At 73.3% G+C, this 57,538-nt stretch carries 45 protein-coding genes (1 of these 45 running past the window's edge); 26 read left to right on the forward strand and 19 right to left on the reverse strand.

The features are described from left to right. Positions 1-115 precede the first annotated feature (115 nt). Complete coding sequence (locus tag D3272_RS09985; protein WP_129219018.1) at positions 116-1,381, reverse strand: ABC transporter substrate-binding protein; 1,266 nt, start codon at positions 1,379-1,381, stop codon at positions 116-118. A gap of 62 nt (positions 1,382-1,443) precedes the next feature. Beyond that, positions 1,444-2,331, reverse strand: a complete 888-nt coding sequence (locus tag D3272_RS09990) for an N-acetylmuramic acid 6-phosphate etherase (RefSeq protein ID WP_129219019.1) — start codon at positions 2,329-2,331, stop codon at positions 1,444-1,446. A 393-nt stretch (positions 2,332-2,724) separates the two neighbouring features. Between D3272_RS09990 and D3272_RS09995 the strand changes: the two genes are divergently transcribed. The 3 genes from D3272_RS09995 to nagA are packed head-to-tail and all read left to right on the forward strand — an operon-like array spanning position 2,725 to position 5,646. Continuing rightward, positions 2,725-3,477 (forward strand): GntR family transcriptional regulator, encoded by a 753-nt coding sequence (locus D3272_RS09995; RefSeq protein ID WP_129219020.1) that lies wholly within the window; start codon positions 2,725-2,727, stop codon positions 3,475-3,477. 4 nt (positions 3,478-3,481) lie between these two features. Continuing rightward, a complete protein-coding gene (locus D3272_RS10000; protein ID WP_129219021.1) occupies positions 3,482-4,501 on the forward strand; it encodes an SIS domain-containing protein in 1,020 nt (339 codons plus the stop codon). Next, positions 4,501-5,646 (forward strand): N-acetylglucosamine-6-phosphate deacetylase, encoded by a 1,146-nt coding sequence (nagA, locus tag D3272_RS10005; protein WP_129219022.1) that lies wholly within the window; start codon positions 4,501-4,503, stop codon positions 5,644-5,646. Before D3272_RS10000 ends, nagA begins: the two co-directional genes overlap by 1 nt. A gap of 13 nt (positions 5,647-5,659) precedes the next feature. Here nagA and dgcA read toward each other — a convergent pair whose 3' ends face one another. Together dgcA and D3272_RS10015 are read right to left on the reverse strand one after the other, a co-directional pair. Continuing rightward, on the reverse strand, positions 5,660-6,664 hold the full coding sequence (gene dgcA, locus D3272_RS10010; protein WP_129219023.1) for an N-acetyl-D-Glu racemase DgcA: 1,005 nt from the start codon (positions 6,662-6,664) through the stop codon (positions 5,660-5,662). After that, positions 6,661-15,171 carry an apolipoprotein A-IV repeat region-like domain-containing protein gene (locus D3272_RS10015; protein WP_129219024.1) on the reverse strand — a complete coding sequence of 2,837 codons (8,511 nt, stop codon included), beginning with the start codon at positions 15,169-15,171 and terminating at the stop codon, positions 6,661-6,663. Before D3272_RS10015 ends, dgcA begins: the two co-directional genes overlap by 4 nt. 288 nt (positions 15,172-15,459) lie before the next feature. Here D3272_RS10015 and D3272_RS10020 point away from each other — a divergent pair, with 288 nt between their 5' ends. From D3272_RS10020 to D3272_RS10030, 3 genes are all read left to right on the forward strand, one after another. Further along, positions 15,460-15,873 carry an Hpt domain-containing protein gene (locus tag D3272_RS10020; protein WP_129219025.1) on the forward strand — a complete coding sequence of 138 codons (414 nt, stop codon included), beginning with the start codon at positions 15,460-15,462 and terminating at the stop codon, positions 15,871-15,873. Between the two features lie 191 nt (positions 15,874-16,064). Beyond that, a complete protein-coding gene (locus D3272_RS10025) occupies positions 16,065-16,385 on the forward strand; it encodes a 2Fe-2S iron-sulfur cluster-binding protein (RefSeq protein WP_129219026.1) in 321 nt (106 codons plus the stop codon). Between the two features lie 194 nt (positions 16,386-16,579). Then, on the forward strand, positions 16,580-17,617 hold the full coding sequence (locus tag D3272_RS10030) for an NAD(P)/FAD-dependent oxidoreductase (protein WP_129219027.1): 1,038 nt from the start codon (positions 16,580-16,582) through the stop codon (positions 17,615-17,617). A gap of 48 nt (positions 17,618-17,665) precedes the next feature. Here D3272_RS10030 and D3272_RS10035 read toward each other — a convergent pair whose 3' ends face one another. From D3272_RS10035 to D3272_RS10050, 4 genes are all read right to left on the reverse strand, one after another. Beyond that, positions 17,666-17,896: a BolA family protein gene (locus D3272_RS10035; protein ID WP_129219028.1), complete on the reverse strand. Its 231-nt coding sequence runs from the start codon at positions 17,894-17,896 to the stop codon at positions 17,666-17,668. Positions 17,897-17,966: 70 nt separating this feature from the next. Next, positions 17,967-20,219 (reverse strand): phosphoribosylformylglycinamidine synthase subunit PurL, encoded by a 2,253-nt coding sequence (gene purL / locus D3272_RS10040; RefSeq protein WP_245496473.1) that lies wholly within the window; start codon positions 20,217-20,219, stop codon positions 17,967-17,969. A 235-nt stretch (positions 20,220-20,454) separates the two neighbouring features. Further along, entirely contained in the window at positions 20,455-20,703 is a 249-nt protein-coding gene (locus tag D3272_RS10045) for an endonuclease domain-containing protein (RefSeq protein WP_245496474.1), read from the reverse strand. Between the two features lie 217 nt (positions 20,704-20,920). Further along, positions 20,921-22,087 carry an SPL family radical SAM protein gene (locus D3272_RS10050; protein ID WP_245496475.1) on the reverse strand — a complete coding sequence of 389 codons (1,167 nt, stop codon included), beginning with the start codon at positions 22,085-22,087 and terminating at the stop codon, positions 20,921-20,923. A 129-nt stretch (positions 22,088-22,216) separates the two neighbouring features. Here D3272_RS10050 and D3272_RS10055 point away from each other — a divergent pair, with 129 nt between their 5' ends. Next, positions 22,217-23,101, forward strand: coding sequence for a methyltransferase domain-containing protein (locus D3272_RS10055; RefSeq protein WP_129219124.1), 885 nt, complete (start codon positions 22,217-22,219; stop codon positions 23,099-23,101). A 120-nt stretch (positions 23,102-23,221) separates the two neighbouring features. On the opposite strand, the gene D3272_RS10060 is transcribed toward D3272_RS10055, so the two are convergent. Beyond that, a complete protein-coding gene (locus D3272_RS10060) occupies positions 23,222-23,686 on the reverse strand; it encodes a PTS sugar transporter subunit IIA (protein ID WP_129219030.1) in 465 nt (154 codons plus the stop codon). A 116-nt stretch (positions 23,687-23,802) separates the two neighbouring features. Continuing rightward, positions 23,803-24,429: a ribosome hibernation-promoting factor, HPF/YfiA family gene (gene hpf, locus D3272_RS10065; RefSeq protein WP_129219031.1), complete on the reverse strand. Its 627-nt coding sequence runs from the start codon at positions 24,427-24,429 to the stop codon at positions 23,803-23,805. A gap of 218 nt (positions 24,430-24,647) precedes the next feature. Here hpf and ribD point away from each other — a divergent pair, with 218 nt between their 5' ends. The 3 genes from ribD to D3272_RS10080 all read left to right on the forward strand — a co-directional run bounded on the left by ribD (position 24,648) and on the right by D3272_RS10080 (position 29,395). Beyond that, entirely contained in the window at positions 24,648-25,670 is a 1,023-nt protein-coding gene (ribD, locus tag D3272_RS10070) for a bifunctional diaminohydroxyphosphoribosylaminopyrimidine deaminase/5-amino-6-(5-phosphoribosylamino)uracil reductase RibD (RefSeq protein WP_245496476.1), read from the forward strand. An 11-nt stretch (positions 25,671-25,681) separates the two neighbouring features. Then, positions 25,682-26,749 carry a GTP cyclohydrolase II gene (gene ribA / locus D3272_RS10075; protein WP_129219033.1) on the forward strand — a complete coding sequence of 356 codons (1,068 nt, stop codon included), beginning with the start codon at positions 25,682-25,684 and terminating at the stop codon, positions 26,747-26,749. Positions 26,750-26,887: 138 nt separating this feature from the next. Then, positions 26,888-29,395 carry a response regulator gene (locus D3272_RS10080; protein WP_165361296.1) on the forward strand — a complete coding sequence of 836 codons (2,508 nt, stop codon included), beginning with the start codon at positions 26,888-26,890 and terminating at the stop codon, positions 29,393-29,395. A 29-nt stretch (positions 29,396-29,424) separates the two neighbouring features. Here D3272_RS10080 and D3272_RS10085 read toward each other — a convergent pair whose 3' ends face one another. The 4 genes from D3272_RS10085 to D3272_RS10100 form a co-directional block, all read right to left on the reverse strand. Further along, positions 29,425-29,637 (reverse strand): hypothetical protein, encoded by a 213-nt coding sequence (locus D3272_RS10085; protein ID WP_129219035.1) that lies wholly within the window; start codon positions 29,635-29,637, stop codon positions 29,425-29,427. A 118-nt stretch (positions 29,638-29,755) separates the two neighbouring features. Further along, positions 29,756-30,067 (reverse strand): polyhydroxyalkanoic acid system family protein, encoded by a 312-nt coding sequence (locus D3272_RS10090; RefSeq protein WP_129219036.1) that lies wholly within the window; start codon positions 30,065-30,067, stop codon positions 29,756-29,758. A 94-nt stretch (positions 30,068-30,161) separates the two neighbouring features. After that, positions 30,162-30,344 carry a hypothetical protein gene (locus D3272_RS10095; protein WP_129219037.1) on the reverse strand — a complete coding sequence of 61 codons (183 nt, stop codon included), beginning with the start codon at positions 30,342-30,344 and terminating at the stop codon, positions 30,162-30,164. Between the two features lie 191 nt (positions 30,345-30,535). Continuing rightward, complete coding sequence (locus D3272_RS10100) at positions 30,536-33,904, reverse strand: ATP-binding protein (protein ID WP_245496477.1); 3,369 nt, start codon at positions 33,902-33,904, stop codon at positions 30,536-30,538. Between the two features lie 288 nt (positions 33,905-34,192). On the opposite strand from D3272_RS10100, the gene D3272_RS10105 reads away from it, so the two are divergent. The 7 genes from D3272_RS10105 to D3272_RS10140 all read left to right on the forward strand — a co-directional run bounded on the left by D3272_RS10105 (position 34,193) and on the right by D3272_RS10140 (position 39,534). Beyond that, positions 34,193-34,756, forward strand: a complete 564-nt coding sequence (locus tag D3272_RS10105) for a fasciclin domain-containing protein (protein ID WP_129219038.1) — start codon at positions 34,193-34,195, stop codon at positions 34,754-34,756. 354 nt (positions 34,757-35,110) lie between these two features. Then, positions 35,111-35,389 carry a hypothetical protein gene (locus D3272_RS10110; protein ID WP_129219039.1) on the forward strand — a complete coding sequence of 93 codons (279 nt, stop codon included), beginning with the start codon at positions 35,111-35,113 and terminating at the stop codon, positions 35,387-35,389. A gap of 332 nt (positions 35,390-35,721) precedes the next feature. Continuing rightward, positions 35,722-36,216, forward strand: a complete 495-nt coding sequence (locus D3272_RS10115; protein WP_129219040.1) for a cache domain-containing protein — start codon at positions 35,722-35,724, stop codon at positions 36,214-36,216. A gap of 212 nt (positions 36,217-36,428) precedes the next feature. Then, positions 36,429-36,866: a PRC-barrel domain-containing protein gene (locus D3272_RS10120; RefSeq protein ID WP_129219041.1), complete on the forward strand. Its 438-nt coding sequence runs from the start codon at positions 36,429-36,431 to the stop codon at positions 36,864-36,866. Positions 36,867-37,130: 264 nt separating this feature from the next. Further along, positions 37,131-37,376, forward strand: coding sequence for a hypothetical protein (locus D3272_RS10125; RefSeq protein ID WP_129219042.1), 246 nt, complete (start codon positions 37,131-37,133; stop codon positions 37,374-37,376). A gap of 164 nt (positions 37,377-37,540) precedes the next feature. Next, positions 37,541-38,614: an endonuclease/exonuclease/phosphatase family protein gene (locus tag D3272_RS10135; RefSeq protein ID WP_129219043.1), complete on the forward strand. Its 1,074-nt coding sequence runs from the start codon at positions 37,541-37,543 to the stop codon at positions 38,612-38,614. After that, positions 38,611-39,534: a YihY/virulence factor BrkB family protein gene (locus tag D3272_RS10140; RefSeq protein ID WP_165361297.1), complete on the forward strand. Its 924-nt coding sequence runs from the start codon at positions 38,611-38,613 to the stop codon at positions 39,532-39,534. The genes D3272_RS10135 and D3272_RS10140 overlap by 4 nt, the downstream gene beginning before the upstream one ends. A 24-nt stretch (positions 39,535-39,558) precedes the next feature. Here the strand turns inward: D3272_RS10140 and D3272_RS10145 are convergent, their stop codons facing one another. From D3272_RS10145 to D3272_RS10155, 3 genes are all read right to left on the reverse strand, one after another. Continuing rightward, a complete protein-coding gene (locus D3272_RS10145; protein WP_129219045.1) occupies positions 39,559-40,239 on the reverse strand; it encodes a response regulator transcription factor in 681 nt (226 codons plus the stop codon). Further along, a complete protein-coding gene (locus D3272_RS10150; protein ID WP_245496478.1) occupies positions 40,236-42,263 on the reverse strand; it encodes an ATP-binding protein in 2,028 nt (675 codons plus the stop codon). The genes D3272_RS10145 and D3272_RS10150 overlap by 4 nt, the downstream gene beginning before the upstream one ends. Before the next feature lie 261 nt (positions 42,264-42,524). Continuing rightward, positions 42,525-42,710, reverse strand: a complete 186-nt coding sequence (locus D3272_RS10155; RefSeq protein ID WP_129219047.1) for a hypothetical protein — start codon at positions 42,708-42,710, stop codon at positions 42,525-42,527. A 249-nt stretch (positions 42,711-42,959) separates the two neighbouring features. Here D3272_RS10155 and D3272_RS10160 point away from each other — a divergent pair, with 249 nt between their 5' ends. Both D3272_RS10160 and D3272_RS10165 read left to right on the forward strand, forming a co-directional pair. After that, positions 42,960-44,213, forward strand: coding sequence for an NAD(P)-binding domain-containing protein (locus tag D3272_RS10160; protein WP_129219048.1), 1,254 nt, complete (start codon positions 42,960-42,962; stop codon positions 44,211-44,213). 41 nt (positions 44,214-44,254) lie between these two features. Continuing rightward, positions 44,255-45,556 (forward strand): ATP-binding protein, encoded by a 1,302-nt coding sequence (locus tag D3272_RS10165; RefSeq protein WP_129219049.1) that lies wholly within the window; start codon positions 44,255-44,257, stop codon positions 45,554-45,556. Between the two features lie 72 nt (positions 45,557-45,628). Here the strand turns inward: D3272_RS10165 and D3272_RS10170 are convergent, their stop codons facing one another. Further along, the gene (locus D3272_RS10170; RefSeq protein WP_245496479.1) at positions 45,629-47,785 is read right to left on the reverse strand and encodes a PAS domain-containing protein; all 2,157 of its coding nucleotides are present in this window, start codon (positions 47,783-47,785) and stop codon (positions 45,629-45,631) included. A 358-nt stretch (positions 47,786-48,143) separates the two neighbouring features. Here D3272_RS10170 and D3272_RS10175 point away from each other — a divergent pair, with 358 nt between their 5' ends. The 5 genes from D3272_RS10175 (at position 48,144) to D3272_RS10195 (ending at position 54,109) form a co-directional block, all read left to right on the forward strand. Further along, positions 48,144-49,361, forward strand: a complete 1,218-nt coding sequence (locus tag D3272_RS10175; RefSeq protein ID WP_129219050.1) for an outer membrane beta-barrel protein — start codon at positions 48,144-48,146, stop codon at positions 49,359-49,361. 72 nt (positions 49,362-49,433) lie between these two features. Beyond that, positions 49,434-51,371, forward strand: a complete 1,938-nt coding sequence (locus D3272_RS10180; protein ID WP_342634173.1) for a potassium transporter Kup — start codon at positions 49,434-49,436, stop codon at positions 51,369-51,371. Between the two features lie 149 nt (positions 51,372-51,520). Next, on the forward strand, positions 51,521-52,396 hold the full coding sequence (locus D3272_RS10185; protein WP_129219051.1) for a metal ABC transporter solute-binding protein, Zn/Mn family: 876 nt from the start codon (positions 51,521-51,523) through the stop codon (positions 52,394-52,396). Further along, positions 52,393-53,208, forward strand: coding sequence for a metal ABC transporter ATP-binding protein (locus tag D3272_RS10190; RefSeq protein ID WP_129219052.1), 816 nt, complete (start codon positions 52,393-52,395; stop codon positions 53,206-53,208). The genes D3272_RS10185 and D3272_RS10190 overlap by 4 nt, the downstream gene beginning before the upstream one ends. Continuing rightward, positions 53,195-54,109 (forward strand): metal ABC transporter permease, encoded by a 915-nt coding sequence (locus D3272_RS10195; RefSeq protein ID WP_129219053.1) that lies wholly within the window; start codon positions 53,195-53,197, stop codon positions 54,107-54,109. The genes D3272_RS10190 and D3272_RS10195 overlap by 14 nt, the downstream gene beginning before the upstream one ends. A gap of 30 nt (positions 54,110-54,139) precedes the next feature. Here D3272_RS10195 and D3272_RS10200 read toward each other — a convergent pair whose 3' ends face one another. After that, a complete protein-coding gene (locus tag D3272_RS10200) occupies positions 54,140-54,877 on the reverse strand; it encodes a COG4705 family protein (RefSeq protein ID WP_165361298.1) in 738 nt (245 codons plus the stop codon). A 235-nt stretch (positions 54,878-55,112) separates the two neighbouring features. Here D3272_RS10200 and D3272_RS10205 point away from each other — a divergent pair, with 235 nt between their 5' ends. Together D3272_RS10205 and D3272_RS10210 are read left to right on the forward strand one after the other, a co-directional pair. Further along, positions 55,113-57,143 (forward strand): phospholipase C, encoded by a 2,031-nt coding sequence (locus D3272_RS10205; RefSeq protein WP_165361299.1) that lies wholly within the window; start codon positions 55,113-55,115, stop codon positions 57,141-57,143. A gap of 74 nt (positions 57,144-57,217) precedes the next feature. Continuing rightward, positions 57,218-57,538 carry the 5' end (the start) of a type 2 periplasmic-binding domain-containing protein gene (locus D3272_RS10210; protein WP_129219056.1) on the forward strand. Its footprint extends 705 nt past the window's final position, so only the first 321 of its 1,026 coding nucleotides appear in the window; it begins with the start codon at positions 57,218-57,220; the stop codon falls past the right edge of the window.

Raw genomic sequence — 57,538 nt, forward strand, 5'->3', positions numbered from 1 at the left:
CCGGGGAGAAGGTGGCGCGCAGCGCCGGATGAGGGGTTCTGGGCGAAGCTGCCGTCCCCTCATCCGCCCTGCCGGGCCCCTTCTCCCCAACGGGGAGAAGGGAGCGCCCGGCGCTTCACTTGGCCGGGTGGTACCAGCTGTCGAGGCCCTTCTGCAGCTTGGCGGCGGCCTGTTCGGGCGTGTCGGTGCCGTTGATCACGTTGGCGGATTCGACCCAGGTCTCGTTCTCGAGGTTGGGCGTGCCGCGCGACAGGATCTGGTAGGTGGACCGGATGGTCGACTTGCAGTCCTTGCGGAAGCTCACGAACTCCTTGGCCAGCGGGTTCTCGACGTCGATCGGCTGGGTCTGCAGCGAGAAGAAGCCCGGCAGCGCGTTCGAATAGAGCTTGGCGAAGTCGGGCGACGCCACCCAGGTCAGGAAGGCCTTGGCGGCCTCGGGGCTCTTGGTCTTGGGGTTCATGCCGAAGGCGATGTCGACGTGGTCGGACAGGTAGCAGGGGTCGCCGGCCTTGGGGACGGGGGCCGGGAAGGCGCCCATGGGGAACTGCGCCTGGCTTTCGAACTGGGCGATCTCCCAGGAGCCCGCCGGGTAGATGGCGGCGCGGCCGAGCGTGAACATGTTCTGCGAATCGGGGTAGGACTGCGCCTTGAAGCCGTCGCCCATGTAGGGCGCCCACCGGGCGAGCTGCCGGAAGGGCTCGACCCATTCGGGGTCGGTCAGCTTCTCCTTGCCGGCGATCAGCGCCTTGCGGCCGTCCTCGCCGTGCCAATAGTTGGGGCCGATCACCTGGTAGCCCATGGTGGCGGCTTCCCACTGGTCGGGCGTGCCCATGGCGAGCGGCACGTAGGTGCCGTCCTTCTTGATCTTGTCGAGGTCGGCGAAGAACTCGTCGGCCGTGGCCGGCGGGGTCGCGATGCCGACCTTCTTGAAGGCGTCCTTGTTGTAGATGAAGCCGTGCAGCACGGCCGCCACCGGCACGCAGAAGGTGGTGGCGCCGTCGTCGGTCGACCAGCCGGCCTTGGCCACCGGGCCGAAGTTGTTCATGCCCGGGATGTCGTTGACGCTCGTCAGCTCCTTCTTCTTGAAGAGGTCGAGCGAGGCGTCGAAGGGCCGGCAGGCGATGATGTCGCCGGCCGTGCCGGCGTCGAGCTTCGAGTTGAGGGCGGCGTTGTATTCCTTCGGCGCCGTCGGCTGGAAGTTCAGCTTGATGCCCGGGTGGCTCTTCTCGAAGGCCGGGACGATCTTCTCCTGCCAGATGGGCAGGTCGTCGTTGCGCCAGCTCTCGATGGTGAGGGTGGCGTCGGCGGCGCGCGCCGGAAGGGCGACCGCCGCCAGCGCCACGCCGGCCAACGCCCAGGATGTCACGGCTTTCATGCTCATCGTGTGTCCTCCGTTCCGGCACCCACGTGCCGCTCGTTTCGTCGCCGGCCGCGCCGGACAGGTCATGTCCGCAGCGCCGCCCGGATGTCGCCGCCCGTGCGGGCGAGCCGCGCCCGGGCTTCCGCGGCGTCGATGCCGGCACCCGCCAGCGTCACCGCCACCTTGATCGACCCGTCGGCCGCCGCCAGTGCCGCCTCGGCCCGGTCCGGCGCGATGCCGGCGGCCCGCGCCACGATGGCGACGGCGCGGCCCCTCAGCTTGGCATTGTCCGGCACCATGTTGACCATGAGGCCGCGATAGCCGTGGCCGAGCCGCAGCGCGACGCCGGTCGACAGGATGTTGAGCGCGCATTTCTGCGCCGTGCCGGCGGCGAGCCGCGTCGAGCCGGCCAGCACCTCGGGCGGCGTGCCGAGCACGATGGCGTGGTGGCTCGCCGCCAGAAGGGGCGAGCCCGCCACGCAGGCGATGCCGACCGTGACGGCGCCGCGCGCCGCGGCCGCCCGCAGCGCCGCCACCGTGAAGGGCGTGCCGCCGCTGGCCGACAGGGCCACCAGCGCGTCGCCCGCCCCGAGGCCCTGCTCGGCGACGGCCGCCGCGCCGGCCGCGACGTCGTCCTCGCTGGCGCCCGACAGCGCCCCGAGGGCATCCGGCCCGCCGGCCAGGATCAGCGGCAGGCGGTCGAGCGGGATCCCGAAGGTGCCGGGCAGTTCCAGCCTGTCGAGCTGGGCGATGAGGCCGGACGAGCCGGCACCCGCATAGGCCAGGCGCCCGCCGCCCCGGAGCGCCGCGGCCGTGGCCGCGATGGCGCCCGACAGGGCCTCGCCCGCCGCCGCGACCGACGCCAGCGCGTCCCGTTGCGAGGCCGCCATGGCGTCGACCACCCGGACGTCCGACCACAGGTCGAGGTCGTCGTAGGCCGTGTCGGTGCGCTCGGTGGTCGCCGTTGCCATGGGGGCCCGTGCCGTTGGTTGCGGGACCGAATTGATACCAGTCCCATACCTCTCGTCAATCCATGCGGCCGCGCAAAGCTTGCACAGCGGCGGCCCGGATCGCAGGCAGTATGGCGAAACTTCATGCTGCCGTGCAGCATGGCGGTGCTGCGCCGCCGCGACGGCGCCGCGGCGGGGCTGGCCAAAATGGTCTGGTATGGTATTAGGGATCGAACGTGACGGCCGGGGTGCGCGGATGGACCAGGACGAGGAGGCCGGGCGGCGGGTCCCCCCGGGCGCGGGTGGTTCGGTCCCGCTCCCGCGTCCCGCCGCCAAGGACGAGGCCGCCGCCAAGCGCGAGGCCGCCGCGGCGCCGCCGACGGCGGGGGGGCGGTGCCGCCGGGGTGCCGCCCGGTGAACGCCGAAGCCTTCCCCTTCGCCCGCGGCGGGCTCGGGGGCGGCGCGACGCCGCTCTACCTGCGCCTGCAGGAGGCGATCAAGGGCGCCATCGCCAGCGGCAGCCTCAAGCCCCTCGACGCGCTGCCGGGCGAGCGCGAGATCGCCCAAACGCTGTCGATCTCGCGCGTCACGGTGCGCAAGGCCCTGTCGGGCCTCGTCGGGGCGGGGCTGCTCGAACAGCGCCAGGGCTCCGGCACCTATGTGGCGCGGCAGGTGCCGTCGCTGGAACAGCCGCTGTCGCGCCTGACCTCCTTCAGCGAGGACATGCACCGGCGCGGCCTGTCCACCACGTCCCGCTGGCTCGACCGCACCGTGTCGGTGGCGTCGACCCGCGAAGCCATCCACCTCGCCCTGTCGCCGCAGGACAGCGTGTCCCGCCTGAGCCGCCTGCGCTTCGCCGACGGCATGCCCCTGGCGATCGAGCGCGCCGCCATCCCGCGGCGCTTCCTCGACGACCCGCTGGACGTCGAGGCCTCGCTCTACGCGGCGCTCGACGCCCGCGGCTTCAAGCCCGTGCGGGCGCTCCAGCGCCTGTCGGCGGCCAACCTCGGCCGCGAGGAAGCGCAGCTCCTGGCCGTCCCGGTCGGCAGCGCCGCCCTGGCGATCGAGCGCGTGGCTTACCTCGCGGGCGGCCAGCCCGTGGAATTCACCCGCAGCTTCTACCGCGGCGACATCTACGACTTCGTCGCCGAACTGACCCTGGGATAGACCCATGCCGGAAACTTTCATGGCGGCCGAGATCCGCGACACGCCCGCCGCCGTGGCGCGGCTCCTCGCCGGCCAGGGCCCCGCCCTGCGGGCCCTGGGGCAACGGCTGAGGGGGCGCGATCCCGCCGTGGTGGTGACGTCGGCGCGCGGCTCGTCGGACAACGCCGCGGCCTTCTTCAAATACCTGTGCGAGATCCTGCTCGGCGTGCCGGTGGCCTCCGTCGGCCCCTCGGTGGCGTCGCTCTACCGCGCGCCGCTGCGGCTCGCCGGCGCCGTCGTGGTGTCGGTGTCGCAATCGGGCCAGAGCCCCGACATCGTCGCCCTGCAGGCGTCGGCGCGGGCGGCCGGCGCCCTCGCCATCGCGGTGGTCAACCAGGACGACTCGCCCCTGGCGGCGGGCGCCGATGCCGTGGTGCCGCTCGGCGCCGGCGTCGAGCGCAGCGTGGCCGCCACCAAGACCTGCATGGCGTCGGCCGCAGCCCTGGCCGGCCTCGTCGCCGAATGGGCCGACGACGACGACCTCCGCGCCGCAGTGGCGCGGCTGCCGGACGCGCTGGCGGCGGCGCTCCGCCACGATTGGAGCGGGGCCCTGCCGATCTTCGCCGCGGCGCCCTCGGCCTATGTGGTGGGGCGCGGCCCGGCCCTGCCGGTGGCGGCCGAAGCGGCGCTGAAGCTGAAGGAGACGGCGGTGCTGCACGCGGAAGCCTTCTCGGGCGCCGAAGTCATGCACGGGCCGCTGCAGCTGCTCGAACCGGGCTTTCCCGTGCTGGCCTTCGCCCAGGGCGACGCGTCGCGGGGTGCCATGCGGGACAGCGTCGCCCGCCTCGCCGCCGCCGGGGGACGCGTCTTCACGGCCGCGGCGGAGCCGGGCGCCGAGCTTCCCGCCGCCCCGACCGGGCACGCGCTGCTCGACCCGCTGCCGATGCTGCTGTCCTTCTACGGCTTCGCCGAGGCGCTGAGCCGCGCCCGGGGCTACGACCCGGACCGGCCGAGCCACCTGCGCAAGGTCACGGAGACGCTGTGATGGCGGCGAGCATCGCCCTCGCGGGCGCCCGGGTCTTCACCGGGGCGGAGATCCTCGACGACCAGGCCGTTCTGGTGGCGGACGGCCGCATCGCCGAACTGCGGCCCCGCGCCGCCCTGCCGGACGGCATGCCCGTCGAGGATCTCGGCGGCGGCATCCTGGCTCCGGGCTTCCTCGACGCGCAGGTCAACGGCGGCGGCGGCGTGCTCTTCAACGAGACCCCGACGGCCGACGGCGCGGCGGGCGTCGCCGCCGCGCACCGCCGCTTCGGCACGACGGGCTGCCTGCCGACCTTCATCACCGACCGGCCGGAGCGGCAGGCCCTCGCCGTGGCGGCCGTGCGGGACGCGATCGCGCAGGGGCGGCCCGGCGTGCTCGGCATCCACATCGAGGGCCCGCACCTGTCGGTGGCCCGCAAGGGCGCCCACGACCCCGGGCTGATCCGCCCCATGGCGGAGGCCGACCTCGTCGCCCTGCTGTCGACCGGGCTCGACACCGTGCTGGTGACGGTGGCGGCCGAGACCGTGACGCCCGAGCAGATCCGGCGGCTGACGGCGGGCGGCGTCGTCGTCAGCATCGGCCACAGCGATGCCCCCTACGCGGCCGTGATGGCGGCGGCCGAGGCGGGGGCGCGCTGCGTGACGCATCTCTTCAACGCCATGTCGCAGCTCGGCCATCGCGCGCCCGGCGTCGTCGGGGCGGCGCTGGACCACGGCGGCCTCTGGGCCGGCATCATCGCCGACGGCGTGCACGTCGATGCCGTCGCGCTTCGGGTGGCGCTGCGGGCCAAGCGGGGCCCCGGCCGGCTGCTGCTGGTGTCGGACGCCATGCCGCCCGCCGGCGCGCCGGGCGACACCTTCACGCTCAGCGGGCGGCGGGTGACGCGCCGCGGCGGCGCCCTGACCTTCGACGACGGCACGCTGGCGGGCGCCGACCTCACCATGGACGCCGCCCTGCGCTTCGCCGTCGGGATGCTCGACCAGCCGCTCGAGGAGGCCCTGCGCATGGCGAGCCTCTACCCGGCCGAGATGCTGCGCCTCGCGGGCCGGGGTCGCATCGCGGCCGGGCAGGCGGCGGACCTCGTGCTGCTCGGCGACGACCTCGCCTGCCGCCGCACCTGGATCGGCGGCGCGGAAGCGCCCTGACGCGGCGGCCCGCTCAGCCCCACAGCTCCGGCCCGGCGGGATGCACCACCGCGCCGTCGAAGGCGAGGCCGGGGTCGCGATCCCGGGCGAGGAGGAGGGGACCGTCGAGTTCGACGAAGCGGGCGCGCGGCGCCAGCAGCAGCGCCGGTGCGGCGCCCAGCGACGAGCCCACCCTGGACCCGACGACGATGCCGAAGCCGAGGCGTTCGGCTTCCGCCGCCATCTCCAGCGCGGCCGTCAGGCCGCCGGCCTTGTCGAGCTCGATCGTCACGGCGTCGTAGCGGTCCCGCAGCCCGGCGAGGTCGGCGGCCGTGCGGGCGCTCTCGTCGGCGCAGACCGGGATGGGGCGAGGCAGGCCCGCCAGCGCCGCGTCGTGCCCGGCCGGCAGGGGCTGCTCGATCAGCACGACCCCGGCGCGCCGGCAGGCGGCGAAGCGCGACGCCAGCACGTCGGGCGTCCAGCCCCCGTCGGCGTCGACGATCAGCGTGGCGTCGGGCGCGGCGTCGCGCACCGCCGCGAGCGCCGCCTCGTCGTCGTGGCCGCCGAGCCTGATCTTGAGGAGCGGAAACTCCGCCGCCGCCGCGGCGGCCCGCGCCATGGCGTCGGGCGGCCCGAGCGAGACCGTGTGGGCGGTGACGGCCGGCCCGAGGCGGTGCAGGCCGGCGATCTCCCAGGCCCGCAGGCCGAGGCGCTCGGCGTCGAGGTCCCACAACGCGCAATCGACCGCGTTGCGGGCGGCGCCGGGCGCCATGAGGGCCTGGAGGTCGCCCCGCGTGGCCCCCGCCGCGATCGACGGCTTCACCGCCGCGATGGCGGCCAGCACGCCCTCGGGCGTCTCGCCGCAGCGACCGTCCGGCACCGCCTCGCCGCGGCCGCGGTGGGCGCCGGAGGTGATCGACGCCACCACCACCACGGCCTCGGTGCGGCTGCCCCGGGCGATGACGAAGCGGCGGGCGAGCGGCAGGCGCTCGACCGCGGCCTCGAGGCGCCGCGGGGCAGGGGCGGCGGCGTGGCTCAGCCGAGCCGCCCCGCCGCGTGGGCCAGCAGCACGTAGACCTTGCCGGTCGCGGCCGCGATGACGCCCCGCACGCGGGCGCCGTCGGCGTCGTCGCGGCCCGCGCCGGCCAGGAGACGCTCGAACTCCCGGACGTAGCGGTCCACCGTGTCCCGGAAGTTCGGGTCGGCGTCGTAGCGGGCGCGGATCTCGGCGAAGCTCTGCTGCCCGGCGGGCGTGTAGAGCCGCATCGTGAAGGCGTCCCGCTCGCCGCCGGCATGGCGGTTCCAGGCGTCGATCAGCGCGCTGTCGTAGACGAGGCGCGAGATGTTGGCGGCGACGCCGTCGAGCGCGGCGAGCGCCCCCGCGGTTCCGCCGCCCCCGCCGACCAGAACGGGCTCGGGCGCCGCGGCCTTGACGGGCTCGGCCTTGACGGGCTCGGCCTCTTCGGCCGCGTCGTCGCGGTCGACCTTGGCCAGCAGGTCGGACAGCCAGCCGCCGCGCCGCGCCGCGGGTGCCGCGGACGAGGCCGGGGTCGCCGCCGCCGGGGTGGTCGCCGCCGGGGTGGCCGTCGGTGCCGGCAGCGCCGGGGCGGGCCGGTCGTGCGGGGCGTCGGCGGCATCGTCGCCCACGTGGGCGATGAGGGCCGTCAGGGCTTCCAAAGCCTCGACCTGCTGGCCGATGACGCGCCGCACCTCCACGGCCTGCTCGGCCGTCTCGCGCGGCAGCTCCAGCGTCACCCGCTGCAGGTCGTCGCGCGCCGCCTCGAAGCGGCGGGCGATGTCGGCCGCCATCTCCTGGACTTCGCCGGCCGAGCCGCGGAACCGCTCCACCGCCTCGCCGAAGAGCCGTTCCATGTCGCGCACCGCCTGGCCATAGGCCTGTTCCAGCGCCGCGGCCGTCTTCTCGCCCTCGGCGCCCGTGGCGGAGCGCACCTCCTCGAAGTGGTCCCCCACGGCCGCCGCCGCCGCCTGGGCGGTATCGGCGAGGTAGGTGCCGAGGTCACGGGCCCGGGCTTCGGCGGACTGCAGGGCATCGTCGATCAGCGCCGTGAAATGGCCCATGGCGGTGTCGAGTTCGCCGGCCTTGGCGCCGATGCTGGTCGCGAGGGCGTCGAGCGAGAGCCGACGGCGCTCGATCTCGGATTCCACGTCGTCGTGGGTGGCCCGGAGGTCCTGCGCCGAGACGGCGAGGGCCTGGTGGTGCCGCTCGAGGGCGCTCGCCACGGATTCGGCGTCCGTGAGGGCGGTGCCGGACGAGATGCGCATGCCCTCGACCTGACGGCCGGCCGCGTCGAGCAGCTGCCCGAAGGCCGCGAGCCGTCCCCCGAGCGCCCCTTCGACGGCGCCGAGGTCCGTCCCCGCCCGCGCCACGAGGCCGGACAGGGCCGCATTGGCCTCCTCGAGCCGACCGACGAGGTCGCCGAGGCCGTGGCGCAGGTCGTCGCCCGTGCCGCTCAGCGCCGACACGGCACGTTCGGCCGCCCGGTCCATCGCATCCCGCAGGCCCTCTCCGGCCCGTTCGAGCGCGGCCGCGATCTCGACCTGCCGGTCGTCGAAGCCCGCCACGCGGCCGTCGAGGTCGGCGAGCCGGCCGTCGAGGTCCGACAGGATATGGGCGGCGCGGTCGTCGAGCGTCTGGGCCACGGTGTCGCCCGCGCCGGTCATCGCCTGGGCGACGTCGCCGGCCCGGGCCGACAGCATCTCCACGATCTGGTGGCCTTCGCGCTCGAAGAGCTGGCGCAGGTCGCCGGAGCGCTGGGCGAGGGTTTCGGCGAGCCGGCGTCCGCGGCCGTCGAGCGTCGACGACATCTCCTCGAGCCGGCTGCCCAGCGACGACATGATGTCGTCGATGCGCTCCCGCAGCGCCGCCTCGACGGCGGAGCCGCGCGATCCGACGATGCCCTGCAGGTCCGCCACGGCCCCATCCAGCGTCGACCGCAGGGCTTCGAGCGTGCCGCCGAGCGTGGTCTCGATGTCGTGCCGGCGGCGCTCGAGCGTGTCGCCGATCTCGTCGGCCTGGGCGCCCAGAACGCCGTGCAGGCGTTCGAGCGACGTTTCCACGCTGTGGCCGAAGGCGTCGGCATGGCCCTGCACGGCGCTTTCGATGGCGGCGGCCCGCTGGCCCAGGGCTTCGTCGAGCGCACCGGTCCGGCTGTCCAGGCTGCCGTCGAGCCGCAGCGTCGCGCCTTCCAGCAGCAGCTGCAGCGCGGTCGCATGGGTCTTCAGCGTGTCGTTCAGCGCGTCCGAACCCGCCGCCAGGGCCTGCTTGATGTCGCCGGCGCGCCCGCCGAGCGCCGCGTCGAGGTCGCGCCCGGCGGTGTCGAGGAGGCGTTGCAGCACGGCGACCTGGGCGGCGAGGCCGGATTCCATGTCCTCGCGCCGGTCCGCCAGCACGCCCTGGATCTCGCCCGAGCGCGCCGACAGTGCCGCGTCCACGGCCTCGACCGCGCCGTCGAGGATGTCGCGCAGGGCCGCGATCTGGCCCTGGACGGCGGCGTCGACGTCCCGGCCCGTGCCGGCCAGGGCGGTGTTGACCGTCCCGGCATGGCCGTCGAGCGCGGCGTCGAGCCCGCCCAGGGCGTCCTCCAGCGTCCGGGCGAGCGCCGCGACATGGACGGCGAAATGCGCCGACAACTCGCGGGCACCGCCCGACACGGCGTCGCCGATCTCGCCGGCCCGACCGCCGAGCGTGCCGTCGATGTCGCGCAGGGCGCCGTCCAGCGCCTGGCGCAGGTCGGCGACGTGGCCGGCCAGCGCGGCATCAATCTCGCGGCCGCGGCCGTCGATCGTGTCGCGGATGTCGGCCGCATGGTGGCCGAGGCTGTCGCCGATCTCGCCCGAACGGGCGTCGAGCGTGGCGTTGAGCTCCTCGACGCGGCGGGCGATCTCGGCCGCGTGGGCGTCGAGCGCGCCGCCGAGCGTCGACACCGACAGGTCCAGCGTCGTGCGCAGGGCGCCGATGTGGCCCGTGAGGGTGGTGCCCACCGTGCCGAGCTGGGTGTCGAGCCCCGTATGCGCGGCGCGGAACTGCGCGGCGAGGTCCGACACCTGCGTGCCGACGGCATCGCGGAGGCCGGCGGCCCCGTCGTCGATCGCCGTGCGCATGCTGGCGACGTGGTCGGTCACGGCGCGATCGATGGCTTCGGCGCGCTCCTCGAGCGTCACCTGCAGGCGCACGGACGCCGAGTCGAGATGCGAGCCCACGTCGTCGAGGCGGGCCCCCAGCGTGTCGCGCATCCAGGCGGTGCGCTCCTCGAGGGCCGTCGCCGCGGCGTCGCCGCTCTCGGCCAGGGCGCGGCGCAGCCCGTCGATCTGCCGGTCCAGGAGCTCCGTGACGCGGGCGCCCTCGCCGTCGAGCGCGTGGTCGAGCCCTTCCACGCCCGCCGTGACCATCCGGCTGATCTCGTCGGCGCGCGCCGCCAAGCGCTCGTCGACGATGCCGGCGCCCGCGTCGAGTTCGGCCGCGAGGGCTTCGAGCCGCTCGGCCGCCGCCGCGATCTCGTCCTGGCGGACCGCCAGCACAGCGCCGAGCGCGGCGGTGCGCTGCGACAGGACCTCGGCGACGTCGCGGCTGCGCGCCGCCAGCGTGCCGTCGATGCCCCGGCCGCCGTCGTCGAGCACCTGGGTGAGTTCCAGCGCCCGCAGCGCCAGCGCCTCGGTGAGGCCGCGGCTGCGGGCGTCGAGCCCGGCCTCGACCTGCCGGAAGGCGTCGGTGATGGCGGCACGCAGGCTTTCGGCGCGGCCGTCCACGCTCGCCGCGAAGCCGGCGACCTGCCGCTCGAAGCCGTCGCTGGCTTCGCGCGTCCGCTCGCCCAGCCGCTCCACCAGGGTGTCGCCCTTCTCGCCCAGCACGGCGTCGAGCGCGCCGAGGTGGCGGTCGATGTTGGCGGTCAGGTCGGACACGTGCCGGGCCGTGCCGGCATTGTAGGCGGTGGCGTGGTCGGCGAAGGCGGCTTCGATGCGGGCACCGCCGGCGGCGAGTTCCGCGGCGACCCGATCGGCCTGCGCCCCGAGGTCGTCCGCCATGGCGGCACCGGGTTCGAGGACGACCCGCTCGAAGGCGGCGACGCGGTCCACCAGGCTGGCGTTCAGGCGGTCGCCCTGCGTGCCGATGGCCGACACCGCCTCGGCGGCCGTTTCGGCGAACCGGCGGTGCAGCGTGCCGGTGGTCCGGCCGAGGCCCGACAGGGCGGTCTCGGTCGCCTCGACGAAGCTGTCGCGCAGCACGTCGACGTGGCCGGCGAGCACGCCGCGCACGGCCTCCTCGCGCCCCGCGAAGACCTGCCGGAGGTCGCCCAGGGAAGCGTCGAGCGCGGCGCGCGCCGCCGCGGTGCGGTCGGCGATGGTGGCGGCGATGCCGTCGCCGGCGGCCGCCAGCGCCTCGCGGTGCCCCTCGATGCGGCTGCCGAGGGTCGTGCCCGAGGTTTCGAGCAGCCTTTCGGCCGCCTCGGTCTGGGACGCGATCAGCCCGGCCAGCCGCTCGCCGTCGGCGGCGATGCGCTGTTCGCGCTCGCCGAACAGCCGGCGTAGCTCCTCGCCCGAGGCCGCGATGGCGTCGCGGGCCGCGGCCGTGCGGGTTTCGACCAGGATGGCGGCCTCGGCGGCGGCGGTGGCGATCTCGCCGCGGCGGTCGGCGAAGAGCCGCTCGAAGGCGCCCTCGGCCTCGCCCATGACGCCCCGGGTGGCGGCCACATGGTCGTCGAGGCGGCGCGTCAGGGTCTCGTTGAGGCCGCCGAGGTCGGCGCTGCGGCCCTCGACGATCTCGGCCAGCGTGTCGCTCGCCTGGGCGAGGGCGTCGCGCGCCGCCGCCGTCCGGTCGTCGATGGCGGCGAGCAGGTGGTCGCCCGCCGAGAGCAGGCGCGTTTCCCCGTCGCCGACGTTGCGGGCCAGCGCGTCGCCGGCCTCGGCCACGGCGGAGGCGAGCTGCGCGGTCCGGCTCTCGACGCCTGCCAGCAGGTCGTCGTTCGCCGCGGCGAGCTTGCGGCGATGCGCGTCGAGCGTGGCGTCCAGCGCGTTGCTCGAAGCCGCCAGCGTGTCGCGGGCCGCCGCGGTGCGGTCGTCCACGACGGCGGCGATCCGGTCCCCGGCATCGACGATCTCGTCGTGCCGCGCCGCCACCGCGTCGCGCAGGCCTTCGGCGGAAGCTTCGAGGGCGTCGCGCGCGGCGGCCGTGCGGGTCTCGATCTCGGCGAGGAGCCGGTCGCCCACGGTCGCGATGCGGTCGGCCTGCTCGGCCAGCACGCCGTCGACGGAGGCCGACAGCGCCGCGAGCCCTTCGCGGGCGGCGGCGGTGCGGGTCGCGACCAGGGCGGCGAAGTCGTCGCCGGCGCCGCGCAGCCGGGCCTGGTGGGCGTCGAAGGTTTGACCGACGGCGTCGCCCGACCCCGTCAGGGCCTCGTGGGCGGCGGCGGCCTGGGCGGCGATCACGGCGGCGAGGGCCTCGCCGGCCGCGACGAAGCGGGCGTGGTGGGCGTCGAGGGTGGCGTCGAGCGCGGCCGCGGAGGCGTCGGCCGCCTCGCGGGCCGCGGCGGCGCGGCCGTCGACATCGGCGGCGTGGCGTTCGACGGCCGCCACGATGCCGGCCCGGTCCTCGTCCATGGCGCGGCGGGCGTCGTCCAGAGCCCGGCGGGTCTCGGCGAGGCGGGAATCGAGCCCGGCCGCCAGCCCGTCGCCGGCCGCCCCCATGCCCTCGATGGCGGCTGCGGCGCCGTCCACGGCGGCGGCGAGGGACGCCTGGCGCTGCGCCAGCAGCGCGTCGAGCGACTCCGCCGCGGCATCCACCACGGTGCGGATCTGCGCGGCATGGCCGTCGAGCAGGGTTTCGAGCCGGTCGGTCGAGCCGCCGATGTCGCCCCCGCGCGTTTCCAGCATGGCGGCGAGGCGGTCGCCCGAGCCGGCGAGGTCGGTGTGGAGCGCGTGGGAGCGCTCGTCCATGGCGGCGAGGAAGCGGTCGCCGGCCTCGGCGAGGTCGCGCTGGCGCTCTGCCAGGAGCTGGTCGAGCGATGTGCCGACCTCCTCGACGAGGCCGCGGGCCGCGCCGAGCTGGTCCGAAACGATCTGCCCCACCCGCTCGGCGGCGAGCTGGAGGTCGGCACGGCGCGCCTCGAGCACGCCTTCCACGGTTTCAGCCGAGCCGTCGACGGCCTCGCGGGTGGTGGCGGCATGCCGGTCGAGCAGGCTCGCGACGCCGTCGGTGGCGGCGCCGAGGTCGGCCCGGTGGGCGTCGAGCACGGCCTGGAGATGTCCGAGCGCGTCCTGCACGGCGGCGAGACGCTCGCCCAAGGTTTCGGCGAGGCCGTCGGCCAGCACCACCGTGCGGGTCTGGCCGTCGACGAAGAGCCGGTCGAGGTCGGCGTTGGCGGCCTCCGTCACCTCGCGGGTGCCCACGATGTGGCTGTCGAGCAGGCCGGACAGCCGGTCGCCGGTCGCGACGAGTTCGGCGCGGTGGGCGTCGATGGCTTCGGCGAGCGAGGCCGCCGAGCGGTCGAGGTCGTCGCGCAGCTCGGCGTTCTCGACGAGGGCGGCGAAGCGCTCGCCCGCCGCGGCGAGCTGCGCTTCCCGCTCGGCGAAGGCGCGGGCCATGTTGTCGTTGGAGGCGTCGAGCGCGGCGCGCACGCCTTCCGCGTGGTCCCCGAGCCGGCCCATGAGGCGGTCGCGGGCGGCATCGAGCTCGGCGTGGTGGCCGGCCAGCATGGCTTCCATCTCGGCCACGGCGGCGGCGAGGCCGTCGCGCGCTTCCGCGGTGCGGGCCGCCACCCCGGTGCTGGCGCGGTCGGCGATGTCGACGAGCTGCGCTTCGCGGTCCTCGATCAGCAGCTGGAAATCGGCGGCGGCCGAGGCGAAGGCGGCGCGGGACGCCGTGGCGCGCTCGTCGATGCCCTTCAGCACGCCCTTGCCGAAGCCCGACAGGTCGTCGAGCCGGGTCTCGAACAGCGCGGCGAGGTCGCTCTGCGCGGCATCGAAGGTCGCCTGGGCGGCGGCCGTGCGGTCGTGGAACAGCGCGCCGAGCTGGTCGGACGCGGCGGTGAGCTCGGCGCGGCGGATGTCGAACAGGCTGGCGATGTTCTCGCTCGCCGTCTCGAACTCGGCCGCGACGCTTTCGGCGCGCTCGCCGATCCGGGCCGCGATGCGCTCGCCGGTGGCCGTCAACGTGCCGTCGAGCGCCGTCCCGTAGGCCGTGACGACGTCGCGCAGCTCGTCCTGGATGGCGGTGAGCCGCACCGCCAGGGCGTCGCCCCGGGCCGCGACATCGTCGCCGATCCGCATGGCGAGGAGGTCGACGCGCTCCGTCACGGCATCGCCGCGGGTGGCGAGATGGGCGGCGAGGTCGTCGCCGCTGCGGCGCAGACGCTCGTCCACCGCCGCCACCTGGTCGGCGATGTCGCGCGACACGCGCTCGCCCGTGTCGTCGAGGCGGTTGGTCACCGTATCGACGGCGACGTGCAGGCGCTCCGCAATGGCGGCGCCCTGCTGGTCGATGGAGGCGGCGGTGGCGTCGCCGATCAGCGCCATCGAGCCGGTGATCTCGCGGCCCTTCACGTCGAGCGCCTCGGTGACCCGGCCGCCGGCCTCGGCGACGCTGGCGCTGAGTTGCTCGGACACGCTGTCGAGGTCGCGCGCGAGGCTCTCGTGGGCACCCGCGATGGCGCCGCGCACCCGGTCGGCGTTGGCCACGATGGCTTCGCGCTCGTTGGTCAGTTCGTCGATCATCGAGCGGATGCGGCGCTCGTTGTCGGTGTAGGAGCGTTCGAGGTTGGCCACCTCGTTGCGCACGATGGTTTCGAGTTCGCCGGCGCGGGCCAGCGCCCGCTCGATGCCGTCGCCCATGGAGGCGACCTCGCGGCGGATCGCCTGCGACAGGCTCACGACCTGTTCGGTCGCGATCGTTTCCGGCTCGGCGAGCCGCACCGCGATGGCCGCCATGGAACGGGTGGTGAGGCGCAGTTCCTGCGTGCGGCGCATCAGCGCCGCGATGATGAAGAAGAACACGGCCGGGCCCACCAGGGCACCGATGCCGGCGAGGACGTCGGGACGCGCCGCGGTGGCGGCCGACAGACCCCCCCCGAAGGTGCCCTCGGCGTAGAGCCCGTAGCCGCACACGACCGCCCACAGGACCGAGCCGATGCCGGCGAGCAGGAAGGGCGTGCCGCTCGGGCGCGTCTGCAGGGCGGCGAGCAACTGCCCGACCGAGCGGCGGTCGTCGTTGGCGTGGAGGCTGGCGGCCGTCAGGGCACCGTTGGCGGCCGCGGCGCCGGCCGGGGCGCGTCCCGCCTGGCGCGCCAGGGCGTCGGCCGGGCCGATCGCGGGCGCCGCCTCGGCGGGCGGCGTGCCGCCGCGTTCCGCCGTCATGCGGGGCATGGGGGCGGGGTCGCGGTTCCGGTCCGGGACGTCGACCGCGGCGGGCGGTGCCGCGGGGGACGTGTCGGCGTCGTCGTCGGAATCCGAGTCGATGTTGACGAGGTTGAGGGCTTCCTCGATCGCCAGGAGGGCCGCGGCGGCCGGATCCTTGGCTTCGTTCTTTACAGCCATACTCGCCTCACCCGATCTGGGACTCACGCGGTCAAGGCCTCGTCGTCGAATGGATCGCGGGCCGCCCGGCCCCAACGATCGATCGAATGCGAAACATTAACCAAACGGCAGTCTACTCGGCGCGTCGGGGGATGGAAACCACCCCGAAACAGGATCGGCCAACGTCGTTAACGGCTTGTTCACCTCTGAAACCCCATGCCCCGCGCCCTCGTGCTCCGTGCCTTCGGCGGCGCGGTCCCGCCCGTCCCCGGCGGCTGGGGGCCGAGACCCCACTGCAGGAGTTCGCGTATGAGATCCTCCGCCCTTCGCGCCCCGGAACCCGGGCCTGAGGCGCCGGCCCGCCGCCACGACGGCGAGCGCCCCGTCGACCTCGTGCACCTCAGCCGCCAGTGCTTCGGCGACAAGCGTCTCGAAACCGAACTGCTGCGCCTGTTCGTGCGCCAGGCCCGGCAGATCCAGGCCGGGCTCGAAGCCGAGGTCGGCGACGATTCCGTTTCATGCCTGCCGGCGAGCGAGCTCCTGCACACGCTGGTCGGCTCGGCCCGCGTGGTCGGGGCCCACCGGGTCGCGGGCCTCGCCGAGCGCCACGAGGCGGCGCTGCGCGCCCGCCCCGAGGCCGTCCTCGGGGAAGCGGACCGGGCCGGAATGCGGGCCGCGGTCGAGGAAGCCTGCACCTATATCGGCGGCCTGCTCGACGCCTGACGCAACGGCGCTCGGGCCGGAGACAGCGGGCCGCCTGCGCGGTAACGCCCGGTTTTCCGGCCTCGCCAACGGCTGCGAACTGCCCTAGAACCCGCCGGTGGCCTCGCGACCTACGGCGGCGCGGCCGCGACCCGCGCCGGCCCATCCGCCCGCGGGCCGACGTCTACGGTGCGGAGCGGGTCAGTCGCGGCATGGTCAAGATCACCTTCATAGATTCCGCCGGCCAGTCCCGCGCGATCGACGCCGAAGAGGGCGCCACCGTGATGGAGACCGCGGTGCGCAACGCCGTGCCCGAGATCGAGGCCGAATGCGGCGGCGCCTGCGCCTGCGCCACCTGCCATGTCTACGTGGACCCGGCCTGGGCCGACAAGACCGGCAAGCCCGAGCCGATGGAGGAGGACATGCTCGACTTCGCCTTCGAGGTGCAGCCGACATCCCGCCTGTCGTGCCAGATCAAGGTCAAGCCGCAGCTCGACGGCCTCGTGGTGCGCACGCCGTCCCGCCAGGGCTGATCGTCGGCCGGGCCGGTTCCGGCCCGGTGTCCAAGGCGTCGAAGGCCAAGGGCCGCGGGGCGGATCTCCGGCAGGCCGCGTCGATTGTCGCGGTGCAACACGCGCCGTAGCATGGTGAAAGGGGTCCGGCCCGGGGCGACGCGACGGAGGCGCCGCGGCCCGGTGGCGGGCAGGTCGGGGTTTTGGGGACGGGGATGAGCGACATCATCAAGACCGACGCGTTGATCGTCGGGGCCGGGCCGGTGGGCCTCTTCGCGGTCTTCGAGCTCGGTCTGCTCGACGTGCGCGCCCACCTCGTCGACATCCTGTCGATGTCGGGCGGGCAATGCGCCGAACTCTATCCCGAGAAGCCCATCTACGACATCCCGGGGTTCCCCATCGTCACCGGCCAGGCGCTGGTCAACAACCTCGTCGAACAGGCCAAGCCCTTCTCGCCCCAGTTCCACCACGGCGAGATGGTGGCGGCCCTGGAGCCGATCGGCAGCGCCACCGCCCCGCTGTTCCGGGTCGTGACCGACGCCGGCACCGAGTTTGAGGCCAAGACCGTGCTGATCGCGGCCGGCGGCGGCTCGTTCCAGCCCAAGAAGCCGCCCATCGCCGGCATCGAGGCCTACGAGAGCAAGTCGGTCTTCTATGCCGTCCGCAAGATGGAGCAGTTCGCCGGCAAGCGCGTGCTGATCGTCGGCGGCGGCGACTCGGCGCTCGACTGGGCGCTGAACCTGCATCCCGTGGCGAGCCGCGTGACCGTGCTGCACCGCCGCGACGCCTTCCGGGCCGCGCCCCATTCGGTGAACGCCATGCGGGGCCACGTCGCCGCCGGCACGATGGACCTCGCCATCGGCCAGGTCGCGGCCCTGCAGGGCGCGGACGGCCAGCTCGCCGGCGTGACGGTGAAGCACGAGGACGGGACCGCGACCGAGGTGGCCTGCGACGTCATGCTGCCCTTCTTCGGCCTGACCATGAAGCTCGGCCCCGTGGCGGACTGGGGCCTGAACCTCCACGAGAACCTCGTCCCGGTCGACACGGAGCGGTTCGAGACCAGCGTGCCGGGCATCTTCGCCATCGGCGACATCAACACCTACCCGGGCAAGCTGAAGCTCATCCTGTCGGGCTTCCACGAGGCCGCGCTGGCCGCCCAGCGCGTCCACCGCTACGTGTTCCCGGAGAAGCGGCTGACCTTCCAGTACACGACCTCGTCGACGAGCCTGCAGAAGAAGCTCGGCGTCGGCTGACCGTCGCCGGCGCCGGGGCGGCGAAGCGCCGTCCCGGGCCGGGCCGGGTCATTCCGCCGACGTCTGCAGCGCCAGGGCGTGCAGGACGCCGCCCATGTTGCCCTTCAGCGCCGCATACACGATCTGGTGCTGCTGCACCCGGCTCTTGCCCTTGAAGGAGGGCGACACCACGGTCGCGGCATAATGGTCCCCGTCGCCGGCGAGATCGCGGATCTCGACCGTGGCGTCGGGCAGGGCCTCCTTGATCAGCCGTTCGATCTCGCTGGATTCCATCGCCATCGGGTTCACTCCGCTGCCCACATGGGCCGTGATATAGCCGACACGCGCCCGGTCCGAAACGACGGCCCGTTCACGCGCCCTCTGCGCCGGCCGGCGCCGCGTCCGAAGCTGCGGCGCGGCTGCCCGCCATGTAGCGCGGCATCCAGGCGTCCCGGACTTGCCGGATCTCCGACACCGCGATGGGGGCGGCTCCGGGCAGGACCAGGGCGGTGCCGCCCGTGGTGCCGATGCGGTCGACCGGCACGGCGCCGGCCGCATCGAGGATGGCGTCGGCCTCCGCCTCGCTGCAGCTCACGAGATAGCGCCCCTGGTCCTCGCCGAAGAGGGCCGCGTGGGACGGCAGGCCGCCGAGCGCGCCGACGTCGAGCGTGACGCCGACCCCGCCCTTCAGCGTCATCTCGGCGAGGCCCACGGCGAGGCCGCCGTCCGACAGGTCGTGGACCGTGCCGACCCGTCCGGCCCGCACGAGGCCGCGCACGAAGTCGCCGTTGCGGCGCTCCGCCGCGAGGTCGACGGGCGGGGGCGCCCCCTCGTTCCGGCCGCAGACGTCGCGCAGGTAGAGCGACTGGCCGAGCCAGCCGCGGGTCTCGCCGACGAGCAGCACGGCTTCGCCCGCCGCCTTGAAGCCCGAGGTGGCGATGCGGGCCACATCGTCGACGAGGCCGACGCCGCCGATCGTCGGAGTCGGCAGGATGCCGCGGCCGCCGGTCTCGTTGTAGAGCGACACGTTGCCCGACACGATGGGGAAGTCGAGCGCGCGCGCCGCCTCGCCGATGCCCCGGATGCAGCCGACGAGTTCGCCCATGGCCTCGGGCTTCTCGGGGTTGCCAAAGTTGAGGTTGTCGGTGAGGGCGAGGGGCAGGGCGCCGACGGCGCTGAGGTTGCGCCAAGCCTCGGCCACGGCCTGCCTGCCGCCCTCGACCGGGTCGGCGGCACAATAGCGCGGCGTCACGTCGGCCACGAGGGCGAGGCCCTTCGGCCCGTCCTCGACCCGCACGACCGCGGCATCGGCGCCGCCCGGGCCCACGATCGTGTTGCCGCCGATGAGGGAATCGTATTGTTCCCAGGCCCAGCGCTTGGAGGCCAGGTCGGGCGTGCCCAGAAGGTGGAGGAGGGCGGCGCGGTCGTCGGTCGGCGCCGCCACGTCGGCGGGCGCCAGGACGGGCCGCCGCGGCGCCGCGACATGCGGCCGATCGTAGAGCGGCGCCTGGTCGCCCAGCTCCTTGATGGGGAGGTCCGCCTTGACCTCGCCCCCGTGCCGGATGACGAAGCGCAGCGTGTCGGTGGTCTTGCCGATGACGGCGAAGTCGAGTTCCCATTTGCGGAACACCGCCTCGGCCTCGGCCTGGCGGGCGGGGTCCAGCACCATGAGCATGCGCTCCTGGCTTTCCGACAGCATCATCTCGTAGGCCGTCATGCCGGGCTCGCGGCAGGGCACGGCATCGAGGTCGAGCTCGATGCCGAGGTCGCCCTTGGCGCCCATCTCCACCGCCGACGAGGTGAGGCCGGCGGCGCCCATGTCCTGGATGGCGATGACGGCGCCGGTGCGCATCAGTTCGAGGCAGGCCTCAAGGAGGAGCTTCTCGGCGAAGGGGTCGCCGACCTGCACGGTAGGCCTCTTCGACAGGGAATCATCGTCGAAGGCCGCCGACGCCATGGCGGCACCGCCGATGCCGTCGCGGCCGGTCTTCGAGCCGAGGTAGACGATGGGTTTCCCGACGCCCGTCGCCTTGGAATAGAAGATGCCGTCCGTGCGGGCGAGGCCCACCGCCATGGCGTTGACGAGGATGTTGCCGTCGTAGGAGGGGTCGAAGCCGATGCCGCCCCCCACGGTCGGCACCCCGAAGGAATTGCCGTAGCCGCCGATGCCCGCCACGACGCCGGCCACGAGGTGGCGGGTCTTCGGGTGGTCGGGGGAGCCAAACCGCAGCACGTCGAGGCAGGCGATGGGCCGCGCCCCCATGGTGAACACGTCGCGCAGGATGCCGCCGACGCCCGTCGCGGCCCCCTGGTAGGGCTCGATGAACGAGGGGTGGTTGTGGCTCTCCATCTTGAACACGCAGGCGAGCCCGTCGCCAATGTCGACCACGCCGGCGTTCTCGCCCGGCCCCTGGATGACGTGCGGCGCCTCCGTGGGCAGGCCGCGCAGGTGCAGGCGCGACGACTTGTAGGAGCAGTGCTCGTTCCACATGGCCGACACGATGCCGAGTTCGGTCCAGCTCGGGTCGCGGCCCAGCAGGGCCGTGAAGCGCCGGTATTCGTCCGGCTTGATGCCGTGGGCCGCGACGATGTCGGGCGTGATCGCGGGGTCCGGGCGCGCCAAGGGGGAGTCTCCGTGAGGTCGTCGGGCGAGCGTTACGGCGGCGCGGGCCGCGAGGCAAGGCGGGCGGGGGCCTCGGCCCTGCCGCCACGCCATCCTCCGGTCCCGGCGCGTCCTGCCCAGACGGGACGTCTCGCCATGCCAGGGCCTCGGCCACCACTGCCGTCACCACGCCATCGAGGTTGACCCGCACCTCTTCGGCGGGGAAGCGCATCACCGCCACCCCTCGCGCCCCGAGCTAGGCGTCGCGCATCCGATCGCGGGCCGGGGCGCTGCCGAGGTCGTGGGCGAGACCGTCCACCTCGACGCCGAGCCGCGCCTCGTCACAGTAGAAATCCAGGACATAGGGGCCGAGCGGGTGCTGGCGCCGGAACTTCCGGCCCTCCGGGCGGCGGCGCAGCGCCGACCACAGGCGCAGTTCGGGCGGCGTCATGGCCCGGCGCAGGCGGCGCGCGCGGGCCACGGTGAGGCGGGGTGCGTCCACCACGATGTTCTCCTCGCGCTTGCCCCTCCACACCGCTTCGCAGGGTCGGGCGCCATCGCCGCGTCGCCTCGACGTCGGCGCCGAGGTCGTTGCGGCGGATCGGATCGAAGGCCACAACGCTGCGGTCGAGGACACCTGGAGTCGACGAGCTCGGTGGCGGGTCCGGAATGGCGTCGTTCTTCACCGGGGATTGCAGGATGGCAATCCGATCTTCCGGATCTCACGTCCAGTAGAGGACCTTGGCGGACGGCAGGCGCCGGGCCAGCGCCGCCGTCAGCTCGGCCCGCATCTCCTTCATGGTGGCGGCCGGGTAGACGTGCTTGACCGAGCCGAACTTGGTCAGCTTGCGGGAGCGCTGCGCCTCGTCCATCTCGAGCTTCGAGGCGGGATACCAGCCCTGGAGCACGCCCTTCGACTTGGGCGTGAAGCGATGGGTGATGAGCTCCGCCGTGAGGTCGAGGTCCGGCGCCCCGTCGAGGGCCCGGGCGGCGGCCGTGAACAGCGCGTCGTAGCCCTCGCGCCAGCCCGCGACGGGTTGGATCGGCGCCACCGTCAGCCCGACCTTGTAGCCGGCCCGCGCCAGCCGCCCGAGCGCGCCCAGGCGCTCTCCGAGCGGGCTGGTGCCGCCCTCGAAGCGGATGAGGTCCGCGGCGTTGACCGACATGCGCACCCGCGTCCGCCCGCCGTGCTCCAGCCCGAGCAGGGGCGACACGTCGGCGAACTTGGTGGTGAAGCGCAGCTGCACGGGCGCGTCCCAGCGGCCGAAGAACGTCACGGCCTCGGCGAGCGACCCCGTCAGGTGCTCGATGCCGAGCGGGTCGGCGTAGCAGGAGGCCTCGAAGGTCGTGCCCTCGCCGGCACGGCTCGTCGAGGCGCTGGTGATGGTGCCCTGGCCGAGATAGGCGTCGAGGCCGCCGAGGATCTCCTCGACGTTGGCATAGACGCGGGTGATGGGCGGGCCGGCCAGCGACCCCGCCAGGTAGCAATATTGGCAATGCGCCGGGCAGCCCTCGGCGAGGTCGAAGCGCCAGTCGGCCGAGGGCGGGATGGGTTGGAGCCGGCGCTTGGCGGGCGACGCCACCACCACCGCCAGCGTGCCCTTGGCGAGCCGATAGTCGGCGGCCGGGCTCACGCCGGCGGCGAGGCCGGTGAGCCGGTCGTTCGGCAGGTCCACCACCTCGGCGCCGAGCGCGGCGGCCCGGTCCGCGATGGCGCGCGCGCGGGGCCATTCCCGCGCCGCCCGCGTCACGAGCACGCGCTTCGGCCGCCACGCCCGGTGGTGGCCGAGCGGGGGAAGGCCCGCGGGGTCGAGGTCCGGGGCGGCGGCGCCCGAGAAGAGGTGCGGGGCGGGGGCCGGAAGCTCGGCCGGGGCGGGGTCGGTGTCCATGGAGGGCAAACGCGCCGGCACGGACGGGAGCGCCGCAGCCCTTTGACGCTCCCCGGCCGATGCGCCATATCGGATCGCGTGACCCAGCCGCCCCCCGACCTCACATCCCAAAATCTCCCGCATCAGGCCATGGCCGGCCAGGGATCCGCCCCCCGGGTCTTCGACCGGGCCCTGTTGCGCCGCCGTCTCGCCCGGGCGGTGACGGCGGGGAGCGAGGATTTCCTGCTCGCGCGCGCCGCCGCCGACGCCGTCGAGCGGCTGTCCTTCGTCAAGCGCGACTTCCGCAGCGTGCTCGACCTCGGCTCGCCCCGCCCCGACGTCGCCGCCGCGCTGGCGGCGGCCCTGCCGGACGCCGCCGTGACCCGGATGGCGCCGCTGGCCGGGCCGGAGCCGGCGGGGCGCTGGTCCCGGGTCGTCGGCGACGACGAGCGGCAGCCCTTTGCGCCCGGCAGCTTCGACCTCGTCGTGTCCTGCCTGACGCTGCAGGCCGTCAACGATCTGCCGGGCGCGCTCGTGCAGGCGCGCCGCTGCCTTAAGCCCGATGGGCTGTTCCTGGCCTGCCTGTTCGGCGGCGACACGTTGAAGGAACTGCGGACCGCGCTGTCGGTCGCGGAAAGCGAGGTGTCGGGCGGGGCCAGCCCCCGGGTGGCGCCCTTCTCGGACCTGCGGGACCTCGGCGGCCTGTTGCAGCGGGCCGGCTTCGCCCTGCCGGTGACCGACACCGAACCGCTGGTGGTGCGCTATGCCCACCCGTTCCGGCTCTTCGCCGACCTGCGCGCCATGGGGGCCACCAACGCCCTGGCGCTGCGCCACCGCGGCCCGATGCGGCGCGGCGTTCTGATGCGGGCGGCCGACGTCTATGACGAGCGCTTCTCGGATCCCGACGGGCGGCTGCGGGCGACCTTCGACCTTATCTGGCTGTCGGGCTGGTCCCCGCACGAGAGCCAGCAGAAGCCGCTGCGGCCGGGCTCGGCCAAGATGTCGCTGGCGGCGGCGCTCAAGCCCGAAGGCTGATCCGCCTAGGAACCCGTGACGGTGAACCCGTGGCGCTGTCGGACACGGGCCGGAAGAGCCCTCGAGACCGTCGAAAGGCTCCTGTCCCGCATCGGGAACCCGGCACGCATCCGCGAGTTCTCAGGCGGCGTTGGAGGCCGGCTCCTGGGTGAGGACGCCGTAGAGGCCGGCGGCATCGCGGGTGGCGCGCAACTTGGCGACGATGCCGGGTTCGCGCAGGACCCGGGCGATGCGGGCCAGGGCCTTGAGGTGGTCGGCGCCCGAAGCCTCGGGTGCCACCAGCAGGAAGGCGAGGTCGACGGGCGTGCCGTCGAGCGACTCGAACTCGATGGGCCGCTCCAGCCTGGCGAAGACCCCGACGATCTTGGTGCAGCTCAGGAGCTTGCCGTGGGGGATGGCGATGCCGTTGCCGACCCCCGTCGAGCCGAGGCGCTCGCGTTGGAGGACCGCGTCGTAGATCTCGCGCGGGTTGAGCCCCGACACGATGCCGGCGCGCTCGCTCATCTCGTGCAGGGCGGACTTCTTGGTGTTCACCCGCAGCGCCGGGAGGATCGCATCGGCGGTGATCAGATCGTCTAACGGCATCTCGTCTTGAGTCCATAGGCTCGCGTGCCGAACTCGGCAACTTCCGTGCCAGCGGCGCCCCACGGAGAACCGGAAGGGGGCGGTCCGTCGTCGGGGCGCGGACCGCATAGCACGCCTCAGGTCCGTTCGGCCAATCCCGAGGCGGGCTTCGTCGGGTCGATCCACCCGATATGGCCATCGCTGCGACGATACACAACGTTGAATTCACCGTCCCCGCCGGTCCGGAACATGAGCACCTGGACGCCCGACATGTCGAGTTCGAGGACGGCGGCCGAAACCGACATGCGACGCACGGCGACGCCGGACTCGGCCACCACCACGGCGCTGAAGTCGGGCGCCACCTCCTCGCCGCCCGGCGCCGCGAGGGTGCGGTAGGCCACCAGGGCCTCGTCGTCCTCCTCCTCCGCCGGACCCGAGCCCGCGGCCTCCGCCCGGCCGCGGTGGGCGGCATGGCGGTCCTTGATGCGGCGCTTGTGGCGGCGGAGGCGCTTTTCCAGGCGTTCCACCGCCTGGTTGACGGTGGCATAGGGGTCGTGGGCGTGCCCCTCGGACTGGAGCGTGATGCCGGCCGGCAGGTGCAGCACCATGTCGGCGCGGAAGGCGGAGCCGTCGGGCTGGAGCGTGACGTGACCGGTGGCTTCGCGGTCGAAATACTTCGCCAGGGCGGCGCCGACGCGCTCGCGCGCGTGGACCTGCAGGGACTCGCCGATATCCAGGTTCTTGCCCGACACGCGCAGCACCATGACGTCCCTCCCTGTGCTTGGACCGCATCCCGGCGGTCCTGACGGGGAGCGCCGAGATGCCGCAGTTTACGGCCGGCCCGGCGCATAAGTTCCGGACCGGCCGCCATGCCCCCCCGGCCCGCTTGCGGGACGGCCGATGCGGCATTACCTCCGGGCTGCACCGTGGACCGGGACCCCCGGCACCGGACCATCCTCGCCGCGCCCCGGGATCCTCGGCCGTGTTCTTTCCGGATCCCCTTCTGCCGACCCTGCCCGACACCCCGCTGGAGCTCGAAGCCGCGCTGCAGCTCGCCGTGGCGGCGGCCGAGCGGTTCCGCGGCGCCACGGCGCCGAACCCCCCCGTCGGCTGCTGCCTGCTCGACGCCGACGGCCATGTCCTCGCCCTGGCGGCGCACCGCCGGGCCGGCACCGCCCATGCCGAGGCGGGCGCCATCGCGGCGGCCCGGGCGAGCGGCCGGGCGGCGCTGATCCACACCGTCGTGGTGACGCTGGAGCCCTGCAACCACCACGGCCGCACGCCGCCCTGCACCGAGGCTGTCCTGTCGACGCCGGCCCGGCGCGTCGTGATCGGCGCCCGGGACCCCAACCCCGGCGTCGCGGGTGGTGGCGCCGCACGCCTCGCCGACGCGGGCCTCGCCGTCGCCATGGCGGCGGACCTGCCGGGCCTCGCCGGGGCTGCCGGCGCCTGCGCGCGGCTGATCGCGCCCTTCGCCAAGCGCGCCGCCACCGGGCGCCCCTTCGTCACCGTGAAACAGGCGCTGGACTCCACGGGCTCGATGATCCCGCCCCCCGGCGCCAAGACCTTCACGTCCGACGCCGCGCTGCGCTTCGCCCATGGCCTGCGGCGTCGCGCCGACGCGATCCTCACCGGCTCCGGCACCGTCCTGGCCGACGATCCCGGCTTCGACGTCCGCCGCGTGCCCGACCATCCGGAGCGCCGCCGTCACCTCGCCGTGCTGGACCGCCGCCGGCGCGTGCCCGCCGCCTACCTGGCGGCAGCGGAGGCGCGCGGGCTCCTGCCCTTCGTCGCCGAGGAGGTCGGCGCGGCGCTCGACAGGCTGGGCGAGGCCGGCGCCCTCGAAGTGCTGGTCGAGGCCGGCCCGGCGGTGCTGGCGAGCCTCGATGCCGTGGGGCTGTGGGACGAGTGGATCGTGATCCGCAAGGGCGAAGGCGCCGAGGCGGACCACGCGGACATCCGCGGGCGGGACGGCAGGGTCGAGACCCTGGCGCTCGTCCGGTGAGGGACGGACATATGTCGGGTTGGAACGAGGCGGTGGAACGGTTGCGGGCGGGGCGGGCGATCGCCCTCGCCGACGAGGGGCGGGACGGGGTGGCCCACCTCCTGGCCGCCGGCCCCGAAGCCCTGCCGGTGCTGCTGCGCGAGGGCCGCGGCCCCCTGACGGTCGTGGGCGGGGGCGAGGCCGTGCCGCCGGCCACCGGCGGGCTCGACGTGCTGCTCCACGCCCCCCGGGCGGGCGGCACGCTGGTGCTGCCGACCGTCGAAGCCGCCGCCCAGGACCTCGCCGCCGCCGCGGCTCCCGGCCGCGCCGCGCTGCTGCGCGCCGCCGCACTGCCGGGCGGCGTGCTGGCGCGCGACGGCGCCGTCCAGGATTTCGCGGCGCGGCTCGGCCTCGCCACGCTCAGCATCCAGGACGTGGTGACGCAGCGGCTCGCCACCGAAACCATCGTCGAGGAGGTGGCGGCGGCGACGCTGCCGTCCCTCTACAGCGACCAGCCGCTCGCCGTGCACGCGTTCCGGGGCCTGCTCGACGGCACCGAACACCTGGCGCTGGTGCGCCGGCCGGGCGGCACCGGCCCGCTCGGCCCCGCGCCGCTGGTCCGGCTCCATTCGGAATGCCTCACCGGGGACGCGCTGGGCTCGCTGCGCTGCGACTGCGGCGAACAGCTGCGCTCCGCGCTGAAGCTCATCGTTGAGGACCCGCAGGGCGGCGCCGTCGTCTATCTGCGCGGGCAGGAGGGGCGCGGCATCGGCCTCGCCAACAAGATCCGCGCCTACGCGCTCCAGGAGCGCGGCCTCGACACGGTGGAGGCCAACACCGAGCTCGGCTTCCCGGCCGACATGCGCGACTACGGCGTCGCCGTGCAGATCCTGAAGGCGCTGGGCATCGGGCGGCTGCGGCTCCTGTCCAACAACCCGCGCAAGCGGGCCGCGCTGGAGCGCTACGGCATCGCGGTGGCGGAGCGCCGCGGGCTGCGGATCGGTCCCAACCCCCACAACGCCACCTACCTCGAGACCAAGCGGCTGAAGCTCGGGCACGACCTGTCGGCGGCGGGACTCAAGGTCGCATCCGAGCCGTGACGCCGATGCGGCCGGTGCCGGGCAGGGTCGCGCAACGTCCCGTGCTGTGACAGGATGGGAGGCTGGATTCGCCCTGGCACCGGCGCAATCCCGCGTAGCTTCATCCCGGCACGGCGCGCCGGCGCCGCAGGAGACCGCGTGTCCGACCATCAGCGCCCCCCGGAGACGTCCCGCGACGCGCTCGCGGCCGAGATCGAGCAGCTGAGCCAACTCAACGTCACCCTGGCGGCCGAGCTCGACCTCGACGTCCTGACGCAGTCGATCATCGACACCGCCACGCGGCTCACCGGTGCGAAATACGGCTCCTTCTTCGAGCGCGTGCTGACGGCGCCGGGCGAGCCCGAGCTGTGGAAGCTCGCGAGCCTGACGGGCGCGCCGCTGACCGCCTTCACGCGCTTCGGCCTGCCGCGCGAAACGTCGCTGTTCCGCCCGAGCTTCCGCAACGAGGGCGTGGTCCGCTCCGACGACGTGCCCAACGATCCCCGCTACGGCTCGATGGGCGGCATGCCCAAGGGCCACCTGCCGGTGCGCAGCTACATGGCGGTCTCGGTGGTGTCCCGCACGGCGGGCATCACCGGCGCGCTGCTCTTCGGGCACCCCGAGCCGGGGCGCTTCACCGAGCGCGAGGAGCGGTTCATCGTCGGCTTCGCGGCGCAGACCGCGGTGGCGATCGACAACGCCCGCCTGTTCAAGTCGCTGGAGGAGGAGAACCGGGAACGTCGGGCCGTGGAGGCCGGGCTGCGGGCCTCGGACGCGCGCTTCCGCGCCGCCATCGCGGCCGTGCAGGGCGTGCTGTGGACCACCGACGCCGACGGCCGCATGGTCGACCGGCAGGAGGGCTGGGAAGCCATGACGGGGCAGGCCTATGCCGACTACGCGGGCGACGGCTGGGTGGCGGCGCTGCTGCCCGACGACGCCCAGCCCACGGTCGACGCCTGGCGCGAGGCTTTGGCGGCGAGCAAGACCTTCGTGTTCGAGCACAGGGTCAGGATGCGCAGCGGCCTCTACCGCACCTTCGCCATCCGTGCCGTGCCGATCCTCGACGAGACCAGCGGCTCGGTGCGCGAATGGGTGGGCGTCCACACCGACATCACCGAGCAGCGCGCCGCCGAGGCGCGCCTCGACGCCGCCCGCGAGGCGGCCGAGGCGGCGAACCGGGCCAAGAGCCAGTTCATCGCCAACATGAGCCACGAGCTGCGCACCCCGCTCTCGGCCGTGATCGGCTACAGCGGCATGCTGGCGGAGGAGATCGAGGACCTCGGCCATGCCGGCCTCGTGGACGACGTCAGGAAGATCGAGTCCAACGCCCGCCACCTCCTCGGCCTCATCAACGACGTGCTCGACCTGTCCAAGATCGAGGCCGGACGCATGACGGTCGAGGCGGTGGAGTTCGACGTCGCCGCCATGATCGACGAGGTGGTGTCGGCGGCGACGCCGCTCGTCGCCAAGAAGGGCAACCGCCTCGTCGTCGAACTGCCGCCGGCGCTGGGCACCATGCTGACCGACGAGGTGAAGGTGCGGCAATGCCTGCTGAACCTCATCGGCAATGCCGCCAAGTTCACCGAAGCCGGCTCCGTCACGCTGCGGGCCGCCCGCATCGCCGACGGCGGCGAGGACTGGCTGTCGTTCTCGGTGGAGGACACCGGCATCGGCATGACGCCCGAGCAGCTGTCCCGGCTCTTCGGGCGCTTCGTGCAGGCCGACGAATCGACCACGCGCCAGTTCGGCGGCACCGGGCTCGGCCTGTCCATCACGCGGGCCTTCTGCCGCAAGCTCGGCGGCGACGTCACGGTCGACAGCCGGCACGGCCACGGCTCGACCTTCACGGTCAGCCTGCCGGCGCGGCTCGGCGACGACGCGCAGGAGCCGGAGCCGGCCGTGGTGCCGGCGGCGGCGCGCGGCGACACCATCCTGGTGGTGGACGACGATTCGGCGGCGCGCGACCTGCTCACCCGCTTCCTCGAGCGCGAAGGCTTCACGGTGAAGACCGCGCGGGACGGGCGCGAGGGCCTGGCGCTGGCGCGGCAGTACCGGCCCAAGGTCGTGCTGCTCGACGTCGAGATGCCGAACGTCAACGGCTGGACCATGCTGCAGGCGCTGCGGGCCGACCCGCTCCTGGCCGAGACGCCCGTCATCATGATCTCGGTGCTGCACGAGCGCAGCGTCGGCTTCGCCATGGGTGCTAACGACTACCTCGTGAAGCCCATCGACTGGCGGCAGCTGAAACGCGTGCTGGAGCGCTTCGAGGACGGCGGCGCGGTCGGGCGGCGCGTCCTCGTGGTCGACGACGAGCCCGATGCCCGCGGCTGGATCGGCGCCATGCTGTCGCGCGACGGCTGGACGACCGATGTCGCCGTCGACGGCCGGGATGCGCTCGACAAGGTCGACCGCGCCGTGCCGGACCTCATCATCCTCGACCTGATGATGCCGGTGATGGACGGCTTCGCCTTCCTGCGGGCGCTGCGGGCCCGGCCGGACACGTCGGGCATCCACGTCGTGGTGCTCACCGCCAAGGAGGTGACGAGCGCCGAGCGTGCCGACCTCGAGGGCCATGTCGACCGCGTGCTGCAGAAGGGCAGTCTCAAGCTCGACGAACTGCGCGAGGAGCTGCGCCGCCTCGTCCCCGAGCCCGAGCTTCCGGGCTGACCAGGGGCCGCCGCATCACCGGCCCGGCTTCAGTGGGTCGATTCGCGCCGGGACCGGATCAGCTTGCGGCACCGTTCGTCGGCCGACTTCAGCCGCTGGCGGGCGAGGCGGCACTGCTTGCGGTATTCCGTGCGGCCGAGGATCGAGCGGCGCTCCTCGGGCAAGCACTTCCACCAATGTTCATTCCGGGACGCGGCGGAGAGTTCCTGTTGCGTTTTGGTCCACTCGGTCTGCCAATCCATGACATCGGGCTCCTGGCGACGGCGCTTCGGGGCCGAAACCGCAAGCGCGATGCCAGGAGGGGCGGGGCGGAGGGTTGGAGATGGAGGGCGCGCGGCGGGCCGTGCCGCCGGCGCCGGCCTATTTCTTTTCGAGCAGCAGCTGGCCCTTCGACTGGATGAGGCTCTGGGCCTTCTGGGCCAGCACGGCGAGAACCCAGGGCAGCTGCAGCGCCAGCGTGACGTGCTCCTCGGCCACGTCGAGCGTGCCCGACACGGTCTGGCCCACGGCGCTGACCCGGAAGTCGAGGTGGGGGCCGGTCCAGCGGTTCTCCAGCACGGCGAACTTCCCGGCGTACTGCTCCTTCAGCTGCTCGATCCCGGTCTGCAGGCGGCGCTGCGCTTCCGCGGCGCCGAGCTGGTGCGGGATGGAGACGACGAGCGGCTTGGTCATGGCGGGCGGGTTCCGGGCAGGGAATGACGCCGCCTCATATAGGCGCGCCCCGCGACCTTTCACACCGGCCCGGAGGCCGGCGGTCCGCCCGCCGTCACGCCACCCGGAGCTGTCCCGGGCCGGCGGGGAACCGCCGCAGGTCCTCGTCGCGGCGCATCAGCCGCCGCAACAGGTCCTGCGCGGCCCGGTCGTCGAGGCCGCGGCGTTCCAGGTCGTCGACGACCTGGATCTGCTGTTCGATGAGGAAGCGGACGTTGCCGATCTCGCGCGCCATCATGCCGTCTTCGCCCGTGCCAAGCATAGCGGACCCCCGAGAAGGACCGGATTGCAGGGACTTTGGCGTCAAAGGCTTAAGGATGGCTTCCCGCGCGGGCGCGTCGGCGTCCCCGGTCGGGACGCCGGACGGCGGCGGTCGGGCCGTGGTTGTCCTCGACTCTGCTCCCGATCCGGATCTGGAGCGACGGCGCCCTAACCGTGCCGGATCATGGCGCGGATGCGCTTGGCCAGCGCGTCCACGGCGAAAGGCTTGGTCATCATCTGCATGTCGGGGTCGAGGTGGCCGTTGCCGAAGGCCGCGTTCTCGGCATAGCCGGTGATGAACAGCACCTTGAGGTCGGGCCGCGCCGCCCGGGCCTGGTCGGCCAGCTGCCGGCCGTTCATGCCCGGCAGGCCGACGTCGGTGACGAGGAGGTCGACCCGGCGGGCCGATCGCAGCAGCGCCAGGCCCGCCGGCCCGTCCGGCGCCTGCAGGGCGGTGTAGCCGAGCTCCCGCAGCACTTCGAGCACGAGGTCGCGCACCGTCACGTCGTCCTCGACGACCAGCACGGTGTCGCCTTCCTCGGCGCGCGGCGCGGCCTCGCCCGCCTCGGGCTGCGCGGCTTCCCCCGCGCCCTGGGAGCGCGGCAGGAAGATCTTGATGCTCGTGCCCTGGCCGGGCTCCGAATAGATCTTGATGTGGCCGTCCGACTGCTTGACGAAGCCGTAGATCATGGAGAGGCCGAGGCCCGTGCCCTGGCCGATGGGCTTGGTGGTGAAGAAGGGGTCGAAAGCCCGCGCCATCACGTCCGGCGGCATGCCGGTGCCGGTGTCGGTCACCGACAGCATCACGTATTGGCCGGCCGCCACGCCGGGCTCCCGCGCCACATAGGCCTCGTCCAGCACCGCATTGGCGGTCTCGATCGTCAGGCGGCCGCCGTCCGGCATGGCGTCGCGGGCGTTGATGGCGAGGTTCAGCAGCGCGTTCTCGAGCTGGTGCGGGTCGCAGAGCGTCGGCCACAGGCCGGGCGTCTCGACGCTCTGGAACACGATGCTTTCCCCGATGGTGCGGCGGAGCAGGTCCTCCATCGAGACGACCAGCGCATTGGCGTCGACCGCCTTGGCTTCCAGGGGCTGGCGGCGCGAGAAGGCGAGCAGGCGATGGGTGAGGGCGGCGGCGCGGTTGGCCGAGGCGAGCGCCAGGCCGGCATAGCGCTCCAGCGTTTCCGTCCGGCCCTGGGCCAGGCGCTTCTGCATCAGCGCCAGCGAGCCGATGATGCCGGTGAGCAGGTTGTTGAAGTCGTGGGCGATGCCGCCGGTGAGCTGGCCGATCGCTTCCATCTTCTGGGCCTGCCGGAGCTGCTCCTCGATGCTGCGCTGGGCCGTGATGTCGCGCGAGATGGCGATCAGCATCTGGCCCTCTCCGCCGTCGATGGCGAGGGGCGCCAGCACGCTTTCGGCGGTGCGGACCTCGCCCTCGACCTCGAGGCTCGTCTCGTATTGCACGGGCTGGCCCGTCGCCGCGCATTCGAGCGAGCGCTCCCGCAGCGGGTCGCCGGGTCCCGCCACCGCGGCCACGTCGCGCCCGATGATGTCGGAGGCCGGGCGGCCCATGAAGGCTTCGGCGGCCGCGTTGACGGCCTCGAACACCGGCTGCCCGTCCGGCCCGACGCGGATCAGCACGATGACGGCGGGGGCGTTCTCGAACAGGGTGCGGAACCGCGCCTCGCTCGAGGCCAGCTCGGCCGTGCGCTGCCCGACGCGGCTTTCCAGCGTGGCGTTGAGGTCGAGCAGGGCGGCCTCGGCACGGGCCCGCTCCAGCGCCTCCCACATGCGCGCCGCCACCTCGCCCACCAGGGCGATCTCTTCGGCGGTCCAGCGGTGGCGGTCGCGGCGCCCGGCCGTCAGCACGGCGCGGAGCCGGCCGTCGCGGATCAGCGGCACCGCCATCACGGTGTCGACGCCCGCCACGAGAGGGACCTCCGCGCCGCCACCGCCCTCGAACACGGCCGTGAGGCCGCGCCTCAGGTCCTCGCCGGGCGCCGCGCCCAGGCTGGCGAAGGGCAGGGTGCCGACGAGCGGCGGCACGCCGCCGTCCGACCAGCCGGTCGCGAAGGCGAGCGACGCCCCGTCGAGCGAGACTTCGCCGTAGCCGGCCCGCGCCACGTGGAGCTGCCGCCCCAGCGCTTCAGCGGTGATTTCGGTGATCTCGGCCACGTCCACGGCCTCGCGCAGCCGGTCGCCCAACACGAGGAGGAAACTTTGGCGCGCCTGGTTGCGGCGCAGGATGGCGGCCGAGGCGATGCGCTCCAGCGCGTCCCAGCTGCGCGTCGCCACGTCCTCCACCAACGCCACCTCCTCGGGCAGCCAGGCGCGCGGGCCTTCGGCCGCGACGTGGAACAGGGCGCGCAGGCGGCCGTCGCGGATCAGCGGCACGGCGAGGCCGGCGCCCGTGGCGGCGTCGGAGGCCACCACCGTCATGCCGGCCTCGAACTCCGCCCGGCGCCCCAGCGCCAGCCGCTCGAGCGGCACCGTCACGGGGGCGGGCCTGCCTTCGGGCTCGGGGGCGTCGCCCGGCGGCACGGCGGGTTCGGCACGCGACCATTCGGCCTCGACCGTGGCTTCGTGGTGGGCGAGATCGATCTCGGCATAGACGACGCGGGCGGCGCCGATCTCGCGCCCGAGCGCCGCCGTCGCGGTGGCGACGATGTCGTGCCGCTCGGTGGCGGCGCGGAACCGGTCGGCCAGGTCCAGCAGCAGCGCCTGGCGGTTCTCCACGACGCGGCGCCAGTCGAGCGCCTCGGTGCGCCCGTGCCACAGGATGGGCGCGCCCGCACGGTCGCGCCGGGGCTCGGCCCGCGAGCGCATCCACCGATAGGACCCGTCGCCGGTGCGGACGCGGTGCTCGATGTCGTAGGGCCGCCCGGACGCGACTGCGGCGCTCCAGGTCGCCAGCGTCCGCTCGAGGTCTTCGGGGTGGATCACCCCACCCCAGGCCGCCGCGAGCGCATCGGCCTCGGACAGGCCGGTGAGGGCGAACCAGCGGGGGCTGAAGCCCGTCAGCGTGCCGTCGGGGTCGGCCGTCCAGTTCGCCCCGGGGCCGTGCGGGCCGGGGCCGGGGTTCTGCCGGGCTTCGTCGCGCGAGGACGCCGTCACCATCACGCCGGCGGCGGCGCCGTCGGTGCCGCGGAGGGCGCGGGCGTCGAGGTCGGGCCAGAAATCCGGCCCCAGCGTCACGGCGCGGCGCTGCCCCGGCGCGGGGGGGCGGCCCGCACGCGCCGCCGTCACCAGGGCGCCGAACTCCGGCCAGGCGTCCTCGACCGGGCGGCCCAACCGGTCCGCGCCGGTTCCCGGCAGCAGGGCCGCGAAGGCGTCGTTGAAGACCGCGACGGCCTCGGCCCCCCAGAACAGCGCCATGGGGGCCGGCGACAGCAGCATGGTTTCCACGGCGCCGCCGAGCCGCCCGGGCCAGCCGGTCCGCGGGCCGAGCGGGGTTTCGTGCCAGGGAAAGGCGTCGATGATGGCCGTCATGTCCCCGGGCGCCGCGGGTTCGCCCCCGGAGCGGGGCAGGGAACGGCTCATCGCGCCAACTCGTCCTTCGGTCTGTCGCTGTCGAGGCGGCATCGGGGCCGCCGCCGAGTCCCCAACCCTGTAGCCGATCGGCCGGGTTCTCGCATCCCCGGGACGGCCGTTTTGTCGGAACGGGATGCCCCGGGCGCGCGGGCGGCGGGATGCCGCGGCGACGCGCGCCCGGCGCGCCGCGACCGGACGGCGGCGGGCCGGGGTGAAACTTCGCCGATCCGGACCCGTAACTCCCCCCGACGCCGCATCCGGGACTTCCGTCCCGGTCGCGTCCCACGGGAGACATCCATGACGTCGATCACCAAAGGCCTGCGCGGCCTGGCCCTCGCGGCCGTCCTCGCGGCCGGAAGCGCCTCGGTGGCCCAGGCGGCCGACCCGATGGTCGGGGGCGCGCCCATGTCGCCCAGCAAGACGGTCGTGGAGAACGCTTCCGCCGCCAAGAACCTGACTACGCTCGTGGCCGCCGTGAAGGCGGCCGGGCTCGTCGACACGCTGTCGGGCCCCGGCCCCTTCACGGTCTTCGCGCCGACGAATGCCGCCTTCGCGAAGCTCCCGGCCGGCACGGTCGAGAAGCTCGTCGAGCCCGACATGAAGCCGACGCTGACCAAGATCCTGACCTACCACGTCGTCGCCGGCAAGATGGACTCGGCCGCGATCGCCAAGGCCATCAAGGACGGCGGTGGCACGGCCAACCTCAAGACGGTCGAGGGCGGCACGCTGACGGCCAAGATGGACGGCGACAAGCTGGTCCTGATCGACGAGAAGGGCGGCGGCGCCGTCGTCGAGACGCCGGACGTGTACCAGTCGAACGGTGTCGCGCACGTCATCGACAGCGTCCTCATGCCGAAGTGACGTCTCTCCGGGGGGGCCGACCCGGTCTCCCCCGGCCCGGCGCGTGTCCGGGTGTGGCGGGCACTCGCCGTCCCGATATGGCGAGCCCGTGGACGGGCTCGAACCGACGCTCCGCCTCGACATGCGCCTGACAACCCCTTGGCGCCGGTCCGGGCCGGACCCCGGGAGGGTGTGCGGAGGTGCCCAGCGTGGCGCGCCCATCGCCGCGGGACAGGGCGAGCGGGATTCGCATTTGTGATTGCCACGGCGCCGATCTTGCGCGAAGGCCTGTGCCACAGCCGGGATGCCCTGACCGGCCACGATGCGGTGGACGGGTCCCATTCGAAGCGCGAGCTTCGCAGTGAGCGTGTCCCCATGTCCTCGAAATCCGTCATCGATCCCGGCAGCGCCATCACCTACGCCCTGACGTCGCGGCTCTCGCCCGAAGGCCGCGTCGCGATCTCGCTGCAACTCTTCAAGGGTCGCGGCATGGCCCACAGCCGCTCCCTCGGCATCGTCGAGCGGCACGAGGTGGCCGATGTCATGTCCAAATGCCGCCGGCATCTCGACCGGCTCGGCGTGGAGCGCCTGTCGGCGCCGGACGTCGCGCCGGGCCGCCTGCCTCCGGCACAGACACTGAAGTTAAAGCGCTGAAGCCGACCCGCCCCTCGTCGCCGCGCAGCTTCGACGACAGGCTAGGAGGTTCGCGGTCTCCATCGGGCCTGTGTCGTCCCCCCGATCGACGCGCGCCGGGGCGCCGCCGCCCTCGGCGACGTGACGCCGCCCGGCGACGTGGTGGATCCACGACAGTTGGATCCGCTTTCTAGATTTCGCCGAACCACCGTTCACGAGTCATCGTTCAATGCCGTGCCCCGCTGCGCTTCCGGTAGACCGGAGGCCGGCGAGATTGCCGCAACGGCCATGTCCCGGTGCGGAGCCGGAAACCCCAAAAGCGTCATCGTTCTCTTCGTTTGCAGGAGGATCGCATGCTGAAACTCCGCGGTTTCGCCGTCGTGGCTGCACTGGCCTTCGCGGGCCCGTTGTGCCTTCCATTCGCATTCCCCGCCTCGGCCTGTGGCGACGAGACGGGGTCCTCCTGCGACACGAGCGAGGACGATGCCCGCTACATGCTCAAGGCGGCAGTCGCGGCCGTCCGACACGACGAGGCTCGGGCGCTGACCTGGTTCACCGAACGGTCCCACGGGTTCCGCAACGACGACCTTTACGTCTATTGCATCGGTCCCGACCACGTCATGGCCGCCCATCCGGACCCGAAGATCAATCACACGGACGTCCTGACGACACTGGTCGACGCCAGCGGCTTCCACTTCGGCGCGGCGATGTTGAAGGAGGCCAGGGACGGCGAGATCTCCAACATCACCTATCTTTGGCCGCGCCTCGACGGATACAAGCCGTCCACCAAGCATACGATGTACACGAAGGTGCAGGATCAGATCTGCGCGGTGGGTTATTACGAATAGAATTCGAAGCCTCGACGTCGACGGCTCGGCGTCTGCGCCATGAGGCCGAGTGCCGCCCGTGTCGCCTCCCGTGTCGCCGGCCCGAGGCCGGTCAGGCTTTTCCCGACACGGGCGGCGGTTTCACCCGACTGAGCGCGGGCCGCCCCGGGTCCGATATCGGGGCCAGCGACGGGGCGCGACGCAGCCCCGACCGCCTCACGGAGTGATCCACCATGAAGACTCTCATCGCCGCCGCCGCCCTGTCGTCCCTCGTCGCCGGCTCGGCCTTCGCGGCCGAACCGGCCACCGGCACCATGGCCAACGGCGCCATGGCCAACGGCGGCATCACCATGGCCGACCACGCCACCGCGACGATCCACTACGTCACGGTTTCGCCGGCCGACATCATGTCGTCCAAGCTGGTCGGGCAGGACGTCTACAACAACCAGGGCGACAAGATCGGCAACGTCGCCGATCTCGTCATCGACAACGGCAAGACCATCACGGGCATCGTGCTCAGCGTCGGCGGCTTCCTCGGCATGGGCGAGCATTACGTGCTGATCGAGCCGTCCTCGATGGTGCTCAGCGACAAGAACGGCCTGCACGGCGTCGTCGACACCTCCAAGGACAGCCTGAAGAACGCCCCGGCGTTCAACTACAAGAAGTCCTGAGCGACCCCCATGCCCCGCCGGCCATCGGCGGGGCATGGCACGGCGGCCGTCCGTCGCCCCCGGCCACCGGTCGGCGATGCGGCACCCGGCCCGGTGCTTGTCAGGTTTTTCCCGACACGGGTCTCCGCGTTGCCCGACTGCCCGGCCGGCCCGGGCGACCCATATGTCGATCGACACCATCGCCACCGGCCGTGCCGGGTTTGGCGGAGGCTGCCCCCCGCCGGAGGGTCGCCTCGTCGTTTCCCCGGCGAAGGACCCATCACCATGACCTTCTCAGCAAAATCCGCGTCGCTGGTCGGCGCCGCGCTGCTGCTCCTCGGTGCCTCGCTCGGCACGGCGGACGCCATGCCGGTCGCGCCCATCGCCGCGCAGGCGTCGAGCGTCGAGCCGACCGCCTACATGCACCGCCATTACCCCGGCTACTACAGCCGGTCCGCCCGCCGGTTCCGCCATGCCCGGCGCAAGTCGCCGAACCGCTTCTGCCAGAACCAGCCGTCCCGCTGCCATTGAGGCCCGACCCGTGCCGCGCCAGACCCTGGCCCGGCACGGCTTCCGGTCGCGGCCGCGCCCGGCGGGCCGGTGTTGAATCGCAGCTTCAGCCGAAGTCGCTGACCGGGCCCGTGCGGCCTTTGCCGCCCGTGCCGGTCCCACACTGACCGAAGCCGAGGACCGCCTTGCTCCGCCACGCCAAGCTCGCCCTGTTCTGCCTGCTCGGCCTCGCGGTCGCGGCGGCGCTCGCCGCGTCCCTGCTGCCCGCCGTCCCGACGAAGTGGTGGCTCGTCCGCCTCCTCGATTTCCCGCGCCTGCAGTTCGGCATCGTCACGCTGGCGCTGCTGCCGCTCCTGCTTCCCTTCGTCCGGAGCTACCCGCGCGCCGTCCTGGCCCTCGCCGCGTCGGCCGTCCTGGCGCTCGCCGTCGACGGCGTCGTGTTGTGGCCCTACCAGTCCTTCGGCCAACCCGTGCCGGATGCCGAGGCCTGCCCGGCCGACCGGCGCCTGCTCGTGATGATCTCCAACGTGCTGCTGACGAACCGCCAGTCGCAGACGCTGCTCGGCGAGGTCCGGGCGCACAAGCCCGACATCTTCCTCGCCATGGAGATCGACGACTGGTGGGATAGGACGCTCCAGCCCCTGGCGGCCGACATGCCCTACGGCGCCACCAAGATCACCGGCTCCTACTACGGCATGCGGCTGTTCTCGCGCCTGCCGCTGGTCGACCCCGACGTGCGCTTCCTCGCCGGCCGCGACACGCCCTCGATCGTCACCGGGGTGAAGCTGCGCGACGGCGAGACCGCGACCTTCCTCGGCATCCATCCCCGCCCGCCGCTGGTCGGCCAGTCCGCCCTGCCGCGCGACGCCGAACTCTATGCCGCGGCGAAGATCCTGCGCGACCGCGACGGCCCGGCCATCCTGGCGGGCGACCTCAACGCCACCCCCTGGGAAGACGCCGTGCAGAGGACGCGGCGCATCGCCGGCCTCGTGTCGCCGCGCCGGGGCTACGGCTACGTGTACAGCTTCGACGCGCAGTCGTGGTGGGCCAAGTGGCCGCTCGACCAGATCGACTACAAGCCCGGCTTCCGCGCCCTGTCGCTGGAGCGGCTCGGCCCGGTGGGCTCCGACCACTACCCCTACCTCGTCCACCTGTGCCGCGACCCGGACGCGAAGGCGCCGGCCGCCGCGCCCGAAAACGAGGACGACCGCGCGCGCGTCGACGAGGCGGACGCCGCCGCCGGGGCCTCCGCGCCGTGACGGCGATCGGCCCGGCCCGGTGGCTCGCCGTCCTGCGGAGCACCTGGGCGGAGATCCGCGACGACCGGGCCTCGATCGTGGCCTCCGGCGTGGCCTTCCGGGTGGCGCTGGCGCTGTTCCCCGCCATCGCCCTCTTGATCTGGGTCGGCAGCCGAACGGTCGGGCCGGGCGAGGCGAAGGCGCTGGTCCGGACGCTGTCGGACCTGCTGCCGGACACCAGCCGCTCGGTCGTGAAGGGCGCGGTCGACGCGGCCTTTCACAACAACCCGGCGGACGGCGGCGCGGAGGCGGGCTGGCTCGGCGGCTTCGCGCCCGTCGCCGGCATCCTGGTGACGCTGTGGACCACCAACAGCGGCACCAAGGCGCTCTTCGCCGCCCTGAACATCGTCTACGACGTGGAGGAGAGCCGGGGCTTCCTGCGCCGCACCCTCATCACGCTGGCCGTCACCATCGGGGGGCTGACGCTGCTCGCCCTCGCCGTCGGGGCGCTGGCGGTGTCGCCCGCGCTCCTGGCGCATCTCGGGGTCGGCGACGGCGTCGGGGTCGCCGTGCATCGGCTGCGCTGGCCGGTCCTGTTCGTCGGCTTCGCGGTGGCGCTGGAGCTGCTCTACCGCTACGCGCCGAACCGCCGGCGCCGGCACTGGCCGCTCATGACGATCGGGTCGACGCTGGCGGCGGGGCTGCTGGTGCTGGGCACGGCGCTGTTCTCATGGTTCACGGGGCGCTTCATGGCGCTCAGCGCCACCTACGGCTCGCTCAGCACCGTGGTGGGCTTCCTGCTGTGGCTGTGGATCGACATCCTCGTCGTGCTCGCCTGCGCGGAACTCGACTCCGTCATCGAGCGGCAGACGGGGCTCTACGGCGACGGGCGCGACCATGGCGACGGGCGCGACCACGGCGACGCGCCCGCGGGCCGCTGACTGTCGCCCGGGCCCGCTGGCCCGCTATCCGCCCTCGGCCAGCCCGGCGAGCCAGCCCTTCGCGGCGCCGTAGCGGACGATCTCGGCGCGCGAGCGCAGCCCCAGCTTGTCCGACGCGCGCGCCTTGTAGGTTTCCACCGTCTTGACGCCCACGTCGAGGCGGAGGGCGATCTCCTTGTTGCTGAAGCCCTGGGCGGTGAAGCGCAGCACGTCGGCCTCGCGCGGGCTGAGGGCGCCGTCGGCCGCGGCGGCCTTCTCGGTCGCGGCGGTCTCGGCCAGCGCCTTGCCGGCGACGGCGGGGTCGAGGTAGATACCCCCCTCCGCCACGGCCCGCACGGCGCGGACGAGGTCCTCGGCGGCCGAGCGCTTGAGCAGGTAGCCCCGGGCGCCGGCGTCGAGCAACTGCTGCACGTAGGCCCGGTCCTCGTGGACCGTGAGGGTGATGACCCTGACCCCCGGCGCCTCGACGGCCATCCGCCGGGCGAGGTCGAGCCCGTTGATCTGCGGCATCGAGATGTCGAGCACGGCGACGTCGGGCCGCTCCGCCCGGACGAGGCGCAGGGCCGCGGCGCCGTCCCCGGCCTCGCCCACGAGGTCGATCTCGGGCGCCGACCGCAGCATGGCCTTGATGCCGGCCAGCACCACGGGATGGTCGTCGGCGAGGGCGACGCGGATGCGGGGCCGGGCCGGTGCGATCTCGGTCATGCCGCGTCCTTCGCCGTGGGTTCGAGGTCGAGCGGGATGGTGACGAACAGCGTCGTGCCGGCGCCCGGCGACGTTTCCACCGTGAGCGTCCCGCCGATCTGGTTCAACCGTTCGCGCATGCCGAGCAGGCCGAGCCGCCGCCTTGCGCCCGGCACCGTCGAGGCGGGCACGTCGGGGTCGAAGCCCGCGCCGTCGTCCTCGATCACGAGGCGGACGCCCCGCGGCCGCCGGTCCAGCACCACGCTGACGGTGCGGGCGCGTGCATGCTTGAGCACGTTGGTCAGCGCTTCTTGGACGACGCGGTAGATGGCGGTGGCGACCTCCTCGGGCAGCCGGTCCTCCGAACCGATGACCTGCACGTCCGCATCGACGTCGTAGCGCGAACTCCAGTCCGCCGCGAGCGCCGCCAGGGCGCGCGGCAGCCCGAGGTCGTCGAGTGCCGTCGGCCGCAGGTCGGAGGCGACGCGGTGGAGGTCGCGCCCGATCGTCCCGGTCAGCTCCTGCAGCCAGCGCACGCGCTCGCCGAGGTCGGCCCCGGGCGCGCCGCCCGACCCGTCGAGCGCGCGTTCCAGCCCCTTCAACCCGAGCGACAGGCCGGTGACGTGCTGGCCCACCTGGTCGTGGAGGTCGTGGGCGATGCGCCGCTGCACATCCTCCTGCGCGGCGCCGAGCCGGCGCAGCAGGTCGGAGCGCTCGGTCTCGGCCCGCTTTTGCCCGCCGATATCGGCCACGATGCCGTGGATCTCGCCGCCGCCGGGGCCCGGCGCGGCGCGGCCGCGGGCGTGAAACCATCGCGGCGGGCCCGGCGCCGTCACGGTGCGGAAATCCACCTCGAAGGTTTCCTCCGTGTCGAGGCAGCCCTGCGCGGCCGCCCGCAACGCGTCCCGGTCGTCCGGGTGCACGGCGTCGAGGAAGACCCGGGCCGACCACACGGCCTCGCCCCCGGCGCCGGACCCGGGCAGGTCGAGCAGGCTCCGGCATCGCTCGGAGCCCGTGACCCGGTCGCGCCCGACGTCCCAGCGCCAGGTGCCGAGGTCGGCGGCGGCGACCGCCAGCGCGGCGCGCTCCTCGCTGGCTTCGAGCGCCGCGGCGGCCCGATTCGACTCCCGGCGCCGGCTGAGGGCGAGGTCCCGCGCCAGCGTCGTCACCAGGGCGGCGGCGAGGGTGAGGCTGACGGCGACGGCGGCGGCGACCGCATAGAGGGCGTGCCGCACCGGTCCATCCAGGGCCTGGCGGGGGATGCCGAGGTGGACCGACCAGCCGCCCGTCGCCGGCAGCGTGGCAAAGACCGTCTCCACCGGCACGCCGTCCCGGGTCGTCCCCCTGTAGAAGCCCTGCGTGCCCGTCGCGATGGCGCCCCGCACCGAGGCGGAGGCGGGCAGGCCCACCATGGCGGCATCGTCGAGGCTTCGGGCGACGAGCCTGCCGCTCCGATCCACCACGGCGCCGACCCAGCCCTCGGGGATGCCGGCCTTGCGGAGGATGTCCCCCACCGCATCGGGCTGCAGCGCCACCGTCAGCACGGCCCGCGACGCGCCGTCCCGCAGCACGGGCACGCGCAGCGCCACGAGGCTTCGGCCCGACACGGGCCCGACCGGGCCGATGCCGCCGACCGCCGGCGAGCGGTCACGCACCACGGCATCGAAGGTGTCGCGGTCGGCCGTCGGCCCGAGCGGCGCGCCGAGCGGCCGCAGCAGGTTCAGGACCTGCTCCCCGGCGGGGTCGTCGAGCTCGACCGTGTGCCACAGCGGATGGGCGGCGGCGACGCGCTGGGCTTCCCGGTAGAAGGCGGGGAGGTCGGGGCCGTCGAGGGCGACGGAGGCGGCGAGCGTTTCCAGCACGCGGATCTGGTCGGTCATCTCGGCGGTGACGCGCTCGCCGACCAGCGCCACGGTCTCGCCGGCCGTGTGCAGGGCCGCCTTGCGCTGGTCGTCGGCGGAGCGATAGGCGGTCCACCCGCCGAACAGCAGCACGGGGATCGAGGCCGCCATCACCAGCGGCAGCAACGGGCCGGACCGGCTCACTGCGGATCCCCCCATCGCCATGAGATGCCGCCCGCAGGGTGGCGCTCGGCCGAGATCTGTCGTGGCCGCAGCATCGGGACCGGTCGGCTGGGGGAATCCATCGACCATGTTTAGGACGTGTGAGGCCGTCGTTGAAGCGGAGCGTCAGGGAAAACCCGCGAACATAACGATCGCATCGTCTGTGCGTCGGCTCCGGGTCCCACGCCGGTCGCAGATGAGCCGCCCCGCGGGGCGGCTCCGATGGTTTCGACGGCGATGGGCTTACTTGTGCTTGGCGTGGGCCTTGCCGGAGCTCTCATGCGCCTTGGCGGAATGGCCGTGAGCCTCGTCGGCATGCTTCTTGGCGGCCGGATGGTCGCCCTTCTCGTGATGCTCGGCGGCGGTCCGATGCGACTTGGCGGCCTTCTCGTGATGCTCGGCGGCTTCGTGATGCGCGGCTTTCGGCATGAGATGCTCCCGGTCTGAGTTTGTCCTAAGGACCTGCATGAAACACCGGCAGGATGCACAAAGTTTCCTATGCTTCGCCCGCGATTTCATCAGGGCGGCGCGAGCCTTGGTCCCGGTCGCGGCCGGGTGGGTCGGTTTCGGAAGGGCCGGAAAGGCCGCGGTCCCGGCAACCCCCACTTAACGACGTTGGGCTTTGCGGCTTGTGCCGTCGGCGGGCGTGGCGTTCCGTAGATCAAAGCGGAGCGTCGAATGAGCGGGCATTGTTCTGTCGCCATCGTGGGCGCGGGTCCCTACGGTCTGTCGATCGCGGCGCACCTGGCCGCCGCCGGCATCGACGCCTGCCTGTTCGGCGACTCCATGCAGACCTGGCGGGAGGGCATGCCGCGGGGCATGGTGCTGAAGTCGGAAGGCTTCGCGTCGAGCCTGTCGGACCCCGGCGACACGTTCACGCTCGGCCATCACTGCCGCGAGCGCGGGCTGCCCTACGCCGACCTCGGCTGGCCGGTCCCGGTCGAAGTCTTCGCCGAGTACGGCGTCGAGTTCGGCCGGCGCTTCGTGCCGCGCCGGGACGAGCGCCGCGTGACGCGCGTGTCCCGGGGCCGCGCCGGCTTCCGCGTCGAGACCGAGGACGGTGCCGTCGTGACGGCCGGCAGCGTCGTCCTGGCGACCGGCATCGCGGGCTTCGCCCGCATTCCCGACGAACTGTCGGGCCTGCCCGCCTCGGCCCTGACCCATTCGAGCCGCCACGCCGACTATTCGGCCTTCGCGGGCCGGGAGGTCGCCGTCATCGGGGCGGGGGCTTCGGCGCTCGACGCCGCCGCGGCGCTGCGGCGCTCCGGCGCCGCCGTGACGCTGGTGAGCCGCCGCGCCGAGGTGCGCTTCCACGGCGGCGGACGGGCGCGGCGCAGGCGGGACGCCCTGCTGGCACCGCTGACGCCGCTCGGCCCGGGCTGGAAGAAGTGGCTGTGCTGCGAATTGCCCCTGCTGTTCCATGCCCTTCCGGAGCGGGTCCGCGTCGGCATCGTGCAGCGCTACCTCGGCCCGGCGCCCGCCCATTCCGTGAGGGACGTTATCGAGGGCCACGTGCCCTATTGGCTGCGGAGCCGGGTGGCGGGCGCGGAGCTCACGCCGCAGGGCCGCGTCGCCCTGCACGTCGAGCAGGAGGGCGCGAGCCGCCGCACGTTGGAGGTCGACCACGTCATCGCCGCCACGGGCTACCGGGTCGACCTCGCCCGGCTCGCCATCCTGGATCCCGCCCTGGCCGCCGCCGTCGCCACCGTGGACCGGTCGCCCGCGCTGTCGCGGCACTTCGAGTCGAGCGTGCCCGGCCTCTATGTCGTGGGGACGCCCTCGGCCTACAGCTTCGGCCCCATGTTCCGCTTCGCCTGCGGCTCCCGCTACACGGCGCGGCGGCTCACGGCCCGCCTCCTCGCGACGGCGGAGGCGGGCCGGCGGCCCATGGCCGCCGCGCGCCCCGGCATCCCCGACCTCCAGGTCCCGTGACGCGGAGCCCGCCGGCCCCACACCTCCCAGGCGAACCCCGCATGACCGACAGCCAGCCCCGCATCCTGTTCCTCAGCCTGTCCGACGACGCGGGATGCGAACGCATCGTGTCCCACATGGCGGGGCGCGGCGCGGCCTGTGCCGTCATGGCGCGGCCCGGCAGCGTCGCGGCCCGCCCCGGCGGCGTGACGCGCCGCTTCGCGCTGCCGGGGCGGGGCGGTCCCCTGGCGGCGGCCTTCGGGCTGTCGCGGCGCCTCGAGGCCGCCGCGACGTCCTTCGCCGCCGATGCCGTGGTGCCGCTGGACGATTTCGCCGCCGCGACGCTGCGGGACATCGCCCTCGCGCCGCGCACCGGGGCCGGGCTCCGGGCGCTGCTGGCGCGCTCGCTCGGCGACCCCGCCCATTACCGGACGTCCGGCAGCCGCGACCTGCTCATCGTGGCGGCCGCGTCCCTCGGCATCCGGACGCCCCGGCAGGCGCGGGCGGAGGATCTCGACGGGGCGCGCGCCGCCGGTGCCGCGATCGGCTATCCCCTGATGATGAAGCGGGAAGCCACCTGCGGGGGCGCCGGCGTCGCCCTCGTCCGCACCGAGCCCGACCTCGCCGCGGCCTTCGGCCCGGCGGCCCGGCGGGCGCGGGCGAAGCGGGCCGGACGACGGCTGTTCGGCTTCCGGCCGGTGTCGCAGAGCGCCCCCATCACGCTCCAGGCCCATGTCGCGGGGCGGCTCGCCCTCCGCACCGTGGCGTGCCGGGACGGGCGCGTGCTCGCCGGCATGAGCTTCGCGGCCGAGCGGCTGAACCCGCCCGTCACGGGGTCGAGCACCGTGGTGCGGCCGCTGGTCCATCCCGAGATCGAGGCTGCGGCCTCGCGGCTGGTGGCGGCCCTGGGGTGTTCCGGGTTCGTGTCCTTCGACTTCATCGTGGCGGACGACGGCGCCGCCTATCTCATCGAGATGAACGCCCGGCCCGTCGGCAGCGGCCATCTCGGCCCGCTCTTCGGCCACGACGTCTACGGGGCCTGGCTGTCGGGGTTCCCGGGGTTCCGCGACGCGGCCCCGCCGCCGCCCGACGCGACGGCGCCGCGCGCCGTCGCGCTCTTCCCCAAGGAGATGCTGCGCGACCCGGAGAGCCCCGACCTCGTGCCGGGCGCGGGCCTCTACCACGACGTGCCGTGGCACGAGCCGGACGTCGTGGCGCATTACGGCGCCACGCTGGCGCGGCACCATCCCGAGGCGGCCGAGAGCCTCGGGCGCCGCCTGCGCCTCGCCGGGCGGCCGGCCGTGTCCGCCCCGGCCCCCCGCCTGTGGCCCGGGCTGGCCCAGCTCGTGCGCTCGAAGCCCTGACGGGGCTCGGCGCCGCCCCTCCGACCCCCGCGACGCTCACGCCGCCCGAGGCGCTCACGCCGCCCGCCGCGCTCAGGCCGTCAGCAGCCCCCGGATGCGGTTCGCCAGGTCGTCCATGGCGAAGGGCTTGGTCAGGACGCCCATGCCGGCGCCGAGGTCGGTGCCGCCCACGGCCGCGCTTTCGGCGTAGCCCGTGATGAACAGCACCTTCAGGCCGGGCCGAAGCTCCCGCGCGGCATCGGCGACCTGGCGGCCGTTCATCCCGCCGGGGAGGCCGACGTCCGTCACCAGGAGGTCGATGCGGCGGGACGAGCGCAGAACGGCGAGGCCCGCCGCCCCGTCGCCGGCCTCCAGCGACGCGTAGCCGAGCTCGGCCAGAACGTCGGACACCAGCATGCGGATCGTCGGCTCGTCGTCGACGACCAGCACGGTCTCGCCCGGCTCCGCCCGCTGCAGGTCGGGCGCCGCCGCGGACCGTGCGTCCTGCGGCAGCGGGCCCCCGTGGCGCGGCAGGAACAGCGTCACCGTGGTGCCGCTGCCGAGGTGCGAGTGGATGCGCACCTGGCCGCCCGACTGCTTGGCGAAGCCGTAGATCATGCTGAGGCCGAGGCCCGTGCCGAGGCCCAGCGGCTTCGTGGTGAAGAAGGGGTCGAAGGCGCGGGCCACCACCTCCGCGCTCATGCCGGTCCCGGTGTCCGACACGCTGAGCATCAGGTAGGCGCCCGGCTCGAGGTCGCGGACGGCGGCGCCGCGCGTGTCGAGCAGGCGGTTGGCGGTCTCCACCGTGAGGCGGCCGCCGTCCGGCATGGCGTCGCGGGCGTTGATGCACAGGTTCAGCAGCGCGTTCTCGAGCTGGTTGGGGTCGACCAGCGCGTTCCAGGTTTCCGGCCCCGTGATCACCCGCACCGCCACGGCCGGCCCGACCGTGCGCCGGATGAGGTCCGTCATGCCCTCGATGAGCCGGTCGACGTCGGTGAGCTTGGGGTCGAGCGTTTGGCGCCGCGAGAAGGCCAGCAGCCGGTGGGTCAGCGCCGCCGCCCGGCGCGACGCCTGCTGGGCGGCGTCGATGTAGCGGTCGAAGCCGTCCGTCCGGCCCTGGCGCAGGCGCTTCGCCAAGAGGTCGAGGCTGCCCGAGATGGCGGTGAGCAGGTTGTTGAAGTCATGCGCGAGGCCCCCGGTCAGCTGCCCGACGGCCTCCATCTTCTGGGCCTGGCGCAGCGCATCCTCGGCCTGGCGCAGGGCTTCGGCCTGTTCCCGCTCCGCCGTGACGTCGCGCCCGTAGCCGTAGACGTGCCCGTCCTCGGCGACGCTCACCCAGGACACCCAGATGGCGCTGCCGTCGGCGTGGAAGCAGCGGCTCACGACGCGGCGGGGCTTGCCTTGCTGGCCGGGGTCGAGCGCGCCGTCGACGAGGGGCGGACGGTCGTCCGGGTGGACGAAGGCGAGGACGTTGGCGCCGACCATCTCGCTCCGCGAGCGCCCGAGCAGCGCCGTGGTGGCGGGGTTCACCGCCAGGAGCGTGCCCGCCGTGTCGGTCACCACCAGCAGGTCCTGGGCATTGCGCCACACCCGGTCGAGGTCGCGCGTGCGGCTCGCCACCCGCTGTTCCAGCGTGTCGTTGAGCTGGCGCAGCTGGCTTTCGACTTCCTGCTGGCCCTGGAGCGACCGCGTCACCTCGGCCAGGAGCGCGGCCTTGTCGGTCTCGAGTCCCTCGACCTGGCGGCGTTCGGCCGTCACGTCGACCTGGCTGGCGAAGAAATACGTCACGGCGCCCGTCGCGTCGCGCACCGGCGCCATGAGCAGGCGGTTCCAGAACGCTTCCCCGTTGCGCCGGTAGTTCAGGATGTCGGCCTTGACCGGCAGTTCGGCCCGGACCGCGGCGCCGATCTGCCGGACGGTGTCGCGGTCGGTGTCCCGCCCCTGCAGGAAGCGGCAGTTCCGGCCCACCATGTCCTCGCGCCGATAGCCGGTCAGGCGGCAGAAGGCATCGTTGACGAAGACGATCGGGTTGTCGGCGCGGCGCGGATCCGTGATGACCATGGGCATGCGGGTGGTCCGCACGGCCGCCGCGAAGGGATCGGTGCCGCCGTCGGTGCCGTCGATCTCGTCGCTGATGTGGTCGGCCTGATCGCGGCGTTCGCGGGCCCCGGCTCCCCTGCGCAGGGCGGCGTTCTCGGCCTCCAGTTCGGCCAGGCGCCGGCCCATCCGCTCAAGTTCCGCCTCGGCCATTCCGGTTTCCACTCGCGTTGGGTGACAGGCGAAACGCGCCGAGCCTGTCCGAACGCGAAAGCCGCCCGGAGGTGGCGTACCCACCCCCGGTCTTTATGCCTCACGGCGCATTCGGCTTCGCCCCGGAACCGGATGGCCATCGGGGCGGGCCAGCCGCATCCGGTGCCGTCCGTAACGGAGGGCACGCGGGCGGGCCGGAGCCCGCTGCAGCGTCGCCCGTCCTCTATAAGGGTTCGAGCGTGAGTCCAAGTCGCAACACTCGGCGCCAAACCACCGGCCGTTGCCCACCATGGTTTGCCGGCCGCGCGGCGGCGTGAGACCCATCCAGGGGTCTCCACCCCGACCGACGGGCTCACCCATGATGCGACGCGTTCTCTTCGGCCTGGGTGCCCTGGCGGTGACCTGCGCGGCGGCCCACGCCGCCGACGCGCCGCCGGCCGCACCCTGCAAGGCCGCGCTGTCCTTCCCGTCCTACGGCGGCGTCATCCCGCAGAACGCCGACCCGGGCTGCCTGTCGCTGCCCGGCCTCGGCGACGTCTTCATCGGCGGTGCCGTCACGGGATACGGCTTCGCGGGGTCGGACGCCTTTCCGCCCTCGACGACGTCGCTGCCGAGCGATCGGGCGGCCCTCGCCGACTTCAGCAACCTCCAGGCCTTCGTCCAGAAGCCCGACGGTGCCGTACAGTTCTACCTCCAGGCCGGCCTCTACACCGTGCCGACGCTCGGCGCGCCCGTGTTCTCGACCCTCGACCAGACGCGGCTGCTGTTCGGGCCCGTGCCCGTGGTCTACGGCAGGTACGCCTTCGACGAGGCCTGGTCGATCCAGGGCGGCCGGCTCCCGACGCTCATCGGGGCCGAGACGACCTTCACGTTCCAGAACCTCGACATCACCCGGGGCCTGCTGTTCGCCCAGGAGAACGCCATCAACCAGGGCGTCCAGGTCAACTATGCCAAAGGCCCCTGGACCGTGTCGGCGGCGGGGACCGACGGCTTCTTTTCCGGGCGGCTCGATTGGATCACCGGGCTCGTCGCCTACAAGCTCGACGACGCGCAGACCATCACCTTCGACGCGGGTGGAAACGTCGGCCGCTCCGGCGTGAACACCTACGCCACGCCGCTGCTGCAGAACAATTCGAGCATCTTCAACCTCATCTATTCCTACGCGCACGGTCCCTGGATCGTCACACCCTACCTTCAGCTCACCGATGTCGGCCGCGACGAGCGGCTCGGCATCGCCCAGGGCGCCTCGACCTACGGGGGCGCCGTCCTGGCGAGCTATGCCTTCACCGACCATTTCGCCCTCGCGGGCCGGGCGGAATACGAGCAGCAGACCGGCACGCGCGGGTCCGGCACGACGAGCCTGCTCTACGGGCCGGGTTCGGCCGCCGCCTCCTTCACGGTGACGCCGACCTTCACGTTCGACCGCTTCGTGCTGCGGGGAGAATATGCCCATGTCGGCCTGGCGGGCATCGCCAAGGGCGATGCGGCGGCGGGCTTGGCCGGCACCGGGTTCGGGCGCATGGGCGACCGGACCGCGCAGGACCGGTTCACGGTCGAGGGCGGGGTCACGTTCTAGCTCGCCCCGTCGGGCCGCGTGTGCCAGCAACGGCGCCCAGCACGTTCGGGTGCGCGAGCCCCGAGCCAACCCATGGACGTCGCCGTGTCGAACGCATCTGCCCTGGACCAGAAGCCGCCCGCGTGCGGGACCGGACCCGCCACGGGCTCGATCCATGGCCATGCGACGTCGAGCGTGATGGGGCTCGGCCTCGCCGCCCTCGGCATCGTCTTCGGCGACATCGGCACGAGCCCGCTCTACACGCTGAAGACGGTGCTGGACACGGTGGGCCGGGCCGACGCCCCGACCGTGCTGGGCATCCTCAGCCTGCTGGTCTGGACGCTGGTGGTCGTCACGACGCTGAAATACGTCACGGTGGCGATGAGCATCGACAACCACGGCGAGGGCGGCATCCTGGCCCTCATGGCCCTCGTCGGCGGCAAGGCCCGCAAACGGCCCGTCATCGTCGCCATCGGCCTGTTCGGTGCCGCATTGATCTACGGCGACGGCGCCGTGACGCCGGCCATCTCCGTCCTGTCGGCCCTCGAAGGTCTGAACATGGTGGCGCCGTCCTTCCAGCCCTGGGTGCTGCCCGCCGCCGTGGCGATCCTGGTGGCGCTGTTCGTGATCCAGCCCTTCGGCACGGCGACGATCGGCAAGGCCTTCGGCCCCGTCATGGCGCTCTGGTTCCTGGCGCTCGCCGCCATGGGCATCGGCGGCATCCTGCATCATCCCGCCGTGCTGGCCGCCCTCGACCCGCGCTACGGACTCGCCTTCCTGGTCTCCGGCGGCCTGAAGGCCTTCCTCATCCTGGGCGGCGTCTTCCTGTGCGTGACCGGGGCCGAGGCGCTCTACGCCGACATGGGGCATTTCGGCTCGCGGCCCATCAGGCTCTCCTGGGTCGCCGTCGTCTTCCCCTGCCTCGTCATCAACTATGCCGGCCAGGCCGCCATGGTGCTGGAGCAGGGGCAGGTCGACGGCAACATCTTCTACCGGCTGTGCCCCGGCCCCCTGCTGGTGCCGCTCGTGATCCTGGCGACGCTCGCCACGATCATCGCCAGCCAGGCCATTATCACGGGCGCCTTCTCCATGACGCGGCAGGCCATCCGGCTCGGCTGGATGCCGCGCCTCATGGTCACCCAGACCTCGGCCGAGGGCTACGGGCAGATCTACGTCGGCGCCGTCAACTGGCTGCTCATGCTGGTCACGCTCGGGCTCGCCCTGGCGTTCCGCAAGTCGGACAGCCTGGCCAGCGCCTACGGCATCGCCGTGTCGCTGACCATGCTGATGACCACCGTGCTGCTCTTCATCGCCATGCGGGAGATCTGGCGGTGGAGCGTCCCGGTGGCGGGCGCGGTGGCGGGCTGCTTCCTCGTCGTCGACCTCGCCTTCTTCACCTCCAACCTCGTCAAGCTGCTCGACGGCGGCTACGTGCCCCTGCTGCTGGCGGCGCTCGTCTACGGCGTGATGTGGGTGTGGCACCGCGGCACCCGGGCGGTCTCGGCGCGGCTGAACGAGAACACCGTCGCGGTCGGCGACTTCACCGCCCAGGCGGTGGCGCGCAGGACGCCGCGGGTGCCCGGCACGGCCGTGTTCCTCACCCGCACCGCCACCGACGTGCCGCCGTCGCTCGTCTGGCACGTCGAGCACAACAAGGCGCTGCACGAGAACATCGTGGTGCTGACGGTGGAGACCGGGCACGTCCCCTATGTCGCCGAGGCCGAGCACCTCGCCATCGACGAGATCGCCCCGAACTTCTGGCGGGCGCGGGCCCAATACGGCTTCATGGAACATCCCGACATCCCGGTCCTGCTCCGGGAAGCGGCGCAGCACGGCTGCGACCTCGGCCTCGACGACGCCACCTACTACGTCGGCCACGCCACTATCATGCACCGCGACGACGGGAAGGGCCTGCCGCGGTGGCAGGAGGCCGTCTATGCCGCGCTGGAGCGGAACGCCAGCCACGTCGGGGACGTGCTCCGCCTGCCCGCCGACCGGACGGTGGAACTGGGGCGCCAGGTGTTCATCTGAGGGCATGGCGGGGGCGCCGCCCACCCGGCGTCGGGCCGGGCCGGGCCGGAACTCTGGACAAGCGCGAAGGTTATATTATAGCATCACTTTCCATCCGAAGCCGGCGGGGACCTCCGCCGGCCGGGCCCGACCGACGGACGAGGACACCCATGACGCATCGCCACACGGCCCTCCTCGCCGGGGCTTTCGCCCTGCTGGCGACGCTTCCGGCCTCGGCCGCCGGCCTCACGGTCGTGGCGGCGGAGAACTTCTACGGCGACCTCGCCAGGCAGGTGGGCGGCAAGGCCGTGGCGGTGACCAGCATCCTGTCCAACCCGGACCAGGACCCGCACCTCTTCGAGGCCGATCCTTCCACGGCGCGGGCGCTCAAGTCCGCCAAGGTGGTGGTGCGCAACGGCGTCGACTACGACCCCTGGATGGAGAAGCTGTTGGCGGCCGACCCCTCGCCCGGGCGCGCCGAGATCGTGGCGGCCGACCTGATGGGGCGCAAGGCCGGCGACAACCCGCACCTCTGGTACGATCCCCGGACCATGGAAGCCGTGGCGGGCGCCATGGCGGAGCGGTTCGCCGCCGCCGACCCGGCCGCCAAGGCCGAGTTCAAGAGCAACGCCGCGGCCTTCGACGCCTCGCTGAAGCCGCTCGACGCCAAGATCGCCGCCATGAAGGCCAAATATGCCGGCACGCCGGTCACGGCCTCGGAGCCGGTCTTCGGCCTGATGGCGGAGCTGATCGGCCTCGACGTCCACAACAAGGCCTTCCAGCTGGCCGTCATGAACAACACCGAACCCTCGGCCTCCGATGTCGCGGCGTTCGAGGACGACCTGAAGAACCACAGGGTCAAGGTCATGATCTACAATGCCCAGGCGGACGACCAGGCGGTGAAGCGCCTCGTGGCGCTGGCGAAGGACTCGAAGATCCCCATCGTCGGGGTCAGCGAGACGGAGCCGGCCGGCAAGACCTACCAGGCCTGGATGTTCGCCCAGCTCGACGCGCTCGACAGCGCGCTGTCGGGCAAGGCTTCTTGAGCCTCGTCGTCTTCGACCGGGTCACGCTGGACCTGGCGGGGCGCACGATCCTGTCCCAGGCGTCCTTCGCGATCGCGCCCGGCGAGTTCGTCGGCCTGCTCGGCCCCAACGGGGCCGGCAAGACGACCCTGATGCGCGCCATCCTGGGCCTCGTCCGGCCGCGCGAGGGCAGGATCCTGGTGTCGGGCGCCCCCGCCGCGCCGGGACGTGGGGGGATCGGCTACATGCCGCAGCTCCGCGCCCAGCCCGATCCGCGGTCGACCGGGTGGGACCTCGTGTCCGGCGCGGTGGACGGCCATCGCTGGGGCCTGCCGCGCCGGACGGCCAGGGCGCGGGAGGAGGTCGCCTGGGCGCTCGACATGGTGGATGCGACGGCCATCGCCCGCCGGCCGCTGGGCGAGCTGTCGGGCGGCGAACGCCAGCGGCTCCTGCTGTCCCAGGCCCTGATCGGCCGCCCCAAGCTGCTCCTGCTCGACGAGCCCCTCATCAGCCTCGACCCGGCCCACCAGCGCGGCACGGTGGACCTCGCGTCCCGCCTGCGGGACGAGCTCGGCATCGCCGTGCTGTTCAGCGCCCACGAACTGAACCCGCTGCTCACCGCGATCGACCGCGTCCTCTACGTCGGCGCCGGCCGGGCCGTGCTGGGGGCGGTCGACGACGTCATCACGGGGCCAGTCCTGTCGAAGCTCTACGGCGCGCCGATCGAGGTGGTCCGCGCCGGCCGGCGCATCTTCGTCGTGGCGGCGGACGTTCAGCCCCCGTCGACGGCCTGCGACGGGCCTCATCAGGAACCCGCCCGTGCTCGCCTATGACTTCATGCGCACCGCGTTCCTGGCCAGCGGCATCGTGGCGGTGCTGTCCGGGCTCGTCGGCTATTTCCTGGTGCTGCGCAACCAGACCTTCGCCGGGCATGCCCTGTCCCACGTCGGCTTCACCGGGGCCACGGGCGCGATCCTGATCGGCGTCCCGTCGCTGTGGGGTCTCGTCGGCTTCACGCTGCTGGCGGGCCTGGCCATGGGGGCGCTGGGCGAGAAGCTCAGCGCGCGCGACGTCGCCATCGGCATGACGCTGTCGCTGGCGCTCGGCTTCGGCCTCCTGTTCCTGCACTTCTACACGGCCTTCGCCACGCAGGCGACGGCGCTGCTCTTCGGCAACGTCCTCGGCGTCGACCGGGCGGCCCTGGCTTCGCTGGCCGTGCTGGGCGTGGCGAGCATCGTGGCCCTGGCCTGCATCTCGCGGCCGCTGCTCTTCGCCAGCCTGCAGCCCGAACTCGCCGAGGCGCGCGGGGTGCCGCTGCGCCTGCTGTCCACCGCTTTCCTGGGCATCGTGGCGGTGGCGGTGTCGGAATCGGCGCAGATCGTCGGCGTCCTGCTGGTCTTCACATTGATGGTGGGGCCGGGGGCCGCGGCCCGCAACCTGTCCTCGCGCTTCGGCGCGGGTGTGGCGCTGTCGGCCGCCCTCGCCGTGGCGGAAGCCTGGGGCGGGCTGGTGCTGGCCTGGTTCACCGACTGGCCCGTCAGCTTCTGGATCACCGCCCTCTCGGCCGCGGTCTACGGGCTCAGCCTGGCGGCGGCGCCCGTGGCGGCGGCCCGCGCGTCGGCGCGGCGGCTCGGCGCGGCGCGGACGCCGGGACCCGGGGCGGCGTCGGTCCCGCCGGACCCGCACCGGCGCTTCCAGGCGGACGCGGCGGCGCTCGACGCCAAGCTGGACTGAGGGCGCGGCCGGCCGCGGGCTCGGCCGGCTTCAGGCCGCGTGCAGCGCCAAGGCCGGCCGGGGGCGCCACAGCGCCACCAGCGCCCCGAAGGCGAGGCCCGTCAGCGTCGTGCTGAGGGCGAGCCCCAGCCCCAGCCCGTGGCGGCTCGCCAGCCAGTCGCCGACGTTGGTGCCGGCGGTCCGGACCGCCACGACGGTGATCCAATAGGCGGCCTTGCTTTGGAACCCGGACCAGCGCCCGAGGCCGAGCAGGGCGGCGAGGATGGCGAGGTTGATGACGGCGGCGAGGCCCGCCTCGAGGCCGAGGTCGTCGGCCGCGTAGTCGCCCAGCGCCGTGCCGAGCACCCCCGCCACCAGCATCGTCAGCCAATAGCGGGCGTCGGTCACCGGCACGCCCCGGTCGGTCCCGGCCAGCCGCGCGAGCGGGTCCCGATCGGTCAGCACCAGCGCCGCCAGGGCCAGGGCCAGCACCGCCATCACCACCGGGGGCGCGACATGCAGGTCGTGGTCGGCCAGATCGGCGAGGTTGGTGGCGGCGGTGCGCATGGTCAGGATGGCGAACCAGTAGAAGGCTTCGGTCGTGACGCGGCTGCGGGCCTCGGCCACGAGGATGCCGGCGAAGATCACGGCGAGCGGCAGCAGCCCGAGCGTGTGGCCGAGGTGCAGGTCGTGGGCGGCGAAGTCGCCCGTGTTGGCCCCGAAGGCGCTGGCCAGGACCAGCGCTGTCCAGTAGCGGGGGCCGACGGAAGGGACGTTGACAGGTTTCATGGCAGATCTCGGAGCCGCGGCGAAGACCATCTCCGTCTGACGCCGGGACATGTGGGTTTCGTGACAATCGAGGGGGGAGGATCATGCGCCGCCGACGCCCCGTGTCGCTGCCCCGCGTCGTTCGATAGTGGCCTTGCCCTCAGTCCGTCACCAAACCGTCACCGGGATGTGGCTCAAATGCGGCGATGAAACCGCCGCCTCGTCGAGATCGCGGCACCGCCATCTCGGAGCCCCGATGAGCCTTTCCCGCCTTCTCCGTTCCACCACGGCCCTGTCGATGGTGGCGGCACTGCTCCACGTCCCCGTGGCGGCAGCCCAAACGTCGCAAGCCGATGCCTCGATGACGGTGATGCCGGATTCGAGCAACTTCGTCAGGCAGTTCGCCAGCGTCCCGAGCCTGGCGCCCAGCCTCACCCACGCCCAGAAGATCGCGCTGCTCAAGCAGCGCGTGAAGCACGTCTTCGTCCTGTTCCAGGAGAACCGCAGCTTCGACCAGTATTTCGGCACGTTCCCGGGCGTGAACGGCCTCTTCGCCAACGGGGCGCTGAAGCCCAACGCGCCGGGCATCGTCCAGCGCATCGTCAACACCGACGGGAGCGTCGGCACGATCTCGCCGTTCCTGGTGCCCCTGACCATCACGGCGGCGAACGGCGCGACCGTGCCGCTCTACCCGGCCGACCTCGCCGACGTCGACCACGGCCATACCGGCATCGACAACAGCATCGACATCGACCCCGCCACCGGAACGGCGCGCAACGACCGGTTCGCCCTCGACAACGAGGGGCTGACCGTCAACGCCAGCGGCCAGATCGTGTCGAAGACCACCCTGTTGCCGCCCACGACCCGGCCCACGCTGGCGCAGAAGCAGTCCGGCGAGGTGCCGATGGCGCATGTCGACTGCGACACCATCCCGTTCATGTGGCAGTATGCCGACCGCTTCGCCGTCTACGACAACTTCCACATGACGGTGAACGGGCCCTCGACCCCCAACGCCATCGCGATGATCGCCGGCCAGGGCGGCGAGACCCAGTGGGTCAAGCACCCCGACCAGTCGGCGTCGGTCCCCGTCACGGGCGACCCGGGTCCCTTCCCGGGGTCCAACAAGGACACGGCCGCCGTCAAGCCGCCCTACGGTCCCGACGAGAGCCCCAAGACGCCGACGGTGAACCAGACCTACGCGACGCTGCCGCTGTCCTTCATGGGCCCGCAGATCCAGAACATCATCAAGGCGGACGAGAACCCCACCCTCGATCTCCTGGACGTCCAGAACGACATCCAGACCATCGCCCGGCAGAACAAGACCAACGTGCCCTGGGGCTGGTACCAGGAAGGCTACGACCACGAGACCTACGACGCGGCCGGGCAGGCCTCGCATTCGAGCTACATCGTCCACCACAACGGCCCACAGTACTTCGGTTACCTCGGCGACAACACGCAGGAGCTGTTGAACCTGCACGGCCTCGGGGACTTCTACACCGACGTGGCGAACCGGGCGCTGCCCAAGGAGGGCGTGTTCTACGTCCGCGGCGGCTACAGCAACCTCGACGGACAGAAGCCGCTCGATCCGAACCCGACGGTCCAGGCCGCCTTCGCCGGCAACGACGACCACCCGGCCTATTCGGACTCGCAGATCTCCGAATCGCTGCTCGCCGACGAGATCAACGCCATCGCGATGAGCCCCTACTGGGCCGACAGCGCCATCATCATCACCTACGACGAGACGTCGGGCAACTACGACCACGCCGCCTTCACGCCCCGCAACTATTCCCCGGACGGCGGCGCCTATGCGGGCGGACAGCGCATCCCCGCCATCGTGATCTCCCCCTACGGTCTGGCCCACGTGGCGCTGCACCAATATGCCGAGCATTCGACCGTCATCAAGTTCATCAACAACCTGTTCGGCCTGACGCCGCTCGGCGACCTGCCCGACGAAGCCGCCGCCCTCGTCGCCGGCCAGTCGCAGTTCGGCCAGTCGAAGCTCGGGCCCGCCGACATCGACTCCGTCCAGCGGATGAGCGACATGTCGGACGCCTTCGATAACGCGCGCCTCACCGGGACGCAGCCGCCGCTGCCGGCGAGCTACGCCATGATCCCGGCCGCGCAGGTCCACGCGCTGCCCCATTACGCCGGCCGCGGCTGCGCGACGCTGAACATCACGCCGACCGACTACCGGAACGGCGTGCTGCTCGACCCGCCCCCGGCCGATTTCAATCCCCGCCCGGTGGCGACGCCCGGCACGCCCTCGTCGGGCACCTGGACGCCCTGACGCACGCCCCAACCGCAAGCCATCGGACGGCCGGGCCCCGCGCCCGGCCGTCCATCCCGCGATCGGACAGCTCGATGAACAAGACACTCACCCTGGCGGTCGCCGTGGCCGCGCTCGGAACCGCCTTCGCGGGATCGCCGGCCGAGGCCGGTGCGGTCCTCGACCGCGTCAGGGCGGCCGGCACGCTCAATTGCGGCGTGGTGAACCAGCCCGAGGACTGGGGCAAGGAGGACGTGCATGCGTCCCTGCCGGAATTCAACACCGACATGTGCCGTGCCCTCGCGGCGGCCGTCCTGGGCGGCCCGGGCAAGGCCACCATCGTCTCGGTCCAGTCCGAACAGATCGGGTTCAAGGACCTCGGGACCGGCAAGATCGACGTCCTGATGGGGGCGACG

Source organism: Lichenibacterium ramalinae (assembly GCF_004137085.1).
Lineage (GTDB): Bacteria > Pseudomonadota > Alphaproteobacteria > Rhizobiales > Beijerinckiaceae > Lichenihabitans > Lichenihabitans ramalinae.

Bases quoted from the DNA above. Each gene is read 5' to 3' on its own strand.
- D3272_RS09985 (WP_129219018.1), bottom strand. From the start codon at position 1,381: ATGAGCATGAAAGCCGTGACATCCTGGGCGTTGGCCGGCGTGGCGCTG.
- D3272_RS09990 (WP_129219019.1), bottom strand. From the start codon at position 2,331: ATGGCAACGGCGACCACCGAGCGCACCGACACGGCCTACGACGACCTC.
- D3272_RS10000 (WP_129219021.1), top strand. From the start codon at position 3,482: ATGCCGGAAACTTTCATGGCGGCCGAGATCCGCGACACGCCCGCCGCC.
- nagA (WP_129219022.1), top strand. From the start codon at position 4,501: ATGGCGGCGAGCATCGCCCTCGCGGGCGCCCGGGTCTTCACCGGGGCG.
- D3272_RS10015 (WP_129219024.1), bottom strand. From the start codon at position 15,171: ATGGCTGTAAAGAACGAAGCCAAGGATCCGGCCGCCGCGGCCCTCCTG.
- D3272_RS10020 (WP_129219025.1), top strand. From the start codon at position 15,460: ATGAGATCCTCCGCCCTTCGCGCCCCGGAACCCGGGCCTGAGGCGCCG.
- D3272_RS10025 (WP_129219026.1), top strand. From the start codon at position 16,065: ATGGTCAAGATCACCTTCATAGATTCCGCCGGCCAGTCCCGCGCGATC.
- D3272_RS10030 (WP_129219027.1), top strand. From the start codon at position 16,580: ATGAGCGACATCATCAAGACCGACGCGTTGATCGTCGGGGCCGGGCCG.
- D3272_RS10035 (WP_129219028.1), bottom strand. From the start codon at position 17,896: ATGGCGATGGAATCCAGCGAGATCGAACGGCTGATCAAGGAGGCCCTG.
- D3272_RS10050 (WP_245496475.1), bottom strand. From the start codon at position 22,087: ATGGACACCGACCCCGCCCCGGCCGAGCTTCCGGCCCCCGCCCCGCAC.
- D3272_RS10055 (WP_129219124.1), top strand. From the start codon at position 22,217: ATGGCCGGCCAGGGATCCGCCCCCCGGGTCTTCGACCGGGCCCTGTTG.
- D3272_RS10060 (WP_129219030.1), bottom strand. From the start codon at position 23,686: ATGCCGTTAGACGATCTGATCACCGCCGATGCGATCCTCCCGGCGCTG.
- hpf (WP_129219031.1), bottom strand. From the start codon at position 24,429: ATGGTGCTGCGCGTGTCGGGCAAGAACCTGGATATCGGCGAGTCCCTG.
- ribA (WP_129219033.1), top strand. From the start codon at position 25,682: ATGTCGGGTTGGAACGAGGCGGTGGAACGGTTGCGGGCGGGGCGGGCG.
- D3272_RS10085 (WP_129219035.1), bottom strand. From the start codon at position 29,637: ATGGATTGGCAGACCGAGTGGACCAAAACGCAACAGGAACTCTCCGCC.
- D3272_RS10090 (WP_129219036.1), bottom strand. From the start codon at position 30,067: ATGACCAAGCCGCTCGTCGTCTCCATCCCGCACCAGCTCGGCGCCGCG.
- D3272_RS10095 (WP_129219037.1), bottom strand. From the start codon at position 30,344: ATGATGGCGCGCGAGATCGGCAACGTCCGCTTCCTCATCGAACAGCAG.
- D3272_RS10100 (WP_245496477.1), bottom strand. From the start codon at position 33,904: ATGAGCCGTTCCCTGCCCCGCTCCGGGGGCGAACCCGCGGCGCCCGGG.
- D3272_RS10105 (WP_129219038.1), top strand. From the start codon at position 34,193: ATGACGTCGATCACCAAAGGCCTGCGCGGCCTGGCCCTCGCGGCCGTC.
- D3272_RS10110 (WP_129219039.1), top strand. From the start codon at position 35,111: ATGTCCTCGAAATCCGTCATCGATCCCGGCAGCGCCATCACCTACGCC.
- D3272_RS10115 (WP_129219040.1), top strand. From the start codon at position 35,722: ATGCTGAAACTCCGCGGTTTCGCCGTCGTGGCTGCACTGGCCTTCGCG.
- D3272_RS10120 (WP_129219041.1), top strand. From the start codon at position 36,429: ATGAAGACTCTCATCGCCGCCGCCGCCCTGTCGTCCCTCGTCGCCGGC.
- D3272_RS10125 (WP_129219042.1), top strand. From the start codon at position 37,131: ATGACCTTCTCAGCAAAATCCGCGTCGCTGGTCGGCGCCGCGCTGCTG.
- D3272_RS10145 (WP_129219045.1), bottom strand. From the start codon at position 40,239: ATGACCGAGATCGCACCGGCCCGGCCCCGCATCCGCGTCGCCCTCGCC.
- D3272_RS10155 (WP_129219047.1), bottom strand. From the start codon at position 42,710: ATGCCGAAAGCCGCGCATCACGAAGCCGCCGAGCATCACGAGAAGGCC.
- D3272_RS10160 (WP_129219048.1), top strand. From the start codon at position 42,960: ATGAGCGGGCATTGTTCTGTCGCCATCGTGGGCGCGGGTCCCTACGGT.
- D3272_RS10165 (WP_129219049.1), top strand. From the start codon at position 44,255: ATGACCGACAGCCAGCCCCGCATCCTGTTCCTCAGCCTGTCCGACGAC.
- D3272_RS10170 (WP_245496479.1), bottom strand. From the start codon at position 47,785: ATGGCCGAGGCGGAACTTGAGCGGATGGGCCGGCGCCTGGCCGAACTG.
- D3272_RS10175 (WP_129219050.1), top strand. From the start codon at position 48,144: ATGATGCGACGCGTTCTCTTCGGCCTGGGTGCCCTGGCGGTGACCTGC.
- D3272_RS10180 (WP_342634173.1), top strand. From the start codon at position 49,434: ATGGACGTCGCCGTGTCGAACGCATCTGCCCTGGACCAGAAGCCGCCC.
- D3272_RS10185 (WP_129219051.1), top strand. From the start codon at position 51,521: ATGACGCATCGCCACACGGCCCTCCTCGCCGGGGCTTTCGCCCTGCTG.
- D3272_RS10200 (WP_165361298.1), bottom strand. From the start codon at position 54,877: ATGAAACCTGTCAACGTCCCTTCCGTCGGCCCCCGCTACTGGACAGCG.
- D3272_RS10205 (WP_165361299.1), top strand. From the start codon at position 55,113: ATGAGCCTTTCCCGCCTTCTCCGTTCCACCACGGCCCTGTCGATGGTG.